44 protein-coding genes and 1 tRNA gene (1 of these 45 only partly in view) are annotated in these 57,671 nt (G+C 42.6%); 39 read left to right on the top strand and 6 right to left on the bottom strand.

The window, feature by feature from the left end:
- The 6 genes from HXT60_RS04545 to HXT60_RS04520 form a co-directional block, all read left to right on the top strand.
- Nucleotides 1–5,435, top strand: partial view of a Rib/alpha-like domain-containing protein gene (locus tag HXT60_RS04545; RefSeq protein WP_421790864.1) — the 3' portion only. Its footprint begins 760 nt before the window's first position; only the last 5,435 of its 6,195 coding nucleotides appear in the window; its start codon lies beyond the left edge, outside the window; the stop codon is at nt 5,433–5,435.
- A 294-nt stretch (nt 5,436–5,729) separates the two neighbouring features.
- Nucleotides 5,730–7,412: a SpaH/EbpB family LPXTG-anchored major pilin gene (locus HXT60_RS04540; RefSeq protein WP_415699053.1), complete on the top strand. Its 1,683-nt coding sequence runs from the start codon at nt 5,730–5,732 to the stop codon at nt 7,410–7,412.
- Nucleotides 7,413–7,684: 272 nt separating this feature from the next.
- Nucleotides 7,685–8,815 carry a class C sortase gene (locus tag HXT60_RS04535; RefSeq protein WP_009994889.1) on the top strand — a complete coding sequence of 377 codons (1,131 nt, stop codon included), beginning with the start codon at nt 7,685–7,687 and terminating at the stop codon, nt 8,813–8,815.
- 237 nt (nt 8,816–9,052) lie between these two features.
- Nucleotides 9,053–9,859: a GTP pyrophosphokinase gene (locus tag HXT60_RS04530; protein ID WP_004574898.1), complete on the top strand. Its 807-nt coding sequence runs from the start codon at nt 9,053–9,055 to the stop codon at nt 9,857–9,859.
- Nucleotides 9,860–10,087: 228 nt separating this feature from the next.
- The gene (locus HXT60_RS04525) at nt 10,088–10,849 is read left to right on the top strand and encodes a Bax inhibitor-1/YccA family protein (protein WP_004117411.1); all 762 of its coding nucleotides are present in this window, start codon (nt 10,088–10,090) and stop codon (nt 10,847–10,849) included.
- Nucleotides 10,850–10,933: 84 nt separating this feature from the next.
- Nucleotides 10,934–11,018, top strand: a tRNA-Ser gene (locus tag HXT60_RS04520).
- Nucleotides 11,019–11,162: 144 nt separating this feature from the next.
- On the opposite strand, the gene HXT60_RS04515 is transcribed toward HXT60_RS04520, so the two are convergent.
- From HXT60_RS04515 to HXT60_RS04500, 4 genes are all read right to left on the bottom strand, one after another.
- Entirely contained in the window at nt 11,163–12,470 is a 1,308-nt protein-coding gene (locus tag HXT60_RS04515) for a hydroxymethylglutaryl-CoA synthase (RefSeq protein ID WP_174160408.1), read from the bottom strand.
- 142 nt (nt 12,471–12,612) lie between these two features.
- Nucleotides 12,613–13,938 (bottom strand): hydroxymethylglutaryl-CoA reductase, degradative, encoded by a 1,326-nt coding sequence (locus HXT60_RS04510; RefSeq protein ID WP_421790860.1) that lies wholly within the window; start codon nt 13,936–13,938, stop codon nt 12,613–12,615.
- 210 nt (nt 13,939–14,148) lie between these two features.
- The gene (locus HXT60_RS04505; protein WP_421790858.1) at nt 14,149–15,399 is read right to left on the bottom strand and encodes a thiolase family protein; all 1,251 of its coding nucleotides are present in this window, start codon (nt 15,397–15,399) and stop codon (nt 14,149–14,151) included.
- A gap of 222 nt (nt 15,400–15,621) precedes the next feature.
- A complete protein-coding gene (locus tag HXT60_RS04500; protein WP_065189354.1) occupies nt 15,622–16,203 on the bottom strand; it encodes a xanthine phosphoribosyltransferase in 582 nt (193 codons plus the stop codon).
- A gap of 448 nt (nt 16,204–16,651) precedes the next feature.
- Here HXT60_RS04500 and HXT60_RS04495 point away from each other — a divergent pair, with 448 nt between their 5' ends.
- The 12 genes from HXT60_RS04495 to mltG all read left to right on the top strand — a co-directional run bounded on the left by HXT60_RS04495 (nt 16,652) and on the right by mltG (nt 32,161).
- Nucleotides 16,652–19,507: an ATP-dependent helicase gene (locus HXT60_RS04495; RefSeq protein WP_421790855.1), complete on the top strand. Its 2,856-nt coding sequence runs from the start codon at nt 16,652–16,654 to the stop codon at nt 19,505–19,507.
- Between the two features lie 378 nt (nt 19,508–19,885).
- Entirely contained in the window at nt 19,886–20,311 is a 426-nt protein-coding gene (locus HXT60_RS04490) for a DUF4418 family protein (protein ID WP_004113387.1), read from the top strand.
- Nucleotides 20,312–20,332: 21 nt separating this feature from the next.
- Nucleotides 20,333–21,544, top strand: a complete 1,212-nt coding sequence (locus HXT60_RS04485) for an FtsX-like permease family protein (protein WP_421790853.1) — start codon at nt 20,333–20,335, stop codon at nt 21,542–21,544.
- 1 nt (nt 21,545) lies between these two features.
- A complete protein-coding gene (locus tag HXT60_RS04480; protein WP_415706949.1) occupies nt 21,546–22,298 on the top strand; it encodes an ABC transporter ATP-binding protein in 753 nt (250 codons plus the stop codon).
- 426 nt (nt 22,299–22,724) lie between these two features.
- Entirely contained in the window at nt 22,725–23,351 is a 627-nt protein-coding gene (rpsD, locus tag HXT60_RS04475) for a 30S ribosomal protein S4 (RefSeq protein WP_004113375.1), read from the top strand.
- A gap of 1,109 nt (nt 23,352–24,460) precedes the next feature.
- On the top strand, nt 24,461–25,855 hold the full coding sequence (gene galT / locus HXT60_RS04470; protein ID WP_310648341.1) for a galactose-1-phosphate uridylyltransferase: 1,395 nt from the start codon (nt 24,461–24,463) through the stop codon (nt 25,853–25,855).
- Between the two features lie 141 nt (nt 25,856–25,996).
- Entirely contained in the window at nt 25,997–26,671 is a 675-nt protein-coding gene (locus HXT60_RS04465) for a histidine phosphatase family protein (RefSeq protein ID WP_004114659.1), read from the top strand.
- Nucleotides 26,672–26,831: 160 nt separating this feature from the next.
- Nucleotides 26,832–27,266 carry a DUF948 domain-containing protein gene (locus HXT60_RS04460; RefSeq protein WP_004113368.1) on the top strand — a complete coding sequence of 145 codons (435 nt, stop codon included), beginning with the start codon at nt 26,832–26,834 and terminating at the stop codon, nt 27,264–27,266.
- Nucleotides 27,266–27,505 (top strand): hypothetical protein, encoded by a 240-nt coding sequence (locus HXT60_RS04455; RefSeq protein WP_421790850.1) that lies wholly within the window; start codon nt 27,266–27,268, stop codon nt 27,503–27,505. The genes HXT60_RS04460 and HXT60_RS04455 overlap by 1 nt, the downstream gene beginning before the upstream one ends.
- 187 nt (nt 27,506–27,692) lie before the next feature.
- Nucleotides 27,693–30,377 carry an alanine--tRNA ligase gene (gene alaS / locus HXT60_RS04450; RefSeq protein WP_415702230.1) on the top strand — a complete coding sequence of 895 codons (2,685 nt, stop codon included), beginning with the start codon at nt 27,693–27,695 and terminating at the stop codon, nt 30,375–30,377.
- Nucleotides 30,378–30,434: 57 nt separating this feature from the next.
- The gene (ruvX, locus tag HXT60_RS04445; protein WP_004113362.1) at nt 30,435–30,905 is read left to right on the top strand and encodes a Holliday junction resolvase RuvX; all 471 of its coding nucleotides are present in this window, start codon (nt 30,435–30,437) and stop codon (nt 30,903–30,905) included.
- Nucleotides 30,906–31,003: 98 nt separating this feature from the next.
- A complete protein-coding gene (mltG, locus tag HXT60_RS04440) occupies nt 31,004–32,161 on the top strand; it encodes an endolytic transglycosylase MltG (RefSeq protein ID WP_065189320.1) in 1,158 nt (385 codons plus the stop codon).
- 371 nt (nt 32,162–32,532) lie between these two features.
- Here mltG and HXT60_RS04435 read toward each other — a convergent pair whose 3' ends face one another.
- Nucleotides 32,533–33,048, bottom strand: coding sequence for a peptidase A24 (locus HXT60_RS04435; RefSeq protein ID WP_415690831.1), 516 nt, complete (start codon nt 33,046–33,048; stop codon nt 32,533–32,535).
- 211 nt (nt 33,049–33,259) lie between these two features.
- Here HXT60_RS04435 and aroC point away from each other — a divergent pair, with 211 nt between their 5' ends.
- From aroC to HXT60_RS04360, 15 genes are all read left to right on the top strand, one after another.
- A complete protein-coding gene (aroC, locus tag HXT60_RS04430; protein ID WP_421790847.1) occupies nt 33,260–34,447 on the top strand; it encodes a chorismate synthase in 1,188 nt (395 codons plus the stop codon).
- Nucleotides 34,444–36,186: a bifunctional shikimate kinase/3-dehydroquinate synthase gene (locus tag HXT60_RS04425; protein WP_421790845.1), complete on the top strand. Its 1,743-nt coding sequence runs from the start codon at nt 34,444–34,446 to the stop codon at nt 36,184–36,186. Before aroC ends, HXT60_RS04425 begins: the two co-directional genes overlap by 4 nt.
- A 3-nt stretch (nt 36,187–36,189) precedes the next feature.
- Nucleotides 36,190–36,657: a type II 3-dehydroquinate dehydratase gene (aroQ, locus tag HXT60_RS04420; protein WP_004113352.1), complete on the top strand. Its 468-nt coding sequence runs from the start codon at nt 36,190–36,192 to the stop codon at nt 36,655–36,657.
- A gap of 60 nt (nt 36,658–36,717) precedes the next feature.
- Nucleotides 36,718–38,385, top strand: coding sequence for a CTP synthase (locus tag HXT60_RS04415; RefSeq protein WP_004114673.1), 1,668 nt, complete (start codon nt 36,718–36,720; stop codon nt 38,383–38,385).
- A gap of 544 nt (nt 38,386–38,929) precedes the next feature.
- Nucleotides 38,930–40,561 (top strand): peptide ABC transporter substrate-binding protein, encoded by a 1,632-nt coding sequence (locus tag HXT60_RS04410; protein WP_004113349.1) that lies wholly within the window; start codon nt 38,930–38,932, stop codon nt 40,559–40,561.
- 232 nt (nt 40,562–40,793) lie between these two features.
- Entirely contained in the window at nt 40,794–41,720 is a 927-nt protein-coding gene (locus HXT60_RS04405) for an ABC transporter permease (protein WP_004113346.1), read from the top strand.
- Between the two features lie 12 nt (nt 41,721–41,732).
- Nucleotides 41,733–42,722 carry an ABC transporter permease gene (locus HXT60_RS04400; RefSeq protein ID WP_004113345.1) on the top strand — a complete coding sequence of 330 codons (990 nt, stop codon included), beginning with the start codon at nt 41,733–41,735 and terminating at the stop codon, nt 42,720–42,722.
- A 23-nt stretch (nt 42,723–42,745) separates the two neighbouring features.
- On the top strand, nt 42,746–44,773 hold the full coding sequence (locus HXT60_RS04395; protein WP_004113343.1) for a dipeptide ABC transporter ATP-binding protein: 2,028 nt from the start codon (nt 42,746–42,748) through the stop codon (nt 44,771–44,773).
- A 132-nt stretch (nt 44,774–44,905) separates the two neighbouring features.
- Nucleotides 44,906–45,769, top strand: coding sequence for an exodeoxyribonuclease III (locus HXT60_RS04390; RefSeq protein WP_004113341.1), 864 nt, complete (start codon nt 44,906–44,908; stop codon nt 45,767–45,769).
- 123 nt (nt 45,770–45,892) lie between these two features.
- The gene (locus HXT60_RS04385; RefSeq protein ID WP_004114681.1) at nt 45,893–46,699 is read left to right on the top strand and encodes a DUF3710 domain-containing protein; all 807 of its coding nucleotides are present in this window, start codon (nt 45,893–45,895) and stop codon (nt 46,697–46,699) included.
- 70 nt (nt 46,700–46,769) lie between these two features.
- Entirely contained in the window at nt 46,770–47,543 is a 774-nt protein-coding gene (locus HXT60_RS04380) for a DUF3159 domain-containing protein (protein WP_421790843.1), read from the top strand.
- Between the two features lie 55 nt (nt 47,544–47,598).
- Nucleotides 47,599–49,026: a class I SAM-dependent RNA methyltransferase gene (locus HXT60_RS04375; RefSeq protein WP_421790841.1), complete on the top strand. Its 1,428-nt coding sequence runs from the start codon at nt 47,599–47,601 to the stop codon at nt 49,024–49,026.
- A 270-nt stretch (nt 49,027–49,296) separates the two neighbouring features.
- Nucleotides 49,297–49,890: a DUF4097 family beta strand repeat-containing protein gene (locus tag HXT60_RS04370; RefSeq protein WP_004111245.1), complete on the top strand. Its 594-nt coding sequence runs from the start codon at nt 49,297–49,299 to the stop codon at nt 49,888–49,890.
- Between the two features lie 91 nt (nt 49,891–49,981).
- The gene (locus HXT60_RS04365; RefSeq protein WP_004114737.1) at nt 49,982–50,266 is read left to right on the top strand and encodes a hypothetical protein; all 285 of its coding nucleotides are present in this window, start codon (nt 49,982–49,984) and stop codon (nt 50,264–50,266) included.
- Nucleotides 50,267–50,373: 107 nt separating this feature from the next.
- Nucleotides 50,374–51,852, top strand: a complete 1,479-nt coding sequence (locus HXT60_RS04360) for an Lsa family ABC-F type ribosomal protection protein (RefSeq protein ID WP_004113321.1) — start codon at nt 50,374–50,376, stop codon at nt 51,850–51,852.
- Nucleotides 51,853–52,056: 204 nt separating this feature from the next.
- Here HXT60_RS04360 and HXT60_RS04355 read toward each other — a convergent pair whose 3' ends face one another.
- Nucleotides 52,057–52,284 carry a hypothetical protein gene (locus HXT60_RS04355; RefSeq protein ID WP_308410524.1) on the bottom strand — a complete coding sequence of 76 codons (228 nt, stop codon included), beginning with the start codon at nt 52,282–52,284 and terminating at the stop codon, nt 52,057–52,059.
- A gap of 71 nt (nt 52,285–52,355) precedes the next feature.
- Between HXT60_RS04355 and HXT60_RS04350 the strand changes: the two genes are divergently transcribed.
- The 6 genes from HXT60_RS04350 (at nt 52,356) to HXT60_RS04325 (ending at nt 57,665) form a co-directional block, all read left to right on the top strand.
- The gene (locus tag HXT60_RS04350; RefSeq protein ID WP_064623014.1) at nt 52,356–52,619 is read left to right on the top strand and encodes a hypothetical protein; all 264 of its coding nucleotides are present in this window, start codon (nt 52,356–52,358) and stop codon (nt 52,617–52,619) included.
- A gap of 173 nt (nt 52,620–52,792) precedes the next feature.
- Complete coding sequence (locus tag HXT60_RS04345) at nt 52,793–53,404, top strand: CadD family cadmium resistance transporter (RefSeq protein ID WP_421790838.1); 612 nt, start codon at nt 52,793–52,795, stop codon at nt 53,402–53,404.
- Nucleotides 53,405–53,616: 212 nt separating this feature from the next.
- The gene (locus HXT60_RS04340; RefSeq protein ID WP_009994764.1) at nt 53,617–53,919 is read left to right on the top strand and encodes a type II toxin-antitoxin system RelB/DinJ family antitoxin; all 303 of its coding nucleotides are present in this window, start codon (nt 53,617–53,619) and stop codon (nt 53,917–53,919) included.
- On the top strand, nt 53,919–54,242 hold the full coding sequence (locus tag HXT60_RS04335; protein WP_009994766.1) for a type II toxin-antitoxin system RelE/ParE family toxin: 324 nt from the start codon (nt 53,919–53,921) through the stop codon (nt 54,240–54,242). The genes HXT60_RS04340 and HXT60_RS04335 overlap by 1 nt, the downstream gene beginning before the upstream one ends.
- Nucleotides 54,243–54,710: 468 nt before the next feature.
- On the top strand, nt 54,711–56,126 hold the full coding sequence (locus HXT60_RS04330) for a helix-turn-helix domain-containing protein (protein WP_009994768.1): 1,416 nt from the start codon (nt 54,711–54,713) through the stop codon (nt 56,124–56,126).
- Nucleotides 56,127–56,135: 9 nt separating this feature from the next.
- The gene (locus HXT60_RS04325) at nt 56,136–57,665 is read left to right on the top strand and encodes an RNA-directed DNA polymerase (protein WP_009994769.1); all 1,530 of its coding nucleotides are present in this window, start codon (nt 56,136–56,138) and stop codon (nt 57,663–57,665) included.
- Nucleotides 57,666–57,671 lie beyond the last annotated feature (6 nt).

Raw genomic sequence — 57,671 nt, 5'->3', positions numbered from 1 at the left:
GGGAATTACGAGGCAAAGATCAAGTACCAAGCGATTTTAATAATGTTTTTAGTAATTCTACGCGCATACCGGGTGATCCTGATTATGATAGTTTCTGGAAAGACTCTATTGAACGATGTGGTTTAGGTACAGATGCAACATGTGAAGTCGATACATGGCGTCGAGCTGGTAATTTTGGTAGATTATTTAAATCTTGGGAACAAGATAACGATGCAGATTCTATTCGCTGGATTGTTACTGCAGAAGTTGAAGATGGCGTTGATCCTTATAAATTACCTTTTATGGCAGGTTGGATTTCCTACACAGGAGATAAGCACAAGTTTACAGTTTTTGGTCCCTATGATCACGATGGTGACGGCATACCAGACTTGGAAGAGTTTAAGTTTGGTTTAAATCCTAAAAATAATGATGATATCCAATTCCCAAAGAAGTCTAAAAATGATGCTGTTTACGGTAAAGTTACTTCCGTAAAGCCGTATATCAACACTGGTGAGTGGGTTGGCAATTCATATTCCGGCGATTTTAAATATTACAAGGACATGCCAAATCAAGGGATCAGAACTACGTCTGAGGTAATTCCAACTGATGCTGGAATAGAATTTACTTTTAAAAAGACCAGTTTCGGTACTAAAGAAGAACTTCCTGATGGTGTTACAAGAGTTAATAATCCTAATAATATGAAACCTGGTGAAGCATATATTAATTCAAAAACAGGCGAAGTTAAGTATAGTCCTAAGCCTTCTGATAGAGGGAAAACCATACATTTTGATGTTCAAATAAACTATCCTGACCCTAGACCTAACAATTGTAAAATGAACAATTCAATTGTGAAGGTTAAAGGCGTTGATATACACGTTGTTTCACAAGCCTCACTGTATAATCCGTACTACGACACTACTACAGTAAAAGCTGGTGAAGGTAAAGATTCTAATTCTCCTAGGGATAGGGGAGGCAAAGCATTCCCCTCTGGCACTAGGTTCAGAGCAGAAACTTATAATAAGTATCAGAATCCACCAACTTGGGCAAAGATTAAGAATGAGTCAACTGGTGTTGTTACCTTCCACCCAAATAAGTGGGTTCCTGCTTCTAAACCTAATCAACCTGAAAATAGACCTGTAGTTGTGTATTATCCTGATGGCTCAACTTCAAAGGATCCTGATTCTGGTAATAATGGTAATCCAGTTAATGCCCCTGTAATAGTCACTAGAGATGCTTCTGAATCAGGTGACTTGCAGCTCCATATTCATAAGAACCAAAATGGTCAAGAGATTGATTACACCAATGGATTCGTATTCCGCAAGAATCGCGATGTTACTCCACAGCCATGGATAGATTCTTGGTCTGTACGTGAGCCTGGAGATATTAGTATTCGTTCTGTGTGCGCTGATACTACGAATCCTATGAGTTTGAAGTATCATCTTAACGGTATTAATGGCATAAAAATAGAAGGTGATACACCTTGGCAGCATGCAACTGATGAAGAACAGGAAAAGTGTCGAAATGGTCAGGGTTGTGCAGCAAACAAATTATTTGATAGCACCGGCAATACCATGGAGCGTACGCGTGGTCATATTAAAGGGAAACCAACAAAGATTGGCAATTATCAGTGTACTGTCTATGCTTTGAAACCTAATGCTTTGAAGAGATTTGAAGAGGCAAAGAAAAAAGATTCCAAGATTGAAAGCTCAGACGGTTCTGCTACTAATATCATTAATACAAATACTTTCAATGGTCTAAGAGAAGGTGTTGATTATACATCTAGAACTGTGCCAATTAAGGTTCACTCTGACGCGCATTATTATAACCCGCAGTACACGAAGGTAAGTGTACAAGCTGGTAATACAGAAGGTGTAATGAATGCTGCTCCAGTAAGCCAAACTGGTGCCAATGGTGTTGCAGCTGATGATCAAAGCCAAAAGGATTTAGTGCAAGACGGAACATATTTGCCAAAAGGCACATGGTTTGAGCTTAAAAAGTATTCTAAGCATAAAGATTCTAGAGAAAAGCCTGTTTGGTCGAATTTTGAAGGAGATCAGAGCAATAAGAAAAATGGTAGTAATGAGGCGAAAGATAAAACTACTGATAAAAGGTATGGAAAGATTACGTTTAAACCAGAAAAGACTACAGAAGCAAGAGATTATTTAGTTCCTGTAATTGTGCATTATCCAGACGGCTCCACGTCGGAAGATTCTGATTCTGGTAATCTCGGAAAGCCGATTTACGCTCCTGTCTCTGTAACTCTTACAGAAGTTGCAGATGATGATTTGAAGTTGAAAGTTTATGATAGTGAAACTCATGGCGGACGACTTATTAAAGATAATGATAAAAATGGTGTGCGTTTCCGTAAGGGTGAAACGTTAGGCGATGGTAGTAATGATACTAAACCAATGTTTTTTGACTCTTGGTCAAGCAAGAAACAAGGAACTATTTACCAGCGAATGCTCTGCTATAAAAAGAATAGGGAAACTGGTAAGCCTGAAAGTTATGAACTTGATGGAATAAACGGTTTGAAGCTTGCAGGTAGAAAAAATGTCAAAGATGGTGATTTGGTTAATGCTGTAGGTGGTAAAACTTCTCAATGGAAGATAGCTACAGAGCAGCAAAAAAAGGATTGTAAAGATAAAAAACAGTGTGATACGAAACATTACTTATATGGTAATGAGAATGATACTACTGCTCGCACTTGGGGATGGCTGCACGGCAAAGTGAAAGATAATGGCGACTTTGTGTGCACTGTGTACGCTATTAAAGAACTTAAATACAATGGAAAAAATGGTGAATTACAAAAAAAGTTTGATACGGCTGTAAATGACTTTGTAAAGAAACCTGGTGACCGTAAGTTTGAAGATGTTGTTAAAAGAGTATTAACAGATAAGCAAGATAAAACAAATCCTCAGAATAGCACTCAAAGACACGTTGATTGGGACTCTGTAACATTCCCAATTCACGTACACTCGGACGCTCACTACTACAACCCTAAGTATGAGACCATTACTATGGAGGCTGGTACTAAGAAAACATCAGAACGTCCAAAGAGTGCTCGTGATGCTAACAAAGCAAAACTTAACCAGAGTGAGGTTCAGGAAGGAGAACTTCCTGAAGGTACTTGGTTTGAGTTTAAGATGTATAAAGGATATGCTCATAAACCTCCATTGAGTTATTCGTTCTTTGAAGATGGGCAAAATAATACTGATAATAATAATTCAGCTAAAAGCAAAGATGGATTATATGGTAAAGTAACATTCCGTCCGCACAAGTGGTTCCCTGCTACAAGTGAGAATAATCCAGATCAAACTCCTGTTGTTGTGCATTATCCAGATGGTTCTACATCAGAAGATTCTGATTCTGGTAACAACGGTAAGCCAGTCTTTGCTTCAGTTAACGTACTTCGTTCTCATGATGAAGATGCTAATAATCTACACCTGAATGTAAGTGATCGTGAAGGTGGCGGTAATTGGAATAATCCTACGATTAACCTTAGTAAGAACGAGGAACTTACAGTTAATAATAGTAAGGGTCGTTGGCTTGATTCATGGTCACAGTATAAGCCTGGTAAAATTAACCTGCGCACTATTTGCTATAGGAATAATCCAGATGGCACTAAGTCTCATTATCAATCTGGTGGCATTGCTGGAATTACTATGCAAAATGTAGAAAAGTGGGATCATACTGAAGATCCTGAAAAGCAGAAGAAATGCGAAGAAAATAGCAATGAATGTGAAGTTAAGCATTTATACGACGACTATATTTCTAACGGTAATTCGCAAAAAACTACCGAGCGTACTCGCGGATGGATTAAGGGTACTGCAAAGGAAACTGGCGACTACGAGTGTGTAGTGTACGCGATTAAAGAGAAGCAGTTCAGTAAAGATACTAATAATTTGCTTACTAACTTTGATAATGCAGTAAAAAAACTTAACAAAGATGCAAGTAAAAATAATACTGATCCTTTAAAAGATTTCCAGTGGAATATTAGTGGCAGTGGCAATAACATTGTTAAGGCTAAAAAAGGTGTCGATTATGAGTCTCGCACAATACCAATCCACATTCACACTCAAGCTCACAACTACAATCCTGTGTATGATAAAGTAAATGTTCGAGCTGGTGATGAAGTACAATCTGGTTTGCCAAAGAATAAGAAGCCAACTGGGAAGCATGTAAATACTAAGTCGCTTGCGTATGGAGCTATATCAGACAGTGTATCGTTCCCTGACGGTACGTGGTTTGAGTTGAAGAAGGATGACGGTAGTGCTGCATCTTCATCTGAAGACGCATATGATTGGTCATTCTGGAAGAATGGTCAGAAGGATAGTAATGCTCCTAGAGATAATAACAATCCGCTTAATCACAATGGTAATGATACTGGAATAGGTGCAGGCTCTAGGTATGGTAATGTTACATTCCATCCAGACGTAACTGTTACTCCAAAAGACCATTATAAGACACATGTTGTTGTGCATTATCCAGATGGTTCTACATCAGAAGATCCAGATGCTGGCAATAACCAGTTTAAGCATGATGATAATGCAACTAATACTATGAACCCTGTGTATGCTCCAGTTAAAGTAACTGATTTGGGCTATAGCGGTAACGATTTGCGAATGAGTCTAACTAAATCTAAAGATACTAACAGTGTGCTTAATGGTAGTAATGATCTTACTGTTATGAAAGGCATTGGTCTTATTAGAAATCCGTTTGTACAAGCTTGGAGCGTAAAAAATAAGACCAAGATTCATCTACGTATGATGTGTTCAAAAGACAACACGAATAAGTGGAGTCGCGGACTTGAGGATACATTGAACATGCATTTGGGTCATGATTATGGCGAAAACACTCCTGAATGGACTTTTGCGACCGAATCTCAGCAGAAAGATTGTAGAGAAAATGGAAATTGTTCTGCTGACCATGTTTTGTATGGAATGCTGAATGCGAATAATACTCAGGCAGGAAGCGTGGAAAGTTCAACCGCTCGCAGGGAAGAAGAAATCGAAGGTGCTCCAAAAGAGACTGGAACGTATGTTTGCTCTGTTTTTGCACTGAAAGATAATGCGCTTACTGCTTTTAATCAAGCTGTTAAAGATGGTATTCCTCAGAATGATGGTAGTTATTCATCAACCGATATGTGGAATGTAAAACTTGCTGGCGTAGCGCAATCTAGAGACTGGGATCGCATATCCTTCAAAGTACACGTGGTCGAACAATTTAAGCTGCCGAAGACAGGCGGGGAAGATTGCGTGAACTGGAACATGCTGATGAGCGTGCTGTGCGTGATTGGCACGGGCGTGATGGCAGCTGGGTTCTTCCTTGAGCAAACCAAGTGGGGGCGCGCGATGCTTGATGCGTTGTTGCGTAAGACACTGATTAAAGATTTTATCTGCAAAACTGCCAAAAAGCTTCGCGCTTTAAGGCGACGTAGCGAAAGGTGGCGATGCTGATGAAAAAATTTGCACGCAATCCTGCTAGTCGGCTAGTCGAAAGAGTAGCGCTGGCTTGCAAGCTTGCGGTGCGATTCTCGCTAAAACTTGTTGCGTACTACGATTCGCGTAAACATTAGCGCGATGAATAATTGTGGCTCGTTCGCAAATTGTGGATTGATCACGAACCGTGGCTTGCTTACAGATTGTGGCTTGCCTATATATCGCAACACAAAATAAACAATAAACATTAAACAATAACCGTATTTTCCTCAAAAACCTGCCCAAAAGGGCACTGATATAAAGGAGAAGAAAGTGAATAAGTTCACTAAACAATGCGTTGCCGCGGTGGCTTCGCTCGCAATGGCTGGCACGCTGTGCGTTGCTGGCGCCGTGGTTGCTGGCAGCTCCGCTTGGGCTGCTCAGACTGCTGCTGAAAAGGCTCCATGGGATGCCAATATTGGTAATAAGAAGGGTTCCATTACCATCACCAAGTATAAAGATGAAACCAATGATCAAGGTGAACAGACCAAGAAAACGAAAGTTGTTGGTGCAAAGTTTAAGGTTACCAAGGTAGTTTCTCTTGGTGGGAGTGCAATTGACCTCAAGAAGTATGATGACTGGTTGAAAGTTTCTGCTCAGGTACCAACGCTTAACCTAACACCTAATACTTCAAGTAATATTGGTTTTGCAAATACGTCAAGTGAACAAATTACTAATGGTGAAGGTATTGCAAAATTCTCTGACCTTGAAATTGGTTTGTACAAGGTTGAAGAAACTGAGGTTCCAGACGGATATGAAAAGCTGCCTGACCCATTCTTTATGACTATCCCAGAAGTTACTCGTAAATCTAATTCTACGGATAATACCTACAAGTACGATGTGACAGTTGATCCTAAGAACGCATATACCAAGGATGCTATTAAGAAAACGGTTGATACTACAGGAATGGTTGGTGCTAAAGATGATTTACCATATACTATCGAGACTGCTGTAGTTACAAAGAGTGGTACACCTGTTAAGGATCGTACGGCTGATGATTATCAGGGCTTTGCAGTATGGGATGATGCATTGAGTAAGGCATACGATTCTAGCGAAGCAGTAGTTAAGAAGGTTATGATCGGAAATACTGAGATCAAGAACGATAATATAGCAAAGCCAAATTACAAAGTAACTGTATCTGATAGCGATATAGATATTGCTGCTGGTGGCGTTAAAACTCGAAAGCGTATCACTGTATCGTTTACCGATGATGGTCTTGGTGAAATTGCAGCTGCACTTAAAACAAATGCAAATGTAAAGTTGAAGGTAGAGCTTAAGTTTACTCTTAAGGCTGGTGTTGGTACTGGCGAAGTTGTTAATAAGTTCGGCTATCAGCCAGGATATAAGAAAGGTACTCCTGAAAACGATAAGCCAAAGCCTGTTAATCCAACTCCAGGCGATGATTCTAAGGTAACTTTTGTTAAGTTTGCAATCAAGAAGGTTAATGGAAGTAAGATTAGCGAAGGCCTTAAGGGTGCAAAGTTTGAAATCTTTGCTAAAGAAGGTGATGCAAATGATTGCGTAGCTGATCTATCTCGCTCCGATAGCAAATGCAAGAATAAATCTAATGCTAAAGGTTTCACAAATGGTAATGATGGAACTCCTGATACTGGTTTGACTACTGCCTTTGAAGCAAAGGCTGGACAAACATTCTATGTTGTGGAGACCAAGGCTCCAGATGGATTCGCTTTGTCGCCAGCTGTTGACAAGGTTACTATTCCTAAGAGTTACACAGCAGATGCTAACTACGATTCTACCAATCAAACATTTACTTACTCCTTTAAGGATCTTCCAAATGGTGGTCCTGATGGAAATGGTAAGAATTGGTTCAAGCTTCCAAAGACTGGTGCTTATGGCGTGATTATCTTCGCTCTCGTGGGTCTTGGTCTTGTGGGCTCTGGTATGTTCGTATTCCTTAAGAATCGCAAGAAGGAAGAAGAGCAGCAGGCTGCGTGATTTGCTCAGTTGATTAGCAAATCATAAACGATTGAGTCTAGGGCAAAAACCCTAGACTCAATCCTATGTGGACTGTTAAAGCAACAAAACCCGTCGTTTTCCGCTTTTTGTTGTTGATTTTGTGGTTTTAAGCAACATTTTCGGTAAGTTTTTCCCGATTTTGTTGTTAATTTTGCCGTTTTGAGCAACAAAAAGCGCAAAATCCCACTGCGTTTGTAGCAAAATCAAACCAAATATTATCTTTAATTCAATAGCTTGAGCTTGGAGGAGTTATGAAGCTAGCCGATATTAGCAATTTGTGCCACTCGTTGAGTGAGCGCGCTGTTGCTAAATTGTTTAAGAATAAGGCGAAGCGTACCTCCAATGTGGCTGGCACGAGCAGTGTGGCTGGTGCGAGTGGTTTGCTAGCGGATAAGTCGCAAGCAACCGAAGAGCAAATTCCACGATCCAACTCAAGCAAAAATATAAACCAAAATACACTTAAAACTAAAAAAATAACTAAAAAGAAAAGCACACTGATGCGTATCTTAGAGCCGATTGCGCTGGTTCTTGCAGGCATTTTGTGCTTTAGCTACCCTGTGTGCTCAACGCTGTGGAACAATCACGTTTCGAAGGAGATATCGACAGCGTACGACAAGTATAATCACGATCAGGCTGGCGACGTGCGGCGCGCGCACATTCGCGGCGCAAAGCGCTACAACGCAACGCGCAAGGATATGCTCACGCGCGACCCGTACGGCGGCGACGGTCAGGAAGATATAACTAACACGCCTGGATACAAGCGTTATCTTAAAACGCTTGAGGAGCCGATGGGCATTATTGGCATTGTAAAAATTCCGAAGATTGGCGTAAAGCTGCCGATTTACCACGGTACAAAAGAAGATACGCTTGCGCGAGGCGCGGGGCACTTGTATGGCACGGATTTGCCAGTGGGCGGCAAGGGGCGGCATACTGTGATTACCGCGCACACTGGTTTGCCGAACGCAACCATGTTTGATTCGCTAACAGACCTTAAAAAGGGTGACTACTTTTATCTTGATGTGCAAGGGGAGACCTTGCGTTACAAGGTGTTTCGTATAAACGTGGTGGATCCGCACGATATAAGTTTGCTGCAGCGCGAGAAGGGGCGCGATTTAGCTACGCTGCTTACTTGTACGCCGTATGGTGTGAACTCGCATAGGTTGCTGGTTACGGGGTATCGTGTGCTGCCGGACCCTGTTGCGCCACCAGAAGACCATGTGCAATGGCCGCTATGGATGACGTTGTTTGTTATTGCGATGATATTCTCGGCGGCGATTCTTGCCATGATGATCACTGTGGTTGCTGGTAAGAGGCGGCGTAAGTGGGATATTCGCGGCAAGCACATACTGTGGGTTGGGCGCGGCGTGGTTAAACTGCGCTAGCGCTATTTCCCGATTTTGTAGTCCAACACGCTGTTTAGAGCTAGAAAGTGCGTCACATCGTTCGCGCGGATTAGCCGCGCTCACGTCTTCGCCGCGCAGAAGCAGTGCTTCTGCCTTGAGCGGCTCAGCGCTCCGAATTGCCTTCGCTCGCTACGCTTTAAGCGCGAAGGCAGGTCGTCGCGCATATTTTCAGGCGATTATCAGACTTATAACAAAATTACGAGTAGAATAAGAACCGTGATACTTGATCGTCATAATCGTTTAAATTTGGCCGAACTTTACGCCAGCTTGCAAGGAGCGGGAGATGGTGGGGCGCCAGACGCCACCGCGGAAAAGTCGCAAGCAACCGCTGACGAAAAGTCCGCGCAAAAATCACCTATAAAAAGCGAAACGCCGCATCTTCCGCCCGATCAAATGGACGAATTCGTAAACATGATGCAAGTGTACGAAGGCGCGATGTACGAAATAAGCACGAAGCTGGAGATTTTGGACGGCGAGTTTCAGGTGCGATTTTCGCACAATCCCGTGCATCACATGGAGCGGCGACTAAAATCCGTGCACTCGATTTTTGAGAAGCTACGCCGCAGAAACCTAAGCATATCAACGCGTTCGATTCGCGACAATCTGTTCGACGTGGCTGGGATTCGCGTGATTTGCAACTATCGCGACGACGTGTACGCGGTTGCGCAATACCTTTCCAAGCAAACGGATATTCAAGTTTTGCAGGTTAAGGATTATATTAAAAACCCAAAGCCGAATGGGTACCGCAGTTTGCATGTAATTTACGCTGTGCCAGTGTTTTTGTCGTCGGGTGCGCATTACACGCCGGTGGAGGTGCAATTCCGTACAATCGCAATGGATTATTGGGCGAGTTTGGAGCACGCGTTGCGCTATAAGGCTGATTTGCCGGACGCAAAGTTGGCGGAGCATTCTAAGACGCTGCTTGAGTGCGCGCAGAATTTGCAGGCAATTGAGGCGCAAATGCAGGGTATTCATCGCGATATTAATGGTGCGCCGCGCGTGGAGGATGCGCCTGAGTCGTAACAACTAATGCGCGACGACCTGCCTTTTCGCTTAAAGCGTAGCGCGAAAAGGCAATTCGGAGCGCTGAGCCACTTAAACGTAAAGTCCAGTGGACTTTACGTGCGGCGAAGACGTTCGCGCGCGTAGACCGCGCGAACGACGACCTACATCTCCGCTTTTTGTAGCACGACACACATAGTCGTACAAATGTACTATAATTAAATACTTAATAAGGATTTAGGAGGAATTATGGGAGATTTTGGAAATTTTAACAGCAATTATGCTGGCAACTTTGCACAAAACCCAACAATTGTCGACGCGCAGGCTACTTATGTGCGCGAGCAGGCAGAGCGAGTGAGTGTGCGTCGCGTTTACGCAGAGATGACTGTTGGACTAATTGTCACAACGCTTGTGGCAATGTTTACGCAAAGTACGGGTGCGCTTTACTCTTACTTGTATGCTACGGGTCGATTTGGATTCTTCGGCATTATTATTGCGCAAGTGGTGCTTGCTGTTGTGCTTGGAATGCGCGTTATGAAAATGAGCGTTTTTGCTGCGCGTGCGATGTTCTATGCGTATGCTGCGCTTACTGGTTTTACGCTTAGTACGATTTTTACTGTGTTTAGTCTCGGCTCTATTGCAATGGTTTTGGCTTTAACTGCTGGATTCTTCCTGTGCCTTACAATGCTTGCGCTCACTACAAAAGTGAATATGCTTAAGGCTGGTCCTATTCTTATGGTGGCTTTGCTGGTGTTGTGCGTGAGTCAGGTAATTCTTATGTTTGTTGCTCCAAGTGCTGGAACAATGCGATTTATTGCTGCGATTGCAGTGCTGATTTTTGCAGGTCTTACGGCTTACGATGCACAGAAAACTCGTGCGATTTTTGAAGCGTATGCTGATCAGCCAGAAATGATTAAACGTATTTCGATTATTTGCGCGTTTAATCTTTATTTGGACTTCATCAACATGTTTGTGTACTTGCTGGAGTTGCTGGGAAATAGGCGCGACTAGATACGAGTATGTGCGTTTTCCTAGGGATTATGGTAGGCTATTCGCTTGTGTGATTGATGTGCATACTGCGTAGCAATCACACATGGATGGGTGTCCGAGCGGTCTAAGGAGACGGTCTTGAAAACCGTTGTAGGGAAACCTACCGCGAGTTCGAATCTCGCCTCATCCGCAAACGGGGTTTCTAGCAAATCGCTAGAAACCCTTTTTTCATGCCAAAAACCCTTGATATATCAACGTTTTTGGCTTGTTTTTGTGTGTATGCGTAGTGTGTTTGCGCGACGACCTGCCGTATTTTGGTACAATCGCACTACAGCTAGATAGAACGATAGTTATGCTCTTGAGATGCGATGGAGTCAAGTACGAATCGCGCGCCACTTCGATTCTTCTGGCTGCTTATAAAATCCTGCGGAGAATAAGGCGCTGCGCTGTTAAACATCTCCTCGTATTGCGAAACGCTTAATTGCGTGCGATTGTTTAGCGACTTTAAGTGCTGATCAGAAAACAGCGCTCTACGCCAGTCTGGAACAAGTGTTGCGCTAAAGAATTCTGCTACAGCGCCAGAACCGTAGGAGAACAAGCCGATTTTTTGACCTGAGAGTAAAGGAGACAGGCATGTCGGCGATTCGTTTGTGTGTGTTGCGGAAGATAAGTCGCAAGAAACCTCACTATCGCCATCAACCGCAGAATAGTCAAAATTCTTAAAATAATCGTAATCAAGTAAAGAAATTAATCCTAAATAGAGTGAACCAGTGTAAATATTACCGATTCGGCGACTATATTGTGTGCTGTCTTGGTATCGCGCAAGAAGACGTTCGCGCGTATCGCTTGTAATAGGCGCGCTCGACTTTTCCTCCAACCCAGCTCGAAGCGCTTTAAGCCCCATTTTTGTGTATGGAAGATGGAAGCAAATCGCCTCAAAATCGTTGAAATTGCAGGCGTTTTCCGCACTGTACCGCTGCCACACGTCGCAGAACATGCGAATGTATTGTTCGGTTGAAAACTTTCCGCGAGCCAACGCCGTGCTTTGATATACGGGACGCCAAAAATCCTGGATTTCCGCTGATTTTACAACGCTGTCGTCGTTGATTTGCAACACGCGCGGATTCTCGCTTACAAGCATCGCCACAGCACCAGCGCCTTGCGTCACCTCGCCAGGAGTGCCAACGCCGTAGCGCGCAATGTCTGCAGCAATCACCAAAACTTGCGCGCCAGGATGTGTCAAAACGTAGTCACGAGCCATCATAAGCGCCGCAGTTCCGCCATAACACGCTTCTTTTACTTCCACGCAGCGCACCCACGAGCTAAGGTTTAGAAGTTTGTGAATGTAAAGCGCGCTGGATTTGCTGGCGTCGACGCCGCTTTCTGTGCCAACGATCACCATTTTGAGGCGGTTGCTGTCGATGTACGGCATCAGCGGCAGCGCAGCTTGAGCGCCAAGTGTTACGATGTCTTGGTGGTTTGGTGGCACTGCCTGTTGGCTTTGACCGATTCCGATTGTGAATTTGTTCGGGTCTATTCCGCGCTCAATCGCAAGGTCGCGCATGCTTAGATAGCAATTTGGAGTTGCGAAAGTTATGCGGTCGATTCCGACTTTTGGCGTGTTTTTTGAAGTATTTCTCATGATTTCCTATTTTTTTTAAGGCGATTTTTTTTTAAGGACGATTTTAGTGGTGTAAATTTTACGGCACGGTTGCTTGCGACTTATCCCAAACAGAAGAAAGTCGCAGTTAACCGAGTAACACGTGTAATTATCATTTTAAACTCTAAGTATTTTTGTCTTTTCGCAAATTATCAAGAATCATCCTTGCAGAATTCGTGTTTAAATCGGAAGAATTTTCGTTTAGAAGCGCGTGCACAACTTTTTGAATTTCGTCTCCGCGCGCCCCAGATGCTATAGCGATATTTGCGGCTTGAAGGCGCATATGACCCGCCTGGATTCCAGGACCTGCGAGTGCGCGAAGGGCCGCCAGGTTTTGCACGAGTCCTACGGCTGCTAGAACGTTACGGAAATCGTTGGCGTTATTGACTTCAGCAACTTGCAGCGCGACTTTTGACATTGGGAGCGAGGCGATTGCGCCGCCCACTGTGCCGATTTGCAACGGGATTTCGATGCGACCGTAAAGGATTTGGTCGCTATTTTGCAAGGCCCATGTTGAAAGAGGCATGTAACGACCAGATTTTGCTGCCCATTCGTGTGCGGCGGCTTGTAATGCGCGCGTGTCGTTGCCAGATACGAGTGCTGCAGCCACTATTCCGTTTAGGATTCCTTTGTTGTGGGTTGCAGCGCGCTCCGCGTCTACGGCGGCCAGGGAGCTTAAGGTGGCGATGCGGCGCGCAAGGCGCATGCCGTCGGCATCTCCAGCCGCGGCTGTTTTTGCGCTAGGCACGAGCGCTTCTACGGGTATGCGCACTTCGGCGACTGTTGCCGCGCGGCTGGAGTTGGCAAGAATTGCCACCAGCGCCTTGCGCCCAACCCAGCTTTCCAGCTGGGTTTTAACAGCTTCGCCAATAGTGTTTGCAATGTTTGCTCCCATTGCATCGCACGCGTTTATGTCTAGTGTTAACTTGGCGAAGCCTGTTAACGCCGCCGCCTGCGCGCATTCTAATCCGCCGCCGCGTTGGTATATTGATGGGTGTGCGGAGCGCGCAACCTCACTAATCGCCGTGCGTTTTGACTCATTACGCATTATGCTATCTAGTTTTTTGGCTACGCTTCCGTCCGCGTCTTCAAAAACTATTTGCGCGCGCGTAACGTAATGTGCGCTGTGTGCTACAACGCCGTTTTCTAGGCTTTTTGACGCTATTTTTGCACCGTTGCATGCGGCAGCGATTACGGATGGCTCTTCTGTAGCCATAAGCAAGTTTCGCATAACTCCGTTTACTTCTAGTCCGCGCACAACGCCTACTGGCAGGCTGAATCGTCCGATTTGGTTTTCGATCATGCTGTTTGCAACGCTTGCAGGAATGTTTGTTTCGCTGCTTTGCGCGAGTTGCGCGAGCAGAAGTTGTGCGTAATCGCTGCTAAGCGCGCCTTCTGATTCCAGCGTTTTTATGCGCTGTTCTACGCTTAATTCTCGAAAAGCTGCCATGTTTCTCCATTTTTTGACGTCATTTTTTTGCGCTATTTGCGCTATTTTCGCGATTTTCACTTTTGCAATGTTGCTTTGACGCTATTTACGCTATTCAAGTCGCCAGCAACCGCCACATTCACCGCCAGCAACCGCGCGTATCACAACACTCCGTATGCGTTCTGCGACTTACTTCGCGCGTGTCACAACACGTGCACGTCTATCACACGTCTACTTTCGCATCCTAACTTGCATGCTCACTCCAATTCCGCCTCCCACGCACAGAGCTGCAACACCGTTTTGCATGTGATTGTCTCTAAGTGCGTAAAGAAGTGTTGTCAAAATCCTGGCTCCACTAGCGCCCAAAGGATGCCCGAGCGCAATCGCGCCGCCTCTTATGTTCAGTTTGCTTTCGTTAATGTTCAGCTGCTGGCACACGGCTATGCTTTGTGCGGCAAACGCTTCGTTAATCTCAAAAAGGTCAATGTTTTCAACGGTGTAGCCCGTGTTTTTTAGCATGCGTTCCATAACGTGTTTTGGCGCGTATCCCATAAGGTCTGGGCTGATTCCACCTTCTGCAAATCCCACGATTTCTGCCAAATAGTCGATTCCGTGCGCGATTGCGTAGTCTTTGCTCATTAAGACGAGTGCTGCTGCGCCGTCGTTGATGCCGCTTGCGTTTCCAGCGGTTACAGTAGGCGAGTGTTTTGCTCCAGAATACGCCTCACGAGTTTCATCTGCCTCGCGCATTCCACCAGTTTCGCACCTGCCAAAATCCGCCTCAAACAACGTTTTAAGCTTAGAAAGCTTCTCTATAGAAGTGTTGGCGCGCGGATGCTCGTCTCTGTTAATCACAGTTCCGTCCAAAAGCTGCACGGGTGCAATCTCCGCGTCAAAATCGCCGTTATTTTGCGCAAAAACGGCTTTCTGGTGCGATTTTAACGCAAAAGCGTCTTGCTGCTCGCGCGTTATGCCAAACTTCGCGGCCACGTTTTCGGCAGTAACTCCCATTTCTTTGCCAGTAAAAGCGTCACAAAGTCCGTCTTTTTTTAGTCCATCAACCAGTGCGCTGTTGCCGTAGCGAAGGCCACCAAATCGCACGTTTTGCGCGTAAAACGGCACGTTGCTCATGCTTTCCGTGCCTCCAGCAACTACCACTTTTGCATCTCCCATGCAAATCGCAGATTGCGCAAGGCGAATGGCTTTAAGACCAGATCCGCAAACTTCGTTGATTGTCATTGCGCAACTTGACTCGTCAAGCCCCGAGCTAAGGGCGATTTGGCGCGCAACGTTTTGACCGCTGCCTGCTTGAAGTACGTTGCCAAAAATCGCTTGATCTACAGATTTTGGACTGATTTTTGCGCGTTCGATTGCGGCTTTTGCTGCGATTGTTCCTAACTCAACAGATGTGAGCGATTTCAACGCGCCTCCGAATTTTCCTATCGGTGTGCGCGCTGCGCTTACAATCACAACATCACTCATACGTTTAGCCGCCAATCAGTTGAAAACTAGCCGATTAAAGCTATCTTGATCAAGCTATCTTATTGAAAATTATTAAAAATTGCATGTTGAAAGCTAGCACATTTAGAGTAATAGGTTTCAAACACCAACCGAACTACTTTATCGTATTTTTACGCAAAATTGCGATTTGTGAAGAATTATGTTTAATTTTTTCACAATTTGCGCACAATCATATTGACTTGGCTATTGGCGGAAGGTGATTGACCCATCGTTAGGATCCATCGACTCCACAATCGCCAGCGAATCCAAGTCATATCCAGCTTCGCGCAATGCATCTCCGCCGCCTTGGAAGCCTTTTTCAATTGCAATACCGATGCCAGCAACTGTGGCTCCAGCGTGGTGGCAAATGTCAATCAACCCTTGTAAAGCTTTGCCATTAGCCAAAAAATCGTCCAAAATTAAAACGCGGTCGTCTGCGCTCAAATATTTTCTAGACACAATTACAGGGAACTCGCGTTGCTTTGTGAACGAGAATACGGTAGACACGTATTGATCACCATCCAAGTTGATTGATTGCGCTTTCTTTGCAAAAACCACTGGAACGTTGCCAAAATGACGAGATGCAACGCACGCGATTCCGATTCCCGAAGACTCGATTGTTAGGATTTTGTTGATTTGCGTGTTTTTAAAATGCTGCGCCCATGCAGCTCCCATTGCGTCAAAAAGCGCGCAATCGCACTGGTGGTTAAGGAATGCGTCAACTTTCAAAACATTTCCTGGCTTAACAATGCCTTCTTTTTGGATACGTTTTTCAAGTTCTTGCACGATTATTCCTTTCAAATTGCGCCGCATTTTGCGTGTGCAGCGGTATCTGTATAGCTTACCCCCCGCTTTGACTCACTTGCGCGACGACCTACCTTTTCGCTTGAGAAGCGTAGCGCGAAAAGGTAATTCGGAGCGCTGAGCTTGCTCAAGGTTGAAAGCACAGTGTGCTTTCAACGCAAGCGAGGACGTGAGCGCGCTGTAACGCGCGAGCGACAAGACCTACCTTTTCGCTTAGAGCGTAGCGCGCGAACGATGCAAAACGTTGTTTAGAGCTACAAAGTGCGTCAGTTTTTCCGCTTTTTGTACGTGATTTGGGTCAAATGTGCTACAAAGTGCGTAAGTTGCGTAATGCGTATAGTGCAAAACGCACGATTTGTGTTTGGCTGCCGTTCGTTAAAATTGGTTAGAGTTTAATTTTTGCGATTTGGAACACGGGAGTGAGGGGCTTTTGAGCAAGTACGGTTACGATTTTGATTTGTTTGGCAATCCAGAAGATTCCAGCGAGCAGAGCGATGCTTCTGTTAGCGATGCTCCTATTAGTGATGCTCCTATTAATGAAGATATGACGAGCGAAGTTTCTGCTTCTACGGTTGCTGGCGATTTTTCCGCAAAATATTCAAATTCCGTACAATCTTCCCAAACAGCTCAATCTTCTGCCGCTGCCCAATACTCTCAAACATCCGCACAATCTTCCAACATTCCTGAAATCAACCCACAATCGCTTTTAGAAGGCTTAAATCCACAGCAATCCAAGGCTGTTCAATACACTGGCCCAGCGCTTTTAATCGGAGCTGGCGCAGGCAGCGGCAAAACGCGTGTTCTTACGCGCCGAATCGCGTGGATTTTGGCTAATCGCAAGGCGTGGCCGAGCCAAATTCTTGCAATCACGTTTACAAATAAAGCGGCTGCGGAGATGCGCGAGCGCTTGGCGAGCTTAATAGGCAATAGTGCAAATAGCATGTGGGTTTCCACTTTCCATTCTGCTTGCGTTAAAATTCTTCGCGCTCATGGCGATTCAATCGGCTTAAAATCAGGTTTTTCTATCTACGATTCTTCCGATTGCGAGCGTCTTGTCAAAATAATCGCATCCGAATTGAACATCGATATTAAAAAGTTTACGCCTAAACTTTTATTGTCTAAGATATCTGATTTCAAAAATAATTTGGTTACTTGGCAGGAAAATCTTAAAAATTACGCACCAGATTATAAGCCAGGCGCGTCTGTATCTGGTGCATCTAGCTTTAATGCTGCTGGCAATGCTGATGCGCTTTATGCTGCTGTTTACGCGGAGTATCAAAATAGGCTTAGCGTTTCGAATGCTGTTGATTTTGACGATTTGATTATGTTAACGGTTAAGCTTTTGCGCCAAAATCCGCAAGTTAGCGCGTATTACAAGCGAAAGTTCCGTTACATTTTGGTTGACGAATATCAGGATACCAATCACGCGCAATACGTGTTGATTCGTGAGCTTGCAGGTGTGGATGATTATTCCACTGATTCCACTGTTTCATCAGTTTCACCAGATTCCACTCAACTTCCGCAATCTTCAATCACGGTTGTTGGCGATTCCGACCAGTCAATTTACGCTTTCCGCGGTGCAGATATTCGCAATATTCAAGACTTTGAGCAGGATTTTCCAAGCGCTACAACAATTATGTTGGAGCAGAATTATCGCTCTACGCAAACCATTTTGGATGCTGCAAATGCTGTGATCTCCAACAACGCTAATCGAAAACCTAAAAAGTTGTGGACATCTTTAGGCAAAGGCTCGCCGATTGTCGGTTATGTAGCAGATAACGCGCAAGGTGAAGCTTCTTGGGTTGCTCAAGAAATCGCGCGTTTGGCAGGCGAAGATGGCGTAAACTATTCAGATATTGCGATTATGTATCGCGCAAATTCGCAATCGCGTAGCTTAGAAGATGCGCTTATTAAGTCGGGCTTGCCTTATCAACTTGTTGGCGGAACTAAGTTCTATGAGCGTCGCGAAGTCAAAGATGCGCTTGCTTACTTGCAGTCGATTGCAAACCCTGATGACGATGTCAATATGCGCCGCATTTTAAACGTTCCGAAGCGTGGTCTTGGTGCGCGTGCTGAGTCGCAGATTACGTCTTATGCAAAAGAAAATTCTATAAGTTTTTGGTCTGCTCTTAGTCAAATAGATAAGATTGCAGAACAAATTGGTATTTCATCTAGAACTTTTAATGCGCTTAAGAGTTTTAGGGATCTTATGACTTCGCTTATTGACTTTATGAAAGCTAACGATTCCAAGCCTTCTAAGGTTGTGGAGAACGTGCTTAACGAGAGCGGATTGTTGCAGGATTTGCGAGAGTCTAAGGACCCTCAAGACGAATTTAGAGTAGATAACTTGTCTCAATTACAATCGGTTGCAGCCGAGTATGAGCAGAATACGCCTGATGCTAATGTTGCTGGTTTTTTGGAGACTACGGCTTTGGTTGCGGATTCGGATCAGCTTCCAGACCAGGGCGAAGATACTGGAAAAGTTACGCTTATGACGCTTCACACGGCTAAAGGTTTGGAATATCCTGTTGTGTTTTTGACTGGAATGGAGCAGGGCACTTTTCCTCATTCGCGCTGTGTTGACAATCAAAAGGAGCTTTGCGAGGAGCGTCGTCTTGCATACGTTGGCATAACTCGCGCTAAGAAGATTTTGTACGTCACTTGGGCGGCTGAGAGATCGCAATGGGGCAAGTCAGCGGAAATGATCCAAAGCCAGTTTTTGGACGAGATTCCTGCCGATTTGATTTCTTGGAAGCGCAAGGAAGCAGATGTTATGCGTGCTGGGCTTAGAGGAGCGGGCAGTGATTTTGACCGCGATTTTGACAGTGATTTTGGAAGCGATGGTAGTTGGGACGACGATTCGTACACCACTTACGGCGGATCGAGTTACAGAAAATCGCATTATGGCAAGTCGTATAGCTCAAAGTCTTATGGCTCTAATTCATATGGCAATTCATATGGCAAATCGTATGGTTCAAAGTCTGGCAAAGTCACCACTCGTATTGCCAGAAAATCGAGTGCATCATACCAGCATCAATCGTTCACTTCAAATTTGCAGTCATCTGCATCATCATTGTCTTATAAAAAACAGGGTTTGCAAGAAAAGGACAATCACTTAAATATCAACGATTTTCATGAAGGCGATAAAATTTCGCACGACACTTACGGTCTTGGAACTGTTCTTAAAACGCAAGACAAGGGAAGAAACTCAATTATTACAGTTGACTTTGGTTCGGATGGTGTAAAAAGACTCATGTTAAGAGTTGCACCAATTGAGAAATTGTAAAATTGTAAAATTTTTCGTTTTATAAATGTTGCACTTAAAATAATGGAATCCTATTGGAGATTACTTTAAATTGTTAATTGTAATATTGTTATAACTAGTGCGCGATTATATACACTAAAACAAAATATTCAAGACTTGTTTTCTATTAAGCTATACGAAAAAATATAAAAGTAGGAAAAATATAGAAGTAAACGAAACCGCAAATGTGTAAGATTCGTGACTCAAGAGTAAGTCGATTAAGCTCTTAAACATTGCGATTGTATTTATAAAGAGATTTTAAAAGGCGTGGCGCTTGCAAACGTGAGTGCCGTAAAGCGTGTTGCATTAAACAAAAAGCAACACTAAAAAATAATAGCTAGATTTAATGAGGTATTTATTATGAAAAACAAATTATTCGCATCGCTTCATGCAATTATTTTTGGAATTCTTATTGCTATAGCGCCATTGACATTTGCAAAACCATGCTCAACTGGAGGCATGCATAAAATGCAAAAAATGCCTATGATGATGCAACCTATGGCATGCTACTACACAAGCCGCGTGGCTATTGGAATTGGCGTAGTTATTGCAATTCTAGGCATTATTGCGCTATTTGTTAAAGAACACGTTCGTGCTGGCTTAAATATTGCTGTAATCGTTAACTCTCTGTTTATGATCGCTACTACAACATTCCTTATTGGTGTTTGCAAAAGTCCAATGATGCATTGCGCATCTGTTATGCGTCCAACGTTGATTGTGCTATCTGTACTAGCGTTGGTGTTTGCATCTGTTAGCGTGTATCTTGACACTAAATCTGCTTGCTAGTGCGCATCTAAGTAATTTACTATGCACAATATTACATTAAAGCGATTGCCGCTAGAAAACCTAAAGCAAAAGCCGCTTAGAACCGCCGCGTTAATCGTGGTTTCCGCGTGCTTAGCTGCAGTGTTTTTTGGCGGCTCGCTAATCTCCCTTAATCTTTCTAATGGTTTAAGTAGTATGCGCGCTCGCCTTGGCGCGGATATTATGGTTATTCCGCAAAACACTTACAATCGTGCGGAAGCGTTGCTAACTAATGGCGGATCGAGCACGTTTTACTTTACGAACAATATTGAGGATTTTGTGCGAAAATCAAAAGGCGTTGAAAAAGCAAGCGTACAAACTTACATATCTTCTCTATCTGCTGGATGCTGCGCAGAAAAGTTGCAAATCATAGGTTTTGACCCTACGAGTGACTTTGTAATCGCGCCATGGATTTATTCGCAACACAAAAGTGAGCTTAAAAAAGGGCAGATGATTGCAGGCGCAAACGTGCTTGTGTCTTACAAAAACACGGTTCGCTTGTATGGGCACGAATGGCCGATTGTTGCGCAACTTGCTAAAACGGGCACTAGCCTAGACAACTCAGTGTTTGTAAACAGAGACACGATTCCAGCGGTTATTAAATATTCTTCTAAAGTTGGGCACACTGCGATTCCTGCAAAATACGCGCGCAAGGCAGTTAGCGCTGTTCTTGTAAAAGTGAGCAAGGGTTTTAGCGCTCAAAAAGTTGCGGAAAATATTCGTAAAACTAGCGGAATTAAAAGTCTTGGAGTGGTCTTTCCAGGCGGAATTACCGAGCAGACTAAAAAGAGCTTAGAGGTGCTAAATAAGGCGATTTTTCTTGGCATTCTTGCGTTTTGGCTTGTGGGCGTGTTGATTCTTGTGTGCGTTTTTGCATCTTCTACATCGGAGCGCAAGAGGGAATTTGCTTCATTGAGGATTCTTGGTGCAAATAGGCGCATGCTTCTAAAGATGGTTGCGCGTGAATCGTCTGCGATTGGTTTTGGCGGAGGCGTGATTGGCGTTGCTTTTGCTTCGCTTATTTTGTTCCCATATAATGTTGTTATTTCTCAACAGTTGCAACTGCCGTACTTGGAGTCGAATGTTTGGTTTGTGTGCGCGCTTTCGGCAGTTTCCGTAGCGTTTTCGCTCGCTAGTGTTTTGGTAACTTCTGCGATTATTGTGGGGCGAATCGCAAGCAGGGAAGCGTATTTGACTTTAAGAGATGGCGAATAAAATGGCGAATAAAGTTGTTAGTAACGATTTAGTAGTAAATCTTAAAAATGTCACTCGCGAATTTAAACGCAAAAATAGGAAGTTTATTGCTGTAGACAATGTTAATTTTTCGCTTAAAGCTGGCGACTTTGTTGCGATTGTGGGCAAGTCTGGCAATGGAAAATCTACTCTTTTAAACATGATTGCAGGTCTTTTAAAGCCGACGCGTGGAAACGTTACGATTTTTGGATGCAATATTTCACTGCCTTCTATAAGCGACGAGCAAATTTCTGCGATTCGCGCAAAAAACATTGGTTTTGTTACGCAATCGCAGACGCTGCTTGCTAATTTGAATGTGATAAATAACGTTATTTTGCCTGTTAAGATTTTTGATGCTTCTTCTAAGCGAATAGGCGATTCAGCGGAAAAACTTCATCCAGAAGATTGTGTGAATGTGACTTCCTTCGCTATGGATTTGCTTAAGCGACTTAACGTGGACGATCTTGCGCATTGTTATCCACATGAGCTTTCTGGCGGAGAAATGAGACGCGTTATGATTGCGCGCTCTTTGATTAACAACCCACGTTTACTGCTGTTGGATGAGCCTACGGGCGATTTGGATTCGCAAAACACTCAAACTGTGGTGTCTTTGCTGCGCGATTGTGCGGATTCTGGCGCGGCTGTTTTAGTCGTTACTCACGATGAATCGGTTGCTGCAAGCGCTAACAGTGTTTACACAATGGACTCTGGTGTTCTTCGCGCACGCGCGCTTTGACTGAGCGCTTAGACCGCGCGAGCGATATTCCGCTTTTTGTTGCTGTTTTTACTGGTTTGAGCTACATTCTCGGGAAAAATTGACGCATTTTGTAGCTTTAATTAGCGTTTTGAGCAACAAAAAGCGTCAACCATTTCCGCACTTTGTACCACATTTGACCTAAATCACGTACAAAAAGCGTACACAGTTTCGTATTCTACGGCGCGGAGTAGTATAAGGAACGATGCCTATTTTTCGTAGGCATTATCTGGAGCCTTAGCCCATCAGTGGGTCGGCGCGCAAGAATTATGGCGTTATTTCAGCGTTTTAATGCTTTCGCGTTCGTGTGTTAGCACGAAGAAGCACTGGAGAGGCCGGCTCAGCGTGAACAATCGTAAATGTTTGGTTCACGTTCCGTTCAGATAACGACAGAATAAAGGATTAGTAATGACTAATATTCAGCGTTCTCGCCGTCAGGTGCGTCTTTCTCGCGCCCTCGGCATCGCTTTGACCCCAAAGGCTCAGCGTATTTTCGAGAAGCGTCCATATGCTCCAGGTGAGCACGGCCGCACTCGTCGTCGTACCGAGTCCGATTACGCAGTACGTCTTCGCGAGAAGCAGCGTCTTCGCGCTCAGTACGGTCTTTCCGAGAAGCAGCTTCGTGCAGCTTACGAAAAGGGTACGCACACTGCAGGTCAGACTGGTGACGCAATGCTCACCGATTTGGAAACCCGTCTTGACGCTTTAGTTTTGCGCGCAGGCTTTGCTCGCACAACCGCTCAGGCTCGCCAGTTTGTTGTGCATCGTCACATTTTGGTAGATGGCAATCTTGTTGATCGCCCATCCTACCGTGTTAAGCCAGGCCAGACCATTCAGGTTCGCGCTAAGAGCCAGACAATGGTGCCATTCCAGATGGCTGCTGAAGGCGTTCATCGTGACGTTTTGCCAGCAGTTCCTGGTTACCTCGATGTGAATCTTGCCTCTTTGAAGGCTACTTTGACTCGTAAGCCGGAAGTCGATCAGATTCCAGTTGAAGTCAACATCCAGTACGTCGTCGAGTACTACGCTCGCTAAATTCTGGATTTCATTCTTAAGGACATACCGCTTGACCCCTGCTGTGCATTGCATAGTGGGGGTCAATGCGTTTTATTTGCTATTCTTCCCGTGTTTTGTAGTTCTGATTGGTGTGTTGGACTACAAAGTGCGGAAGTTTTTCCGCATTTTGTTGTTCAACACGCTGTTTAGAGCTACAAAGTGCGGAAAATACTGCACGAATCGTAGTGCATTTGTATAAAATCAGTATGAACTACGTAAAAGTTGGTTACATGTTGGTGCACATTAACTTTTGTTTGGGATTAGTCGCCAGCAACCGTACATTTTGTAACAAAACAGTTTAATAAAAAAACAAAATCATATATAATTATTCACAATAATATTCGTTATATTACAAAATATAACATTCTGCGAGTGTTGAATCAGAAAATATATAATAGATAACTGAGCGTCTAGTAAGCGTTGTAAGTAAGAAGATACAAGAATAAGAAGTTATGCGAAAATAAAAGAAGATAAAGAAGAATAAAGAGACGATGGAGTCAAAGATGTCTCAAATTAGCAATGAAGAAGATGTGAAAGCGGTGCAAGAAGCACAGCAATATATGACTGCGCACAACGCACAGTATGCAGAAGATGCAGAAGATGTAAGAGACGCAAAAGACGTGTTAAGCAATAACGTTTTTGAAGGGGATGATTTTGTGGAAAAGCCTAAAAAAGTTGCAGGACTTCACAATATTCCAACAACAGCTGGTTTCGCTGGTCCTGGTGGTGGATTTGAAGGTGGCGCTGCAGCAGGATTTGAAATTGATGAAGACGGCACTACGCATAAGAAGGCAGATGAGCGTCAAGTTGAAAAAAGCTTGGAAGACACAGATGCTTTTGATGCAATAGACATTAATGCAATTCGCGCTAGGAACAAGGCTGGCGGCGCAAACCACTCGGTTATTAACAAAATAACCAGCACGGGTGTTGGAGATTCTTCGCTGAGTAGTCTTGTAGCTCAAGCAGAAGAAGAGGCGGCTGAAAACGTGCAGTCTGCGCAATCCACTATGCATTCGGACTCATACCAAGGATTACAGTCACCAATGCATTCTTCGATAGGAGATAATTCCTTCTACCAAACGCAACAAATTCCGACTGTTCAAACTCCTATTCGAGATTTCGGTGGAGAGTATCCGTATAAGTTGTATCGTCCAGGAACATACGCACGTGAGCATATTCGTATTACGGCAACAAAGCTTTCCGACGGTCGTGACTTTTTCTACATCGACGACAACCCAGAATATGTTAGCGGGCACAAAACAAGGGAGCTGATCGACCCTAGAAAGTTGGCGTATCGCTTTACATCTCATTTTGATAGCGAAGGTAATGAGGTTCCTAGCGAAGTTCCGCAAATGCGTCAGGATCCGCTTACAGGAGACTGGATTCCTATGTCTAGGCTGTGGGCAAAACGACCAGCTCCTGTTCTTAGAGAGAGTTCAAATAGCGATAGCTTAAATAGTGATAGTAATCAGCAATCAAGAATCGACCCATTCGCTGGTAGAAAGCCAGAATCTGAGTATCAAGATGGTGAAATTCCAGACGAAGACTACGACGTTGTTGTTTTTGAAAACCGTTATCCAGCTATGGCTCAGGTTGCAGGAGTGCCAAACACAACAACCTACGTTGACGGCAATCCGCTGTGGAAGCAGGCTCCTGCAGCTGGTCGTTGTGAGGTGATTTGCTTTAGTTCCAACGAAAACATGCTTCCAGCTAATCTTTCTGTTTTGCGAATGCGCACGATTGTTGAAGCCTGGGCGTTTAGAACCGCGGAAATTAGCCAAATTGATGGCATTAAGCAGATTTATCCTTTTGAAAATCACGGCAGCCAAATTGGTGTGACTTTGAATCATCCTCACGGTCAGATTTACGCTTATCCGTTTATTGCTCCTAGGTTGGAGCAGGAGTTGCGTCACACAGAGGCTTATTTTGAGCGTACTGGCAGTAATCTTCTTAAGGATTTGATGAATTCGGAGATTGAGGCTAAAAAGCGTGTGATTATGCATAATCATAGTTGGGTTGCGTATGTTCCAGCAGCAGCGCGTTGGCCTCTAGAAGTGCATGTTGCTCCTGTTCGTGATGTTCTTACTTTGGATCAGCTTGACGACCAAGAGCGTTGGGATTTGGCACAAATTTATATAACACTTCTTAGACGTGCTAATAAGTTCTTTGGTTTTAATGGCGACTCTAGTACTAAATCGTTTGCAGGTTCGGCTGCTTTCGACTTATCTTCTGGTATTAGTGCTGCAAATTCTAGCGAATTTGTTGATTTGCCTTATGTTGCAGCATGGCATCAGGCTCCTGTGCATGATTCTCGTCGTGCGCATTATCGTCTTAATTTACAATTCTTCTCGTTTATGCGAGATGCTAACAAAATCAAGTATTTGGCTGGGTCGGAAGCTGGGATGGCATCTTGGATTTCTGATACAACGCCAGAGCTGATTGCAAGTAGGTTCCAAGAATTAGGCGATGTTGATTTAGATTAGTCTGACCTGTATTAGTCTGATTAAACAAATAACAAAGTCAATTTGTGTGAAGCACTGTGTGAAGCATTGTTTAAAGCATTGTATAAAGCATTGTATAAAACATTGTGTAGAACAATTTATTAAAAGTGAGATGATTAAGTTATGTTGCTGCATCTTTATTTAGTTCGTCATGGTCAAACCATGTTTAATTGCTACAATCGTCTTCAAGGCTGGTCAAATTCTCCTCTTACCGATAAAGGACTTGCAGACGCAGATCGTGCAGCAGAAAAATTAGCTAATGTCATTTTTGCTGCAGCATATTGTTCAGATACAACTCGTGCTCAAATCACTGCTGAGCGTATTTTAAGTGAAAACGAAAAACACACTCATGCTCGACCACAACTCATAAGCGATATGCATTTTCGTGAGCAATGCTACGGCTATTTTGAAGGCCAAGACATGAATATGGCTTGGTGGGCTGCAGGTGCTCCTCATGGTGCTAAAACATATAACGAGATTGTTGAAAAATTTGGTCTTGCTGCAACTCGAGATATGCTTAAAGAGGCGGATCCGTTCCATGATGCTGAGTCGGATATTGAGTATTGGAAGCGTGTTGAGGGCGGTTTTAAAATAATCGCCAGCAATCCAGTGTTAAAAGATGGAGATAGTGTTTTGCAAATATCTCACGGGAACACGCTTTTAAGTCTTATGCATCGTTTTGCGCCTGCTGGTTACGATTTGAGCGAGCGTCCGCAAAATGGTAGTGTGACTCGTTTAGATTTTGACACTTCTAAGCCGCTTGATCAGTCTATAACTATTAAGGGTTACAACGAGTAGAGCGTACTGTAAATCCACTTTTATATATTGATATATTAAGGTTGATATATTAAGAAAGATATGTGTTAGTGGTTTACTCGAAGAGTCTTGACTCTTCGTTAATCTTTTAAATACATTGCGTGGGTTAGTCGCGCGTAAAAACAGCAGGAAAGAGGTTACGATGAGCGTTGGAGACATAGCTGCTCTAATTGCCGCGATTTCGTTTGCGGTTCTTTCTGGTTTTATGATTTATCCTCTGATTAGGTTGGGTAAGATGTTTAATCAGATTGCTCAAACCGTTAAGGAATCAGGTGAACATGCTTTGCCTGCTATTGATGAGTCTGTTACTACAGTAAAGCAAGTAAACAAAACCTTAGAAGATGTTAATGCTGTTACGGATGCTGCTCGCACCACTGCGACTAATGTTGGTGCTCTTACAGATTTGTATGGTGCTTTTCTTGGAAAACCTATTATTAAGATTGCTGCAGCTGGATATGCTCTTAAGGACACTATTAACGCATTCTTCAATAAGCCTACAGTTCCAACGGATTTTTCAGAATCTTCTGCACGCCACGCAGCTAATTCTGGTGAGTCGAGTGAGTCCAAGGGGGAGTGATGTTTAAGCGTTTATTCTGGCTTTGCGTAGGAATAGTAATAGGCGTGATGTCTGTTACTAAGGCTCGCGCTTATATTAAAGGAAAATTCCCAGAAAGTGTTGGAGATTTTTTCTTTGATAAAGATTCGAAGAATCTTACTTTAACCACGATTTTGTCTTTATTTAAGGATTTTAATTCCAGCAGAAAAACTCACGAGTCGCAGCTTAATTCTAAGTATGCTAATAAGTATGCTAAATAAAATAAGCTTGTTAATAAGTCTTGAAAGTTTTTTATAACTAAAGTTTTTATAGGTAAAGTTTTATAATCAAAAATTGGTCTTGCAGATTAATCATTCTGCGACTCGCGCCTTAAAGCATGATGGTATGATATTCTTTTGTGCCGCCCTGTTGCATGGCGTTTTAATATAACACAAGGAGTTCGTACCTATGCGCACAGCAGAAATTGCAAAGCGTTATCTTGACTACTTTGGTAATCATGGTCATATGGTCGTGCCTTCAGCATCGCTGATTTCACCAAATCCAACGACGCTTTTCACGATTGCAGGCATGGTTCCATTCATACCTTATCTTTTGGGAGAGCAAACGCCTCCTTCTCGCAGAATGACGTCTAACCAGAAGTGCGTGCGTACTCTTGATATTGACGAAGTCGGCAAGACTACTCGTCACGGCACGTTCTTCCAGATGGTTGGTAACTTCTCGTTTGGTGATTATTTTAAGGAAGAAGCGATTCACTACGCTTGGGAGCTTTTAACAACTCCGCAAGATAAGGGCGGATACGGATTTGACCCTGAAAAGCTCTGGGTAACTACTTATACCGACGATGATGAAGCTCGCGCAATTTGGAAGAACGAAGGCTTCGACCCAGAGCACATGCAAGTTTTCGGTATGGAAGATAACTTCTGGACCACTGGTGGTCCTGGTCCTGGCGGCCCATGCTCCGAAATCTACGTTGATCGCGGTCCTAAATACGGTAAGGATGGCGGTCCTGCTGCTGACGAATCTCGTTTCATTGAGATTTGGGATTTGGTCTTCGAAAACTTCCAGGTAGATAACGTAAAGTCTAAGACTGATTTGCATATTGTTGGTGAGCTTGACCAGAAGAATATTGATACTGGCGCTGGTTTGGAACGTTTGGCTTACCTTATGCAGGGTAAGGAAAATATTTACGAAACAGACGAAGTTTATCCAGTTATTGAAGCTGCAGAAAAGCTTAGCGGTGTAAAGTACGGCGATAATAATGATGCTGACGTGCGTTTCCGCGTTGTAGCAGATCACGTACGTTCCGCTTTGATGATTATGAGTGATGGTGTGCGCCCAAGTAACGTTGGACGCGGATACGTGCTTCGTCGTCTTCTTCGCAGAACTGTTCGCGCAATGCGCATGCTCGGCGTTCAGGACCCAGTTCTTCCAACTTTGTTCCCAGTTTCTAAGGCTGCAATGGAACCAAGCTACCCAGAACTTAACAACACTTTCCACGAGGTTAGTGAAGCTGCATATGGTGAAGAAGACGCGTTCCGCAGAACTCTTGAAAAGGGCACAACTATTCTTGACCTGGCTGTTGAAAAAGCTAAGAAAGAACACAAGGATGACCCTATTGTTGGCGGCTCGGACGCATTCACTTTGCACGATACTTACGGCTTCCCAATCGAGTTGACTCTTGAGATGGCTGCTGAGCAGGGTGTTAAGGTTGATGAAGCTAAGTTCCGCGAGCTTATGAGCGAGCAGAAAGGTCGCGCTCGCGCGGATGCTTTGAAGAAGCGTCACAATGTGGATGTTAGCGTTTACGACGACATTAAGAAGGAGCTTGAAAAGCCAATCGACTTCCTCGGTTACACTGACTTCTCCAGCCGTTCAAACGTTTTAGCAATTGTTGAAGCCGGTAAGGGTGCTGTTAAAAGCGTTAGCGCTCCTGCAAACGTTGAAGTTATTCTTGATCGCACGCCATTCTATGCTGAGCGCGGTGGTCAGATTGCTGATCAGGGTGAGATTATTTCCGACGACGGCGCAATTTTGGAAGTTGACGATGTTCAGCGTCCAATCAAGGATTTGATTGTTCACAGCTGCCGACTTACTGAAGGTACTCTTAGTGTTGGTGCTCCAGTAAACACCAATATTGACCAGGTTCGCAGGGCTGCTTTGGCTCGAAGCCACACTGCTACTCACACTCTTCACAAGGCTTTGCGCGAAGAGCTTGGTCCACAGGCAACTCAGCGCGGTTCTGTAGTTGATCCAGATCGTTTGCGCTTTGACTTCCAGTGGCCAAAGGCTGTTGATAAAGATGCGCTGCTCCGTGTAGAAGCTCGCGTAAACGAGCGTATTCGTGACGATTTGCAGGTTGTTCCAAAGGAAATGCCAATCGATGACGCTTTCAAGCTTGGAGCAATGCACTTGTTCGGCGAAAAGTACGGCGATATTGTGCGAGTTGTTGAGATTGGCGACGGTTGGAGCCGCGAGCTTTGCGGTGGTACTCACGCTAAGAGCACCGGAAAGATTGGTATGGTAACCATTCTTTCGGAATCTTCCATTGGCTCTGGTGTACGCCGTATTGATGCATTGTGCGGCGAAGAGGCGTATGAATATGGTGCTCGTGAGCACGCTTTGGTGGCGCAACTTGCTGGCATGGTTAATGCACGCCCAGATGAGTTAGCTGAGCGCTTGGAGTCTTTGCTCAACAAGATGAAGGATTCAGACCGCAAGCTTTCTTCGGTGTATGAGTCTCAGCTTAATGATGCTGTTCCAGAATTGGTTGAGGCGGCTAAACAAAGTGGCGCAACGGTTAAGCTTGCTGTAAAGAATGTTGGAAACTTTGGTTCCTTCGATGCATTGCGCAAAACAACACTTGATGTTCGTTCTCGCTTAGGTGAGGATGCTCCTGTGATTGTGGCGCTGTGTGGCGTGAATGAAGAGGATCGTCCAATGGTGGCGGTGGCGACTAACGACGCCGCACGTGGTCTTGGTGCTAAGGCTGGCGATCTTGTTCGTACTGCTTCCAAGGTGCTTGGTGGCGGTGGCGGCGGCAAGCCAGACTTCGCTCAAGGCGGCGGCACAGACGCTTCTAAGATTGACGAAGCGCTTGAGGCTGTTAAGGCGCAAGTTGCGCAGCTTGCTTAGCGTGTTTCTATCAGCTTAAATAAAACGATGCGATCTTTACCAAAAGCGGCACAAAAAATGGTGTGGTTAGGTATTGATTTAGGTGACGCAAGGGTCGGAACAGCTCTTTCCGACCCTGAGCTCACTTTCGCTCATCCTGCCGGGAATGTTCAATCCTATGGTGATTCGTTTAATGCGATTGAAGATGTTTTAAACATTATCGAAGATAATAGTGTTAGTCGTGTTGTAATAGGTCTTCCTTTGCAATTAGACGGAACTGAAGGAAAATCTGCTAAAAAAGCGCGTCGTTGGGGTACTAATTTAGTCAAAAGAATGAAGTCGCTTTTTGATTATGGAGATTGGTCTCTCGATTTTATTCCAGAAGTTGTTTGGAAAGATGAGAGACTAACAACTGTTACGGCGCATAAACAACTGTTAGATGCAGATTTTTCTACTAGGAAGCATCGTCCTATGGTTGATCAGCAGTCAGCAGTGTTGATTTTGCAATCTGCGATTGACGATTATAAGAATGATTGCAAAAATAATTAAAGCAGACAATAGTTACGACAATATTGTGAAATAATGTTATTCTGAAATAATGTCACTGTGAAATAGTAACCAGCAGTCCAAGCGGGAGGAAGCGTTTAATGACTGAGAATATCGACGATTTTTTCGATCGAAACGCTAAGTGGAGTCACGAAACTCCTAATCCACCTGTGCCTCCAAAATCGCGCAAAGATTTAAAAGCACAAAAACGACGTAAAAGTAAGAGAAAACGTATAATAGCGTTTATTCTTACGCTAATTTTTGCAATACTATTTGTTCTTGGATATGGATTATATAGGGTTGCGGTTTACATAAAAACCAACAATCAGTCTACGATTATGGACGATTGGCCAGGACCTGGAAACGGATTTGTTGAGTTTACGATTGAACCAGGTCAAGGATCTGTAGAAGTTGGGAACAATCTTGTTAAAGCGCAAGTTGTAAAGTCACAATCTACTTTTTCTAATATTGTTGCAGCGAACAACAAGATTTTATACCCAGGAATTTATGCGCTTAAAAAACACATGAACTCAATTGATGTTGTAAATATTCTTTCAGATCAAAGTAAAGCAGGCGGATTCTTAGACGTTAAAGCAGGAGAACGATCAACAGACGTTATTCGTAAGGCTGCACAAATCTCTGGAATTGACATTGCTCAATTTAACGCGATTCAAAAAACAGACGGAGCGGGGATTTTGCCGCCAGAAGCGGGCGGAAGTTTTGAAGGATGGTTGGAGCCTGGAGTTTACAACGTAAAATCCATGAAATCTGCTACTAAAATACTTGCCAAAATGGTAGATAAGCGTATTCAGAAACTCGATTCATTGGGAGTTCCTAAAGGAAAACTGCGTCAAGATATTCTCAAAATTGCGTCTATTGCGGAAGCGGAAGTAAATAATCGTGAATACTATGGTAAAGTTTCGCGCGTAATATTAAACCGTTTAGCTAAAGACATGCCTTTGGGAATGGACACTACGGTTGCTTACGGTATTGGAATTAAGGCAATTAACCTTACGCAAGCACAATTAGATGATGCAAGTAATCCATACAACACTAGGATTCGCAAAGGATTGCCGCCTACTCCTATAAGTATTCCTGGAGATAATGCTATTCTGGCTTCGCTTAATCCAGAAAAAGGATCATGGATTTATTTTGTTACCACTAACTTAAAGACCGGCGAAACTAAGTTTGCGGATAACTACGATGATTTCTTGAAGATTCGCGACGAGTATAAGCGTTCTAACGAAAACGCCAACTAGCGCGCGAAGGTAATTCGGAGCGCTGAGCTTGCTTAAGGTTGAAAGCACAGTGTGCTTTCAACGCAAGCGAAGACGTTCGCGCGCTTAGAGCGTGCGAACGACATTTAATATTTACTATTTAATGTTGTATGAGGGCTGGGTGTTTCTTGTCTCACAACGCTCTGCCTCTTACGTGTTGGTTGTTGTTGCGGTTGTTCCGATTTGGTTTTGATTTTGTTTTTTGGTTTAGGTTTGTTTGTAGTGGTGACTCATTGGATTATTTGGTATCGGCTGCCGCTCTTATACTGTTCGACCAAGAATCACCCAGCCCTCTTGCATGTTTAAACTTTTGCGTGGTTTTTATCACCGATATTCTCGATGTATTTGTGTAATTACAAAAAACCGCAAAACATAACGGCGATTATGGAAGATGCAGCTAATACGGGTACGAACGGGATTTTATTTTGCTCATTTTGCACAAGATGCACGCGGAAAAATCGCAAGCAGACTTTAGAGCAGATTTTCCACACTAAAATCCAAATTAATCCAAATATTCCAACTAATGCAAACCAGTAGATTATGCAATCAAATCCAAATAGCGCCAAAGCTTGAGCAATCATAGAAGCGCACGTAACATCGCCAAATCCAAGTGCTCCGCGCACACAAAGTTTTTGCGTCAAAACGTAGATTGCAAAAACTGTTACTGCACAAAGCCATCCGCGCAAAAGAAAATTAACATTATGAAAAGTAATAAGCGAAAAAATAAGGTTTGCTGCAGATTGTGCAAAAGCAGCTAGTAGAACCCAAAGTCTAGGCACAACGCGGTTTACTAAATCCGTTGCGCACAGTGCAATCGTGCATACAAGCGTTGGTGTTGCAAATAAACACGCTATAATAAACTGACTCATTTGATTATGCTAAATAAGCAAAAATTGCATTGCAACAAATTTTACTCAATGTGGTTAAAGGCTTTTTGCGATTTATTTCGTAGATTATTAGCAATACTTAGTTGTTAGTAAAATAAAGAATTTAGAATCTAGTATTGATTTAAAATAAAGTACAGTATTAAGTGCAAGAAGTATAACAATAAATATAACGCACAACGCGATTGGAGAAGGCATGCTTAGATGGCAAACGGCAGGGGAGTCGCATGGTGAAGCACTGGTGGCAATGATTGAAGGCGTGCCAGCAGGAGTTAAGATTACTAGCGCAGACATTGTTTCTGCTCTTGCGCGTAGACGACTTGGATATGGTCGCGGAGCGCGAATGAAGTTTGAGCAAGACAAAGTGCGTTTGCTTACAGGCGTTCGCCACGGTGTTACTCTTGGGTCTCCAATTGCTATAGAAATCGCAAATAGTGAGTGGCCAAAGTGGGTGGAAGTGATGAGCGCAGACCCGTTAGACCATGATTTAAGTGTGGAAGGTCGTAACGCGCCGCTTTCTAGGCCTCGCCCAGGGCATGCGGATTTAACGGGCATGCGTAAATATGGTTTTAGTGATGCTCGCGAGATTTTGGAGCGTTCGAGCGCTAGGGAAACGGCTTCCCGCGTGGCTTTAGGCGCTGTAGCTGATGCGTTTTTGCACCAAGCGTTGGGTGTGCGAACAGTTGCGCACGTTATTGGAATCGGCGGCGAATATGTAAGCAAAAGTTTACCCCTACCAACTCCAGACGATGTTGATGCGTTGGATGCTTCGCCAGTTCGTACTCTAGATAAAGATGCCGAAGCTCGCATGGTTGCTCGTATTGATGAAGCAAAAGCAAATGCAGATACGCTTGGTGGCGTAGTAGAGGTTTTGGCATACGGCATGCCTGCTGGAGTTGGAACGTATGTAGAGTCGGATCGCCGTTTGGATGCGGCACTGGCTGCGGCGCTTATGGGAATCCAAGCTATTAAAGGCGTGGAGATTGGAGACGGTTTCGAAGAAGCAAATCGCCCTGGCTCGGTTGCTCACGACGAGATCGTAACAGGCGAAGATGGCAAAATCACGCGCCTTAGCAATCGTGCTGGAGGAATTGAAGGCGGAATGTCAAATGGAGAGATAATTCGCGTGCGCGCTGCAATGAAGCCGATTCCGTCCATTCCTCGCGCTTTGCGAACGGTAGATGTGCTTACTGGCCAGCCAGCGCAGGCAATTAATCAGCGCTCCGATTTTACGGCAGTCCCAGCTGCTTCCGTAGTTGCAGAGGCAATGGTTCGATTAACGCTTGCAAAGTATGCGTTAGAAAAGTTCGGCGGAGATTCACTAGAAGAAACCGCTAGAAATGCTAGAAATTACGTTCAATCTTGGAAAGAGCATATGAGATGAGCGAAGAAGATTCCTTGCATGATTCCTTGCCAGATTCGCTTAGAGATTCTTTGAAAGACATTTCGCAAGATGTATCGCAAACTCAAATGCCGTTAGCCGTTATAATCGGCATGCCTGCAGCTGGAAAAACGCGTGTTGGCAAGGAATTAGCGCATATTTTGAATGTTCCTTTTATAGATACAGACGATTTAATTGAGCAAAAAATCAATATGCCGATTGCTCAATATTTTAAGGATTTTGGCGAAGAGTCTTTTAGAGATATTGAAACTCAAATTGTTAGAGATGCTATTTTCCCAGATTTTGAGCAATCCGCCCCAATAGTCGCCCTAGGTGGCGGTGCTCCAATGCGTAAGGAGACGCAAGATGTCTTAAGAAAATATACAAAGCTAGGCGGTCGTGTTGTGTATTTGCAAGTAAATGCAAGTGATGCAATTGAGCGCGTAAGCTGGAATTCTAATCGTCCTATGTTAAGCGGCGAAGATGGCGCAAAACGATGGATGGATTTGTTTGATAAGCGTGATCCTGTGTTTTGCAAAGTGGCGAATTTACACGCTCGCGTTTACGGATTAACGCCAAAACCTGCCGCAAGAAAGGTAAAAGATATGATTATGCAACGAATCGTTCATGTAGATGGTAAAGGTATTGAAGATTACGATGTTCATATTGGCGCAGGCGCTATGAGTCTTTTACCTCAAATGCTTGGAAAACAGCCTGTTCGAGTAGCTTTAATTCACACTCAGCCTGTTCAAAGACATAGCGATAAAGCAAGATCTATTTTGCGCGCAGCTGGCTACGATGTTTTCGATATTCTTATTCCAGACGCAGAGGCTGGTAAAACTGTTAAGGTTGCGGATTTTGTGTGGTCGCGCCTTGCAAACGCTGGTTTTACGCGTTCAGACGCGATTGTTGGCTTGGGTGGTGGAGCGGCTACGGATTTAGCTGGATTTGTTGCTTCTACTTGGATGCGTGGAATCCGCTACGTAAATTGCCCGACTTCGCTTCTTGCAATGGTAGACGCTTCGACTGGAGGAAAAACTGGTGTAAATACTGCAGCTGGCAAGAATTTGGTTGGTAGTTTTTACACTCCTGTTGGCGTTTTGGCAGATACTTGCGCGTTTTCTACTCTTCCTAACGATATTTTTGTTGAAGGACTTGGAGAAGTTGCAAAATCAGGGTTTATTGGCGATTCTAGCATCTTAAAAATTCTGGAAAATCCTCAAAATGCTATCAAGTTGCGCTCTGTTGATGGTCCTTCTATTTTAGACGATGCAGATTTAAATAATATGGTTTGCGATCTAATAGAAAAAAGCGTGCGCGTTAAGGCATACCACGTTTCTAACGACTTAAAAGAACAAGGTTTGCGCGAGTTTTTGAATTATGGGCATACTTTAGGGCATGCGATTGAGCAAATCGAGCATTTTTCTTGGCGTCATGGAAACGCGGTTGCTGTTGGAATGGTTTTTGCGGCGAGCCTTGCGCAAATTTTGGGCTATTTAAGTCCAGAAGACGTTGAGTATCATCGCTCGCTTTTAAAATCACTTGGATTGCCAATATCTTGGAATGGCGGCGGCAATAATGACGATGCTTTTGCTAAGGTTCTTGACTTGATGCATAAAGATAAAAAAGCTAGAGGCAACACCTTACGATTTGTTGTTTTAGACGGGATTGGAAACCCGATTCACTTAGATAATCCGCCGCTGGAGGCGATTCGCGAAGCGTTTAATAAGATTAGAGGTTAGAAAATGGTAGATGCAGAAAACACTATAAACATCCGTAAAGTTTTAGTAGTAAATGGCCCAAATTTGGGGCGATTAGGCGTTCGCCAGCCAGACGTTTATGGCAGTCAAGATTTTAAAACGTTGTGCGCGCTTTGCAAAAAGTGGGCACAAGAGCTTAATTTACAAGTGGAAGTTCGCCAAAGCGACGACGAAGCGCAAATGGTTCATTGGATGCACGAAGCTGCTGATACTCATACGCCAGTAGTTATGAATCCTGCTGCTTTTACGCACTACAGTTATGCGCTCGCGGATGCTGCGCACATGGTTTTAGATGCTGGAGTGCCACTAATGGAAGTGCATATTTCTAATCCTTCTGCCCGCGATTCTTTCCGGAAAATAAGCGTGATTAGTCCTGTTGCAACTGGAACTATTACAGGCATGGGACTGTATGGATATAAGCTTGCGCTCGAGGCTGTTGCTCATTTGATTTGACTTTGATTTGACTTTTCAATTATTCTTCCGAGTCGAGGCTCGAAGATACTATGGAGTTCCATGGTTAGAAGAAAACATGGTAACTCTCAGGAGCATATTACAAAGCATATTTTTGTCACTGGTGGCGTTGTTTCGTCCCTCGGAAAAGGTCTTACTGCATCTTCATTAGGCAGACTTTTGCGTAGTCGTGGTCTTCACGTTTTACAACAAAAACTCGATCCTTATATCAATGTTGACCCGGGTACAATGAACCCATTCCAACATGGTGAGGTTTACGTTACAGAAGACGGCGCAGAAACAGATCTTGATATTGGTCATTACGAGCGATTCCTCGATGTTTTCTTAAGTCAAAAAGCGAATGTTACAACTGGTCAGATTTATCAGTCTGTGCTTCGTAAGGAGCGTGCTGGCGAATATTTGGGTCAGTGCGTGCAGGTTATTCCGCATATTACTGGCGAAATTAAGTCGCGTATGCGCGCGCAGGCTAGCGACGATGTAGACGTGATTATTACGGAAATCGGCGGTACTGTTGGAGATATTGAGTCCCAGCCATTTTTGGAGGCTGCTCGCGAAGTTCGTCGCGATTTAGGTCCTGAAAACTGCATGTTTGTGCACGTTTCTTTGGTGCCTTATATAGCCGCAGCTCACGAATTAAAGACTAAGCCAACTCAGCATTCTGTGATGATGCTCCGATCTCTTGGCATTTCTCCAGACGCGCTTGTTTTGCGTTCGGATCGTCCGCTTAATCAAGGCATTAAAGACAAAATTTCGCTTATGTGCGATGTTGACGCTGAAGGCGTTGTGAACTGCGTTGACGCTCCAAGCATTTACGATGTGCCGAAAATTTTGTTCAACGAGGGCTTGGATGCTTACGTTGTGCGTGAGCTTGAGCTTCCATTCCACGATGTTGATTGGAACGAGTGGGAAGATTTGCTTGAGCGCGTGCATCATCCAAAGCATGAGCTAAACATTGCAATTGTTGGCAAGTACATTGATTTGCCAGATGCATATCTTTCTGTTACTGAGGCTATTAAAGCTGGCGGTTTTGCAAACTGGGCTAAGGTTAACGTGCGCTGGGTTGCTGCCGACAAGTGCGAAACTCAAGAAGGTGCGGCGGCGGCTCTTGACCAAATGGATGGCATGGTTATTCCAGGCGGCTTCGGAATTCGCGGTATTGAAGGTAAGATTGGCGCTTTGCGTTACGCTCGCGAGCATGGTTTGCCAACGCTTGGTCTTTGCCTTGGCTTGCAATCTATGGTTATTGAGTACGCTCGTCACGTTCTCGGTCTTGAGGATGCTAATTCCACTGAGTTCGAGAAGGATTGTGGCGATCCAGTAATCGCAACTATGGAAGAGCAGAAGGATATTGTGGACGGTAAGGGAGATATGGGTCACACAATGCGACTCGGCTCTTATCCTGCTCTTCTTGAAGAAGGCTCTATTGTTGCTGAGCTTTACGGTACTACGCATGTTACTGAGCGTCACCGTCACCGTTATGAAGTGAACGTGGCGTATAAAGATCGTTTGCGCGAAGCCGGCTTGCGTATTAGCGGTCAAAGCCCAGATGGTAATTTGACTGAGTTTGTGGAGCTTCCAAAGGAAGTTCACCCATTCTATGTGGCAACTCAGGCTCATCCAGAGTTTAAGTCTCGACCAACTAAGCCTCATCCACTGTTTGCTGGTTTAGTGGCGGCTGCTCTTGAACATCAGGCTAGCGAGGCTGAGTAGTATTTACCAATAGGTGAAAAATATAATAAAAATATTTTAAAAATAATTTCAATATTCATTTGATTTTATTTATTAAGTGGTGTAGAATCGTACGTTTGGGTGCGAATTTACACCACTTTTATTTTGATTAATATTTGAATATCTTATTGCATATTTTGCATCGTTTAACATAATTGTTACATATTTCTAGTGCAAATTTACATTTTTGTAATATCTATACAAATGTAAAAGACTTGGCAAAATATCATCTAAAATACGATTTAATCTAATATTTTTCTATTATAATAGTTGTTTTTATGATTTATAGACAAAATAACAGTAAATTTTACATTTAGACTTTTAGCTTGCGTTGTTTAATAAAATCCGTATGATTGAATTTTAATCAACGAAGAGGCCTCTTTATTGGCTTTGCAAAGAATCCATCTGGCAATAAATACTAGGTGGATTTTATTTATTAAGCCTGTAAAAGCCTGTAAAGCTTGTAATGAGACTTTTTCGTGATATTTAATTGAATCCTGCCATACCCAACGTTAGGAGAAAACATATGAAGAATAAGGCATTACTTTTTGCCGCAGCTGCATGCTCGGTTGCTATGCTGCTCGGTGGATGCGGTTCTTCTGCCTCGAAGACCGCTCAAACAAATGGTGGCAAGGTTGTTATTACTGTAAACGACTCCGAGCCTCAGAACGAGCTTGTTCCAGGAAACATTAACGAGAATGCTGGTGCTCGTCCTGCTGTATTGGTCAACTCCACGTTGGTCACTTTTGATGAAAAGGGCAACACGGTAAACGAAGATGCCGAGAGCGTAACTCCAAACGCCGATGCAACCCAATACACTGTTAAGCTTAAAAAAGATAAGAAGTTCAGCGATGGCACTCCAATCACCGCAGAAAGCTTTACTAAGGCTTGGAGCTTTGTAGCAAACGCTAAGAATGCTCAGAAGTGCTCTTCCTTCTTCCAGACCATTAAGGGCTACGAAGACTTGCAGAAGAATGATACTAAGGGCGACGAGCAGCTTTCTGGCTTAAAGGTTGTAGATAAGTACACCTTTACTGTTGATTTGAACCAGCCAGATTCTGTGTTTGCTGTTAAGGTTGGTTACCTTGCATTCGCCCCTCTTCCAGAGTCCTTCTACAAGAATCCAAAGGCTTACGGCGAAAAGCCAGTTTCTTCTGGACCATACTTGTTTAAGTCTTGGGATCACAACAAGCAGATCGAAGTTGTAAAGAACCCAGATTACGATGGCCCACGCAAGGCTCAGAATGACGGCGTTACCTTTAAGATTTACACCGACGGCACCGCTGCTTACCGCGATGTTCAGTCTGGCAATCTTGATATGACGGATAATATTCCAGATACCGAAACAAAGACTTTCCAAAAGGACACCACTGTTAAGGCATACAACCGTCCAGGTTCCGTAATCCAGCAGTTCGGTATTCCTGCAAAATTGCCACACTTCGATGTAACTACCGAAGAAGGCCGCTTGCGTCGTCAAGCTGTTTCTATGGCAATCGATCGCGAAACCATCATCAAGAAGGTTCTTAACAGTACAGCATCTCCTGCAAACGAGTTCACTTCTCCTTTGACTCCAGGCTACAAGGCAGATCTTAAGGGACACGAAAACCTTAAGTTTAATGCCGCAAAGGCTAAGGAACTTTGGGCAAAGGCAGATAAGATCTCTAAGTATGATGGTCCTCTTACCTTTACTTACAACGCCGATGGCAACGCTAAGTCTGTGTTCGACGCAGTTGTAAACTCCCTTAAGAATCATCTTGGAATTAATGCTGAAACCACTCCAGTTCCAACATTCCAAGAGTTCCGTAACGCATGCGAACAGCGTCAGATTAAAGGTGCATGGCGTGCAGGCTGGATGCCAGATTACCCAAGCCCAGAAAACTACTTGACTCAGGAATTTGCTTCCGTTGCTGCAGATGGCAATGGTTCTAACGAAGCTGATTACAAGAATCCTAAGTTCGATGCTTTGCTTAAGAAGGCTTCTTCTTCTAAGCAAGCTGAGGCAACTAAGCTTTATCAGCAAGCTAACGAGATTCTTCTTGAGGATCTTCCATACGTACCACTGTTCTACTCGAACGCTAAGGCTGTTATGGTTCCAAGCTTGAAGGGCTTTGTAATGGATTGGCAGAATATGCCACTTTACTACAAGCTCCACAAGTAAAGATCAAAATCAAGTAGCTATTAATATCAAGTAGCTATTAAAAAATAAACCATAATTTAATAGCATGTAAAAACGTGCTGCTGCCTTCGAATGGCGAATAAAATTACAAAATTCTATCCGCTGTTCGAGGCAGCACTTTGTGTTTTTACTTAGGTTGGGTTAAATCAATATGCAAGCCACAAGTTGGGTGTGTGCTATGCGAATTTTTAAGTAAATATATAAGGAGAAACCAATGGGTAAATACGTTCTGCGTCGCGTTTTGCAGATGATTCCTGTGGTTCTCGGCACAACATTGTTGGTATACGCTTTGGTGTTTGCTTTGCCTGGAGATCCAGTAAAAGCAATGTTTGGAGATAAGCCAATTAACCATGCTGTAGAAGCGCAAATTCGTGCCGAGTATAACTTGGATAAGCCATTTATTATTCAATATTTGTTGTTCTTAAAGAATGCGCTTACTCTTGATTTTGGACATACTTTTGCTGGTCAGCCAGTAATTGACGAAATTGGTCGCGCATTCCCAGTAACCATTAAGCTTGCGTTGATGGCGTTTGCCTTTGAAGCCTTGTTCGGCGTAGCTTTCGGCATAATCTCTGGCTTAAAGAAAGGAAAGTGGTACGACAGTGTAATCCTGGTTGTATCACTTCTTCTTATTTCTGTGCCAACATTTGTTACTGGCTTTATTGGACAATACGTGTTTGGTGTTAAGTGGCATATTATGCCTGTTACAGCAAGCAATGATCCTGGATTCTATGATCTTCTTCTTCCTGCGATAGTTCTTGGATCCGTGTCAATGGCGTATATTATTCGACTTACAAGGTCGGAAATTTCGTCAAACATATCGCTTGATTACGTGCGCACGGCTCGCGCAAAGGGCTTAAAAGAAGGCTCCGTTATTGTTCGACACATTTTGCGTAACTCGCTTATTCCTGTTGTTACATTCTTAGGTCAAGATTTGGGCGCTCTTATGGGCGGCGCAATGATTTCGGAAACAATCTTCAACATTCATGGCGTTGGATTCCTTACGTATCAGGGAATACTAAAAGGAGAAGGAAACCTTGTTGTTTCTATAGTTACGCTTCTTATGTTGATATTTGTAGTCAGCAATCTTCTTGTTGACATGTTGTACGCGGCTCTAGATCCGCGCATTCGCTACGCGTAAGGAGAGCACATTATGGAAGATAATTTGATGGAAGATAATTTGACTACAAATAATGCAAATTACAACACATTGCCAGGTCAGGAACGCTATGTTGCTCCTCTTGACGATACGCCTCTTCAAGAAGTTGATTCTGTAGACGAATCTGCTCCAGCTACAAGCATGTGGGCTGATGCTTGGAGATCTTTGCGCAGAAATCCATTGTTTATTGTTTCTGCAATTTTGATTATTGCAATTATTTTTGTTGCGCTCTTCCCAGGCGCTCTCACAAAGCACAATCCTAATTACTGTGTTTTGGAGCATTCGCTTGAGCCAGCTTCTGCTGCACATCCGTTTGGATTCGACATGCAAGGATGCGATATTTACGCTCGAGTTGTATATGGAACACGTACATCTTTAAGCGTTGGCTTGCTCGCAACGGCTTTAGTGGTGTTAGTTGGTTCGCTAATTGGAGCTTTGGCTGGATTCTTTGGCGGATGGATTGATGCGGTTCTTAGCCGAATCACCGATATCTTCCTGGCTCTACCAATGCTGTTGGGTGCAATCGTAGTTTTGCAAATGTTCCGCACATCTAAGTCGATTTGGAAAATCGTGTTTGTTATGGTTCTCTTTGGATGGGTAGGCGTTGCTCGAATCGCAAGAAGTGCCGTTATGGAATCCAAGAATCTTGAGTTTAATACGGCTTCTACAGCTTTAGGTTCAACTCCAATGCGTAATCTTTTCCGTCATATTATTCCAAACTCGCTGGCCCCAATCATTGTTGTAGGAACAACATCCCTTGGTTCTTACATTGTTTTGGAAGCAACACTTAGCTTCCTTGGTATTGGTTTGCCAACTACGACCGTTAGCTGGGGTGTAGATATTTCTACCGCTAGGAATGTTCTTACTACAAATCCAGAAGTTTTGTTCTATCCGTCTATTGCGCTCGCTATTACTGTTCTCGCCTTTATTATGATGGGCGACGCCGTAAAAGATGCGTTGGATCCAAAGAGCCGTAAGGCGTAAGTTAGCGTGGAGGAATAGTGATTATGAACACAGCAACACGTAAAAATGTAGATACCCTTGCAATGCAACGTGAGCAGGGTCCTTTGCTGGAAGTTAAAAATCTTCAAGTTGACTTTACAACGGATTCTAAAAAAGCCGTACACGCTGTTCGCGATGCGAGCTTCAACGTTTACCCAGGTCAATGGGTTGCAATCGTGGGTGAATCTGGTTCTGGAAAGTCAACTTCTGCAATGGCGGTTTTAGGCTTGCTTCCAGGAACAGGTCACGTTACGGGTGGTTCTATTAAGCTTAAAGGTCAAGAAATAAGTAATCTAAAGCCTAAAGATTATGCGGCTTTGCGCGGTACAGCAATGGGATTGGTTCCGCAAGACCCTATGAGCAACCTTAATCCTGTTTGGCGAATTGGAACTCAAGTTAAAGAGGCTCTTCTTGCAAATGGCGTTGACGTTAGTCATGAGAAGCGCTCCGCACTTGCAGAAGCTTTAGCAGGAGACGCTGTAGAAGTCAAAAGCAATGAAGATGAAATCTTCCTTGGCTCTAAAGAACTGAGCGCATTATTGGACGCTGCAAAGCAAGCTTTGGCGCAGGTTGGTCTTAGTGAGCAAACAAATGCCGAAAAGTTTAATGAAGCTATGGAATACTACAAAAAAGAGTGGGTTCCAGGTTCCGAAACTCGTTGGCGCGTTGCAGACGATTTAATCAAGTATGGCGTAGACGACGACAAAGCTTGGGAAATCGCAAAAAAGTATGTTATTGGAGCAAGTGTTGAAGACCGCATTGCTGGTTTGCTTGATGAAGCTGGTTTGCCAGATGCAGCAACTCGCGCAAGGCAATTCCCACACGAGTTTTCCGGCGGTATGCGTCAGCGCGCGTTAATCGCGATTGGCCTTGCGTGCCGCCCAGATTTGCTTATTGCAGATGAGCCAACTTCCGCACTCGACGTTACTGTGCAAAAGCGCATTCTTGACCATTTGCATACGCTTACTGATTCTCTCGGCACTTCTGTGCTCTTTATTACTCACGATTTAGGTTTGGCTGCAGCTCGCGCACAGCACGTTGTTGTTATGTATAAGGGTCGCGTTGTTGAATCTGGTCCATCTTTGGACGTTTTGCAGCATCCTCAGCATCCTTATACTAAGCGACTTGTTGCTGCCGCTCCAAGTCTTGCTTCTCAACGAATCATTTCCGTTAAGGAGCATGGTGGTAACGCGGATAATTTGCTTGAGCATCACGTAGTAGGCGAGCAAGCTCTTGAAAAGAGCGAGCATATTATTACAGTCGATCACTTAACCCGAGAGTTTAAGCTTCCGCGCAAGAAGGAGCTTTTCAAGGCTGTTGACGATGTTTCGTTCTCGATTAAGCGCGGAACAACGTTGGCAATCGTGGGTGAGTCTGGTTCTGGTAAGTCTACTGTTGCAAACATGGTTTTGCGACTTCTAAATCCAACAAGTGGAACAGTTACTTACGAAGGCAAGAATATTGCTGATTTCAAGGGTGCTGATTTGCTTGACTTCCGTCGACATGTGCAGCCAGTATTCCAAAATCCTTATGGTTCGCTAGACCCAATGTATTCGATTTATCGTTCTATTGAAGAGCCTTTGCGAATTCATAAGATTGGCGATAAAAAGAGTAGACAGAATCGTGTGCGCGAGCTTTTGGACATGGTTCGTATGCCTGCTTCTGTTATGACTCGCTTCCCGAACGAGCTTTCAGGCGGACAGCGTCAGCGCATTGCGATTGCGCGTGCTATGGCATTGGATCCGGATGTAATCGTTTGCGACGAAGCTGTGTCTGCTTTGGATGTGCTTGTGCAAGATCAGGTTTTGCATTTGCTTAACGATTTGCAAGCGGAGCGAGGATTAAGCTACTTGTTCATCACTCACGATTTGGCTGTTGTTCGTCAGATTGCGGACGAGGTTGTTGTTATGCAACATGGCAAACTTGTTGAGCATGCTACAACCGACGAAGTGTTTGATCATCCTCAAAAGGAGTACACTCGCGATCTTCTCGATGCAATTCCAGGTGGAAATTTGGAACTTGGCTTGGATTAGTCGCAAGCTGGTTTATGGGCCTTAAAACTAGTGTCTTATAAACTATAAATTTAAAATAAAGGTGTAGGAGTCAAAACTTCTGCACCTTTATTTTTGCGTACTTTGTGTTGTGTGCATATTAGAGTGGAACTTATGATTACAATTACGACTTCAAATTTGAATGGGATTCGTGCGGCTTGGCGCAAGGGGATGCTCGATTGGGTTCAAGATCACACGCCAGATGTGTGGTGTATGCAAGAGGTTCGCGCTCCGCAAGATGCGATTGATCCGATTATGAGTAAAATCAAGGATTTGTATACGTCTAAAAGTGGTGAATCTGGTCAAAATGACAGGCGATTTTCTGTTACAAATCAGATTTGTGAAATAAAAGGTAGAGCTGGTGTGGCGCTTGTAACGACTTTGCCAGTTGTAGAGCAGCGTTACGGTTTGCCTGGTTTAAGTGAAGACGTTGATTCTGGGCGATGGGTAGAAACCGACGTACATACTCCGCAAGGGTATGATATTACTGTTGCATCTGTGTATGTTCACGCTGGAAACGTTGATGATCCACAGAAAATGCAGCAAAAATTCCGCTTTCTAGATACTATGTTAAAGCGATTAGGGGAGCTTAGAGATATTGCTGCAAGTGGCGGAAATCAGGCGATTTTATGCGGTGATTTTAATATTGCACACACGCCTCTTGACATTAAAAACGCTAAAGCGAATGAGAAAAGTGCTGGATTTTTGCCAGAGGAACGCGCTTATATTGATCGTTGGATTAACGAGTATGAATTTGTGGACGTTATGCGTATGCTTGCTGGCGATATTCAAGGACCATACACTTGGTGGAGTCAACGAGGTAAAGCTTTTGATAATAACGTTGGATGGAGATTAGACTATCAGTTTGCAACACCTGAAATTGCAGAAACTGCATGCGGATTCGTAATTGATCGTGCTCAAAGCTACGATTCTCGCTGGTCTGACCATGCTGCTTTAAACATAAAATATAATGTGTGATTTTGCTTTGCTTGTGATAGGCTGGTGAAGTTGAGTAAAAATAGCCATTAGAAATATGTAAAGTATTCATCGAAAAATGGCAATTAGAGCTTATTAAGAAGAATCCATTAGAAAAGAGGAGCCATGGGATGGTTTAAATCCAAGCGCAAGTCGAAAGCTGCCAAAGATGATGCTGAGAATCTTGCAGAATTTCAATCCCAAAATTCCGCTCTAAGCGATCTGACTGCAGGCGGATATGATGCAGACACGTACTTAGGACGCGGAAGTCTTAGAGGTCCATGGGACATGTCTGATGAGAAACTACCTAATTTAGGTACTTATGTTGATTTCGGCTCCATATATATACCATATTTACAAGGTATAGAGTTGCGAGTAAAAAAGCAGCGTGAAACTGGTCAAGTTCTTGGCATAACTGTTACATATAAATCTTCTAGCATTGAGGTTGAAGCATTTGCAGCTCCTAAAACAGAAGGAATATGGAGTGAAGTTCGTGCGGATTTGCTTAAGGGAAACTCTAATGCTAGGGAAGCGAATGGAGTTTTTGGCAAGGAACTCATACTTCCAGTCAAGGTTGACGATAAGACAGTGGAAACTAGAATTGTTGGTGTGGATGGTCCGCGTTGGATGCTTCGCGGAGTGTTTTCTGGGAGTGCTGCTTTAGAGTCGCAAAAAACAAGCGAAGAGACTGTGCTTCTTAACAAGTGGTTTAGTGATATTGTTATAGACCGCGGAACAGAGCCACTTGCTCCTAGAGATATGATTCCAATGCACGATTTGGTTGCTCCAAGTAATGCAGGTAAAGATGGTTCTGCTGGTTCTGACGATTCTGAAGAAAATCTAGGTCGTCCAAAGGGTCCACTTGGTGCAGATCAGCAAGTAGAAGTCAAAACCACGCTAACTCGTGGACCAATGTTTTCTGAAATCAGATAGTTAAGAGTCGATAGTTAAGAGTTGATAGTAAAGAGTCGATAGTAAAAGTCAGGCAGCAAAGGATATTGTCTTGGAAAAAGATTCGCGCGGCAAAAAACGCTCAGGATTAGCCTCTTTGGCTTCTATTGGATCTGAAGGAAACACGTTTTCTGTTATTGACTCCCTTGGAGGAGTTCGAGGCGTAATTGAATCCATGCTGCCAGGCTTGCTGTTTGTTATTTGCTTTGTTGTAACGCGAAACGTACAAACAACGGTTATTGCGTCTGCAGCTCTTGCAGTTTTGCAAGTTGTAGCTAGACTTATTCAACGCCAGTCGATTATTGGTGCTCTAAGTGGGTTGGTTTCTGTAGGGATTTGCCTTATTTGGGTGTGGACGAGTCATCAAGCTCGCGACTACTACATGATGGGCTTTATTACAAACGCTGTGTATGGTGCGCTTCTTGCGATTTCGCTGATTGTGCGCGTGCCAGCGCTTGGGCTTGTGATTGAATCGATTCGCAAAATGCCTACGGAAAATTTTGGCGAGTGGCTGCACGAATGGCTTGATTATAAGCCGCTTAAGCGTGCATACATGTATGTTACTGGATTGTGGATTGGTGTTTTTGCTCTGAGGCTTGTTTTGCAAGTGCCATTATATTTGACGAATCACGTTGTCTGGCTCGGCACTGTTCGATTGCTTATGGGATTGCCATTCTGGGCGCTCGCAATTTGGGTTTCTTACTTGATTATTGCAACGCCGTTTATGCGTCTTCATCATAAAAATCGCGAAGAAAATTATCGTGAAGAAAATCAGATTGACGAAGATAAAAACGATGTAAATTCAAGTGAAGTAAAATCAGCTTAACAAAAATCAGTGTTAGCGAATTGGCTTAACAAAACGCAAAACTAAGGGGTAGTTTATGCAAGTGACGATGCGAATCGAGCGTTATGCGGATCAAGGGAGATGCGTAGGTCATCTTGACGGACGCGTTGTATTCGTGCGATTTGCGCTGCCTGGTGAGCTGGTTGTTGTGCGCATGGATGAGCCGATGCGTGCAAAAGCGCACTTTTTTACTGGGGAAGTTGTGGAAGTTTTGGAGCCTAGCGCTGATCGTGTAGAGCCGCAATGGAAGCTCGCTGGTCCTTTGGCTCAGGGTGGCGGAGTTGGTGGCGCGGATTTAATTCATGTTTCTTTGCCTGGGCAGATTCGTTGGAAGGCGTCCGTAATTGCCAATCAATTCCAGCGTTTAGCGCATATGGATATTGCGGATAGCGATATTACTGTTGAGCGCATGCCGGGGGATGAGGAGCTTAACGGGTTTAATTGGCGTACGCGCATGGAGTTGGTTGCGGATGATGAAGGGCGATTGTCTATGCGTAAGCGCGAGTCGCATGATCGCATTGCGATTGATACTATGCCACTTGCGTCGCGAGCGGTTTTGGCTGTTGCGGATTCTTTGGACTTGTGGAATCGTTCTTTCTCGCCAAATGCGCAAATTCGTCTTGCTGTTCCAGAGCCTCGAGTTGATGGTTTTGATTTTAATGATAAGGCTGCGCTTCTTAGTGCGATTGGCGAAAATTATGCGCTTATAGTAAATGATGAGTTGGTTGCAGGATCGGCATTGTTGTGTGAGCGTGTACGCGTTGCTGTTGATGGAGATTCATCGCGTATGCGTACTTTTGATTACGATGTTGACGCCCGCGGTTTTTGGCAGATTCATCGCGCAGCTCCAGAGCATTTGGTGAACTACGTTTTGGGATTAGTTCGTTCTGCGCTTGGTGGTCGTACTAAGAATACGGTTTTGTGGGATTTGTATTCTGGATCGGGTTTGTTTACGATTCCGCTTGCGACTTTGGCTAATGTTGGAGGAGATTCTTCTAGTGCTTTGGGTGCTCTTGGTACTACTGGCACTTTTGGTTCTGCAGAGCCAGCGCGCGTGCTTAGTATTGAGGGTGCGCCGATTGCTGTAAAGAACGCAAGGCGAAACATTGGGCGCGCAGGGCTTAGCAGAGATATTGTTGAAGCGCTTGAAGGGGATGTTGCGCAAACGCTTGAATCGCAGGTGTTTAAGGCGAGTAAATCGTCTAAAATTGTGCGCCGATTTGCGCATCCAGATGTTGTTGTGTTGGATCCTCCGCGCGCTGGTGCTAAAGCTCAAGTTTGTAAGCAGATTGCGAAGTCTGGAGCAAGAGCTGTTGTGTACGTTGCCTGCGATCCGACTAGTCTTGCTCGCGATGTTGGCACGTTTAGAGAGCTTGGATACAGCGTTCAGTCTTTGCGCGCATTCGACTTATATCCGGAAACTCATCACGTCGAGAGTGTCGTATTGATGTCAAAGGCTGATTAGGTGGGTGCATTTTTGCCCTTGTGTAGCAAGGCTTAACGAGGGCTATCGTTAAAAGGTTTAGTGAGTGGCAGTTTTAAGCTGGGTTCTCGCGGTTTTTGAGCGCAGTTTGGCTGTTTGAGGGAAGATATCAACGCTTTAGGGTCGAGTGCACAGGATGTTAACGTTAAAAAGTGCACCCACTTTGCACCCACCCTGTGAAGTGGGAAAATATAGCTCAAAAGGTAAAATGAAACCTGATTATTAGTATGTGCACGAGGAGGTGCTTAAGGAATGGATAATAAGAAGTTTATCGCAGAGACGAAAGATGTTCGTTTAACGGTGAAACGTGCTGATACCTTTGGTGTGAGCTTTGTTAACTGTGAACAAGATATATTGAGGGTTGAGGAAGCGCAAAATGTTATAAGGCTTATTCAAACTAAAAAAGTCTCAGCTTCGAATTGGGTGAGGTGGCTTACTCAGGGTATGCCTGAAATTGTTGTGAGTTTGCCACATGATGTGGAAGTTTGTGAGGTTGAATCTGATTCTAATCAAGTGCTCATCACGGATATTGAGATTGGTAAGCTTTATGTAGAAGTGAACAATGGCAAGGTAGAAGTTGTTAATTTGAAGGCGGATGATGTCTTTCTTAAATGTTATAATGGGTTGGCTTCAGCAACAAACGTAGAAGTAACTCATGTTTGTACGCTTGATACGTTAAATGGCATGAGTATTTTAGAAGGAACAATCACCAAGGATGCAAGCCTTGAAGTAGATTGTGAGAATGGTGTCACCGAGGTTTCAGATAAGAAGAAGGTAAATTGTAAAAACGATGGATTTGCGCATTACATGGTGCACTGTCTTAATGGGAAAGCTATTGCGAAGTAGCAGACATATAGATCAAAAAAGAAGCAATAAAACTTGATATAAGTTGGAATTAGAGCGTATATAGACATACCGATAAAGGAGGAAGCCGTATATGCTCTATGTAAAATTTGATGATTTCGAAGATGTTAGCGTCATGGGAAATGAGAAAGATCATGGAATGTTTATTCCGATTAAGGATGGGAATGTGTATGCTGAGTGCGAACGGTGCGGTGTAGTTGAAAGGATCACCTCACCATGCGAATTCATTGCTAGCACATTTAGGTCAAGAGTGAACTTCAATGAAGGTTATGAACTTTGCGAGAAGTGCTTGCAAGAGGTTGAGTTTGTTACTGTCGCTTTGAGAACTGGAAAATTACCTAATCGAGAATTGAAATGACTGAAAAGCAAAGCAGTGATAACCGTAGTAATACATGAAAAACTAAACGTTAAAAGGTGCACACACTTTGCACCCGGGCGGTAAATGATAATTTAGGGAGGCGTTTTATGTCAGTAATTAAAATTGAAAACCTCACTTTCTCATATTATGGATATGTAAAACCCATATTTAAAAATGTATCGTTTTCCTTTGATACAAACTGGAAAACGGGATTGATAGGAAGAAATGGAATCGGTAAATCAACTCTATTTAAGTTACTTTTAAATCAAGAAACTTATCAAGGTAAAATAAGCAAGGATGTTGAATTTATTAAATTTCCACCAAATATAAGCGATACTTCAAAATTAGGAATTGAGTTATATAAAGAACTAATATCAGATGATGAAGAATGGAAGTTATTTAGAGAACTCAGTTTGCTAAATGTAGATGAGAACCTTGTTTACAGAGAGTTTGAAACGCTTTCTAAAGGGGAACAAACAAAAATCCTTTTAGCTATTTTGTTTACAAGAGAAGATGGCTTTTTACTTATTGATGAACCAACAAACCATTTAGATATGGACGGAAGAAAAATTGTAAGTGAATATCTGAAAAGTAAAAAAGGATTTTTGCTTATATCTCATGATAGAGATTTTTTAGATGGTTGTATCAATCATGTTATTTCTATTAACAGGAATTCTATTGATGTCCAATCGGGAAATTTTACATCATGGTATGAAAACAAAGTGATGAAAGACCAATTTGAAATTAGTCAAAATGAGAGATTAAGAAAAGATATTAAACGATTAAAAGAGTCTGCAAGACAAAGTCAAATTTGGTCTGATAAAATTGAAAATACTAAAAATGGTGTAAAAGTATCAGGTGTAAAACCAGACAAAGGACATATAGGTCATCAATCAGCCAAGATGATGAAAAAATCTAAGAATTTGGAGAATAGACAAAACAAGGCAATAGAAGAAAAACAGAGTTTACTAAAAGATATCGAAACAAAGGAAAGTCTATTATTGCATCCATTACATCATCATAAAAATCCTCTAATATCGGTTAGCAATTTATCATCATGCTATGGAGAGAGACAGATCCTAAATAATGTAAGTTTCGAGATAAAGCAAGGCGACATAGTGGCTATATATGGGGGTAATGGTAGCGGAAAATCAACCTTGATTAAAATTTTATTAGGTATAAATCACGAGTATACAGGTGAGATAAAATTAGCAGGTAATTTAAAAATCTCGTATATTCCTCAAGACACATCTAATTTAACAGGTAGCCTAAATGAATATATTCACAAGCAAGATGTTGATGAAACATTGTGTAAAACAATTCTAAGAAAATTAGATTTTTCAAGAGAATTATTTGAAATGGATATGAAGAATTATAGTGATGGACAAAAAAAGAAAGTTTTAATTGCTGTAAGTTTCTCAAAGCCAGCTCATATATTTGTTTGGGACGAACCACTGAATTATATAGATGTAATATCAAGAATACAGATTGAGGAAATTATAAAAGAAGCAAAGCCTACACTCATATTTGTGGAACACGATAAGCGATTTGTAGAAGATATCGCTAATAAAATAATACAATTTTAAGTAAAATCCAAATCCCAGTTTGTAGTGCCTTAGACTTTTATCATCATACGACATTCCCCTTGCCAGTTTCTCTCCTGCAATGAACGTTAAGGCTCTTTTATTGATGCATGGTTATCATAAGGGTAGTCTTGATACACGTGAGACTGTCGTATTGATGTCAAAGGCTGATTAGGTGGGTGCAAGTTTGCCTTTATGTAGCAGGGTTTAGCGAGGGCTATCGTTAAAAGGTTTAATGCGAAGTGGCTTTAAGCTGTGTTCTCGTGATTTTTGAGCGTGATTTTGCTGTATGAGGGAACATGTCAACGCTCTGGGGTCGAGTGCACAGGATGTTAACGTACTTCGCTTGCGTTGAAAGCACACTGTGCTTTCAACTTTGAGCAAGCTCAGCGAATCGAAGTGCATTCGCGAATTATGTTTTAATCGCTTATGCAAGTCGATTCGCCACTTTGCACCCCACCTTGCAAGTGGAAAAAATTTATGCAGAAGGAAATGTACTGTAGCATATGTGGGAGAAAAAATATACGAGTCTAGTGAACAGGTTCAATACTGTAGAATCAAGGCTTAAGGGAGTAAAAGCTCGTATTGTTGAAAAGCAAATGAGGCATGATGAAGTTGAATATTTTATCGAGGACTTGAAAAAACAGGACTTGTTAACAGTGTTCGATGAAAACGTCTGGCTTAGCATTGTTGACCATCTAACTGTGCATCACGATGGAAAGGTTGATCTTACTTTCATTGATGGGAGCAAAACGGAACTAAAGTGTTAAGCTTACAGGAAAAGTGTAAGGTAAAATAAAAGTATATCAGCAAGTCTCTGACGTGCTTTTTTGCTGTTAAAAGAGTTACGGGTTGAGTATCAATGGAGAGAAGAGGGTGCGTCTGTCGAAAAAATGTCCGCACCCCCTTGTCTAAAAAATTTAACATTTTGAAAGGAGGAATAATGGAAACAATAGTATCCGCTTTATTAGTTTTTGTTTCTACATCCATTGACTACTTAGTTGTTTTGACTATTTTATTCGCTAGTCAAGGAAAGAAAGGTTTGAAATCAATTTATGTAGGGCAGTATTTAGGTACAGGACTGCTTGTACTGGCTAGTCTTATTGCCGCTTACTTTTTAAATTTTATTCCACAAGATTGGATTATCGGACTCCTTGGTCTAATTCCGCTAGGTCTTGGTATAAGAGCAATTTTTGTGGATGAAGATATTGATGAAGAAGATATCGAGGGGAAAATTACCGGAGATGGATCAAAAATCTTAGCATTTACAAGTTTAACAGTGGCAATGGGTGGAGATAATTTAGGAATTTATATCCCCTATTTTACAGGAAAGAGTTTGATTGAGATTAGTATAAGTTTAGTAATATTTGCCTTAGGGATTTTGATTCTATGCAAATTATCTCAAAATCTCGCCTCAATTTCTGCTATCGGAGAGACTGTGGAAAAGTACGAAAAAGTAATTGTACCTGTCGTGTTTATTGGACTCGGTCTATATATATTAACTGAAAATGGAACTATTAATTATTTCATAGGCCAAACCCTCACTTTGGTGTAAATTCATTTCCTTCCCTTTATCCGACATTTTTACGTTCAGGCTCAAACGAGAAAATAAGCGGGGCTTCCCACCATCACGGCGCTTGATCGTGCTATCTGATGCAGTAATGCGAACATAAAAATCGTGTATGACAGTCAAAAAATCCCATTCGTGCAAATGTGTTGCAATATGCGATACAGTATTTTATGATGAGTGTATGGAGGTTGATTGATATGGCAGTTACTAAAACAGCGAATGTGAATGTGAGAATACAAGAAAATATTAAGCAGCAGGCGGAGCAGATTCTGGAAACTATTGGAATTCCTAGGGCTACTGCTATTGACATGTTTTATCGTCAAATCATTCTTAATAAGGGTATTCCGTTTTCGCTTACTATTCCAAAGTCACTTCCGGCACAAGATGATATGGACGAGAAAACGTTTAACGCGTTGATGGTTAAAGGTTATGATCAGGCGGTTTGTGGCGATAGTTATCCGATAGATGATGTTTTTGAAGAGCTTGAACGAGGTCTTTAATGGATGAGTATAAGGTAAAAGTTACTCGTCAGGCGAAAGAGCATCTTGCACTTATCCGAGAATATATTGCCACGGAGTTAAAAGAACCGACGGTAGCTAAAAGAGTACTCGAGCTACTAAAAGCGGAAATGATGTCTTTGCAGACGATGCCTTATCGTGTGAAGTGTATAGATGAGCAGCCGTGGGGTGAGCTTGGTTTTAGAAGAATACGCGTAAAAAATTATTACGTTTATTTTTGTGTTGATGATAGTAGAAAAGAAGTTCAAATACTCGCGGTTATCTACGTGAGAAGAGGCCAGACTAAACAACTGGAACAATTGTAATGTAAACGTTGTTATTAAGCCAATCTTAAGTCTTTTAACGATAGCCTTTCCTATCGTTAAAAAGTGCACCCACTATTCATAGTGTGCACTCAAAAAAGTGTAGCTATACTACCCGTTCTCTCAACCCACGTTGAGGCAATCGTGTTGCTTTCCAAACTAGGCTCAAAATGACATATTAGTATTAAGCTTCCACTTGACGAGATGGATATTACCTGTGCGGATAGTAAAGCAACTTATGAATAAATTAAAACTTATTTTTTGAAAAAGTATGGGTTTAAGATGTCAACACTTCATATTCGCAAGTGAAGAGAAAATATGGTTTAGATGTTAAGGAACATTATAATATGTCTAAAAGTGAGAAACAGAAAAGACCACAGTGTCCAATTGAAAAGTAAGAAGCTATTTTGGATGCGTTGAAGTATTTTAAGATGTATACAGACGATTTTTAGTGAATATGGGAGGGTAGACATGAATTCTAAAGAGATAAATCACCTCATTCAAAATGGCGAAAAAATAGATGTCGAATTTAAAGAATCCAAGAATGCTTTAACTAAAGATGTCTTTGATACAATATGCTCTTTCAATAATAGAAATGGAGGACATGTTTTACTTGGTGTAAATGACAAAAGAGAGATTGTTGGTGTTAGTGAAGATAAAGTAGATAAAGTGATTAAAGAATTTACTACGGTAATCAATAATCCGCAAAAAATGTATCCGCCGCTTTATTTAATACCGAAAGTCTTTGATATTGATGCGAAAAAAGTAATTTATATCAGAGTACCGGAAGGTTATCAGGTATGCAGACATAATGGAAGAATTTGGGATAGGTCCTATGAAGGAGACATCAATATCACTGATCATTCAGAACTTGTATATAAGCTATATGCAAGAAAACAGGGCAGCTATTTTGTAAATAAAGTATATCCGAATCTTGATATTGATTTTCTTGATGCTTCTGTTATTGCTAAAGCCAAGAGTATGGCTGTCTTCCGAAATAAAAATCATGTTTGGGAAAATATGAGTAATGAAGAGCTTTTACGAACTGCCAATTTGATTTTGACAGATCCGGAAACAAAGCGTGAAGGAATTACATTAGCTGCTATTTTGTTATTTGGAAAAGACAACTCTATTATGTCAGTTCTTCCGCAGCACAAAACAGATGCGATATTCAGAGTTGAAAATAAGGATAGATATGACGATAGAGATGTTGTCATTACGAATCTGATTGATAGCTATGAAAGACTTATAGAATTTGGACAGAAACATTTGAACGATTTATTTGTCTTAGACGGAATTGTAAATGTCAATGCAAGAGATAGGATACTTAGAGAAATTGTATCAAACACATTAGCACACAGAGATTATTCAAGTGGCTTCCCTGCAAAAATGATTATTGATGATGAGAAGATTACGGTTGAAAACAGTAACTTGGCTCATGGAATGGGAGCTTTAGATTTACAAAAGTTTGAGCCATTTCCTAAGAATCCGGCTATATCTAAAGTTTTCAGAGAAATAGGGCTTGCGGATGAACTTGGCTCAGGAATGAGAAACACCTACAAGTACACACAGTTTTATTCAGGACAAAATCCGGTGTTTGAAGAAGGAGATATATTCAGAACGATTATTCCTCTAAAGAAGATAGCAACGCAAAAGGTTGGTGGAGGGAATGTCTCTCGACATGTCTCGCAAGATGTCTTTCGAATGTCTCCTGAAGCAATTAGGAATTTGATTGTAAGTATGATAAAGAAAGATCATCGTGTAAGTCGTAAATATATGGCTGAAACGTTGGGTGTTAGCGAGAAAACAATTACAAGATATATAAAATCTATTTCCAACATTAAATATGTGGGGAAGGGAAAAAATGGACATTGGGAAGTGGATTAAAGCCGATGAGTGGAGAATTGGAGGTCCGAAAAATTAAAAACATATTATGATTTTATATCAGAAATAAAGCCCGATGAATTATATGATAGTTTGGTTGCTTATGGACTGTTTTCAGAGAAGTTACCTCCTATATTCTCAGGCGATTCGTTTTTAGACTATTGTAAAAATATTCGCAAGGACACATTTTCAGATGAATGGAGAGGATACATCAACTATGAGAGCATGAGAAATACCAATATTCCGAGAAATATTGGTATCCCTACCCCGATGGGACATGAACTGTTATGCAAAACATTGAGGAATCATTGGATTGAATTAACTGAATATTTTAAAATAAAAACAAAAGGACAGCCGAGAATAATTAGCCGTATTCATATTAGAAAAATGCAGGATAAAAAAGCACTATTTTTGATGAATTATAAGAACTGGACAGATGATGGAACTCCTGAGCCTGACATTTATTTGGGAAAAAGGTATATGATTCATGCCGATATTTCAAAGTGCTATCCTAGCATATATACACATGCAATTCCATGGGCACTTGTTGGAAAAGATGCAGCAAAAGCAAATGTAAAGAACAATAAAGAATGGTACAACCAAATAGATCATTTTGCACAGATTGTAAAAAATGGAGAAACACATGGACTTTTAATAGGGCCACATACTTCTAATATATTGTCAGAGATCATTCTATGCGCTATAGATGAAAATTTATCAAAAAAATATATGTCTTATATAAGAAATATAGATGATTACATATGCTATGTTAACACGAAAGAAGAGGTAGACAATTTTATTATTGACTTAAACAGGGAATTAAGAAAATATGATTTATTAATGAATCATAAGAAAACAGAAATATATGAACTTCCGATTTGCGTTGTTGAAACATGGGTTCATAAAATACAAAATTATATAGCTACATTTCAAAAATTTAAGGAGTATGTTGATTATAAAGAAGTTCAAGCATTTATAGATTTCACAATAAAGTTGGTATCAGAAAATGCTGATAATAACTCGATAATATTATACGCAGTAAAATCACTTAAAGATTTTAACTTGACCAAAAATGCGCAGGAATATTTAATTAAGTCAGTTGTGTCTTTGTCATTATTATATCCGTATTTAGTGCCGATATTAGGCGAATTTATTTTTAAGAAGTATGAAGCAGATACTAATCAAATCCAAAAATATGCAAATATGATCTATGAGAAATATATTCAAAAAAACAACTATGAAGCATGCTCCTTTGCTTTGTTATATGCAATTGACTCAAACTCTAAAATTGACAGTATTGATGTTGAAATCATTAAAAGTTCTCAAGATTGTATATTGATGTTGATGGCATTTATTTATTGCAAAAAGAATAACCTAAAATCAGAGGTAAAACAATTGAAACAGTATGCAAAAGAATTGGAACAGAAAGGTGAAATGGATCAATATTGGCTATTTGTATATGAATGTTTAGGAAAACTAACTGGTGAGTGGTGTGCAATGAAAAAGAATAAAGTTTCATTCTTGAAATCTGAATATAGATAAGGTAAT

Origin of the sequence: Gardnerella sp. KA01002, from assembly GCF_049244015.1 — a bacterium.
Lineage (GTDB): Bacteria > Actinomycetota > Actinomycetes > Actinomycetales > Bifidobacteriaceae > Bifidobacterium > Bifidobacterium vaginale.
This window is presented reverse-complemented; position numbering and strand designations above follow the sequence as displayed.

Bases quoted from the DNA above. Each gene is read 5' to 3' on its own strand.
- HXT60_RS04535 (WP_009994889.1), top strand. From the start codon at position 7,685: ATGAAGCTAGCCGATATTAGCAATTTGTGCCACTCGTTGAGTGAGCGC.
- HXT60_RS04525 (WP_004117411.1), top strand. From the start codon at position 10,088: ATGGGAGATTTTGGAAATTTTAACAGCAATTATGCTGGCAACTTTGCA.
- HXT60_RS04515 (WP_174160408.1), bottom strand. From the start codon at position 12,470: ATGAGAAATACTTCAAAAAACACGCCAAAAGTCGGAATCGACCGCATA.
- HXT60_RS04510 (WP_421790860.1), bottom strand. From the start codon at position 13,938: ATGGCAGCTTTTCGAGAATTAAGCGTAGAACAGCGCATAAAAACGCTG.
- HXT60_RS04505 (WP_421790858.1), bottom strand. From the start codon at position 15,399: ATGAGTGATGTTGTGATTGTAAGCGCAGCGCGCACACCGATAGGAAAA.
- HXT60_RS04490 (WP_004113387.1), top strand. From the start codon at position 19,886: ATGAAAAACAAATTATTCGCATCGCTTCATGCAATTATTTTTGGAATT.
- HXT60_RS04485 (WP_421790853.1), top strand. From the start codon at position 20,333: ATGCACAATATTACATTAAAGCGATTGCCGCTAGAAAACCTAAAGCAA.
- HXT60_RS04480 (WP_415706949.1), top strand. From the start codon at position 21,546: ATGGCGAATAAAGTTGTTAGTAACGATTTAGTAGTAAATCTTAAAAAT.
- rpsD (WP_004113375.1), top strand. From the start codon at position 22,725: ATGACTAATATTCAGCGTTCTCGCCGTCAGGTGCGTCTTTCTCGCGCC.
- HXT60_RS04465 (WP_004114659.1), top strand. From the start codon at position 25,997: ATGTTGCTGCATCTTTATTTAGTTCGTCATGGTCAAACCATGTTTAAT.
- HXT60_RS04460 (WP_004113368.1), top strand. From the start codon at position 26,832: ATGAGCGTTGGAGACATAGCTGCTCTAATTGCCGCGATTTCGTTTGCG.
- HXT60_RS04455 (WP_421790850.1), top strand. From the start codon at position 27,266: ATGTTTAAGCGTTTATTCTGGCTTTGCGTAGGAATAGTAATAGGCGTG.
- alaS (WP_415702230.1), top strand. From the start codon at position 27,693: ATGCGCACAGCAGAAATTGCAAAGCGTTATCTTGACTACTTTGGTAAT.
- ruvX (WP_004113362.1), top strand. From the start codon at position 30,435: ATGGTGTGGTTAGGTATTGATTTAGGTGACGCAAGGGTCGGAACAGCT.
- mltG (WP_065189320.1), top strand. From the start codon at position 31,004: ATGACTGAGAATATCGACGATTTTTTCGATCGAAACGCTAAGTGGAGT.
- HXT60_RS04435 (WP_415690831.1), bottom strand. From the start codon at position 33,048: ATGAGTCAGTTTATTATAGCGTGTTTATTTGCAACACCAACGCTTGTA.
- aroC (WP_421790847.1), top strand. From the start codon at position 33,260: ATGCTTAGATGGCAAACGGCAGGGGAGTCGCATGGTGAAGCACTGGTG.
- HXT60_RS04425 (WP_421790845.1), top strand. From the start codon at position 34,444: ATGAGCGAAGAAGATTCCTTGCATGATTCCTTGCCAGATTCGCTTAGA.
- aroQ (WP_004113352.1), top strand. From the start codon at position 36,190: ATGGTAGATGCAGAAAACACTATAAACATCCGTAAAGTTTTAGTAGTA.
- HXT60_RS04415 (WP_004114673.1), top strand. From the start codon at position 36,718: ATGGTTAGAAGAAAACATGGTAACTCTCAGGAGCATATTACAAAGCAT.
- HXT60_RS04410 (WP_004113349.1), top strand. From the start codon at position 38,930: ATGAAGAATAAGGCATTACTTTTTGCCGCAGCTGCATGCTCGGTTGCT.
- HXT60_RS04405 (WP_004113346.1), top strand. From the start codon at position 40,794: ATGGGTAAATACGTTCTGCGTCGCGTTTTGCAGATGATTCCTGTGGTT.
- HXT60_RS04400 (WP_004113345.1), top strand. From the start codon at position 41,733: ATGGAAGATAATTTGATGGAAGATAATTTGACTACAAATAATGCAAAT.
- HXT60_RS04395 (WP_004113343.1), top strand. From the start codon at position 42,746: ATGAACACAGCAACACGTAAAAATGTAGATACCCTTGCAATGCAACGT.
- HXT60_RS04390 (WP_004113341.1), top strand. From the start codon at position 44,906: ATGATTACAATTACGACTTCAAATTTGAATGGGATTCGTGCGGCTTGG.
- HXT60_RS04385 (WP_004114681.1), top strand. From the start codon at position 45,893: ATGGGATGGTTTAAATCCAAGCGCAAGTCGAAAGCTGCCAAAGATGAT.
- HXT60_RS04375 (WP_421790841.1), top strand. From the start codon at position 47,599: ATGCAAGTGACGATGCGAATCGAGCGTTATGCGGATCAAGGGAGATGC.
- HXT60_RS04370 (WP_004111245.1), top strand. From the start codon at position 49,297: ATGGATAATAAGAAGTTTATCGCAGAGACGAAAGATGTTCGTTTAACG.
- HXT60_RS04365 (WP_004114737.1), top strand. From the start codon at position 49,982: ATGCTCTATGTAAAATTTGATGATTTCGAAGATGTTAGCGTCATGGGA.
- HXT60_RS04360 (WP_004113321.1), top strand. From the start codon at position 50,374: ATGTCAGTAATTAAAATTGAAAACCTCACTTTCTCATATTATGGATAT.
- HXT60_RS04350 (WP_064623014.1), top strand. From the start codon at position 52,356: ATGTGGGAGAAAAAATATACGAGTCTAGTGAACAGGTTCAATACTGTA.
- HXT60_RS04345 (WP_421790838.1), top strand. From the start codon at position 52,793: ATGGAAACAATAGTATCCGCTTTATTAGTTTTTGTTTCTACATCCATT.
- HXT60_RS04340 (WP_009994764.1), top strand. From the start codon at position 53,617: ATGGCAGTTACTAAAACAGCGAATGTGAATGTGAGAATACAAGAAAAT.
- HXT60_RS04335 (WP_009994766.1), top strand. From the start codon at position 53,919: ATGGATGAGTATAAGGTAAAAGTTACTCGTCAGGCGAAAGAGCATCTT.
- HXT60_RS04330 (WP_009994768.1), top strand. From the start codon at position 54,711: ATGAATTCTAAAGAGATAAATCACCTCATTCAAAATGGCGAAAAAATA.